The 57,671-nt window shown below is 73.2% G+C and carries 46 protein-coding genes and 1 pseudogene; 22 read left to right on the plus strand and 25 right to left on the minus strand.

Going from position 1 to position 57,671, the window contains the following annotated elements; genetic code table 11:
• Positions 1–93: 93 nt before the first annotated feature.
• The 6 genes from ACZ4VK_RS35180 to ACZ4VK_RS35205 all read right to left on the minus strand — a co-directional run bounded on the left by ACZ4VK_RS35180 (position 94) and on the right by ACZ4VK_RS35205 (position 7,177).
• Complete coding sequence (locus ACZ4VK_RS35180) at positions 94–2,193, minus strand: ATP-binding protein (RefSeq protein WP_468361557.1); 2,100 nt, start codon at positions 2,191–2,193, stop codon at positions 94–96.
• Positions 2,194–2,261: 68 nt separating this feature from the next.
• Entirely contained in the window at positions 2,262–3,851 is a 1,590-nt protein-coding gene (locus ACZ4VK_RS35185; protein ID WP_468361560.1) for a molybdopterin-dependent oxidoreductase, read from the minus strand.
• Between the two features lie 59 nt (positions 3,852–3,910).
• Positions 3,911–4,834 (minus strand): amino acid ABC transporter permease, encoded by a 924-nt coding sequence (locus ACZ4VK_RS35190; protein WP_468361562.1) that lies wholly within the window; start codon positions 4,832–4,834, stop codon positions 3,911–3,913.
• Positions 4,831–5,496, minus strand: coding sequence for an amino acid ABC transporter permease (locus ACZ4VK_RS35195; protein ID WP_468361565.1), 666 nt, complete (start codon positions 5,494–5,496; stop codon positions 4,831–4,833). The genes ACZ4VK_RS35190 and ACZ4VK_RS35195 overlap by 4 nt, the downstream gene beginning before the upstream one ends.
• Before the next feature lie 10 nt (positions 5,497–5,506).
• Entirely contained in the window at positions 5,507–6,355 is an 849-nt protein-coding gene (locus ACZ4VK_RS35200; protein WP_468361568.1) for a glutamate ABC transporter substrate-binding protein, read from the minus strand.
• A gap of 66 nt (positions 6,356–6,421) precedes the next feature.
• The gene (locus ACZ4VK_RS35205; protein WP_468361571.1) at positions 6,422–7,177 is read right to left on the minus strand and encodes an amino acid ABC transporter ATP-binding protein; all 756 of its coding nucleotides are present in this window, start codon (positions 7,175–7,177) and stop codon (positions 6,422–6,424) included.
• A gap of 231 nt (positions 7,178–7,408) precedes the next feature.
• On the opposite strand from ACZ4VK_RS35205, the gene ACZ4VK_RS35210 reads away from it, so the two are divergent.
• Positions 7,409–7,867, plus strand: a complete 459-nt coding sequence (locus tag ACZ4VK_RS35210) for a Crp/Fnr family transcriptional regulator (protein WP_468361574.1) — start codon at positions 7,409–7,411, stop codon at positions 7,865–7,867.
• Between the two features lie 69 nt (positions 7,868–7,936).
• Here the strand turns inward: ACZ4VK_RS35210 and ACZ4VK_RS35215 are convergent, their stop codons facing one another.
• Complete coding sequence (locus ACZ4VK_RS35215; protein WP_468361577.1) at positions 7,937–10,843, minus strand: helix-turn-helix transcriptional regulator; 2,907 nt, start codon at positions 10,841–10,843, stop codon at positions 7,937–7,939.
• A 173-nt stretch (positions 10,844–11,016) separates the two neighbouring features.
• On the opposite strand from ACZ4VK_RS35215, the gene ACZ4VK_RS35220 reads away from it, so the two are divergent.
• The 6 genes from ACZ4VK_RS35220 to ACZ4VK_RS35245 all read left to right on the plus strand — a co-directional run bounded on the left by ACZ4VK_RS35220 (position 11,017) and on the right by ACZ4VK_RS35245 (position 21,360).
• Positions 11,017–12,744, plus strand: coding sequence for a cytochrome P450 (locus ACZ4VK_RS35220; RefSeq protein ID WP_468361580.1), 1,728 nt, complete (start codon positions 11,017–11,019; stop codon positions 12,742–12,744).
• A 97-nt stretch (positions 12,745–12,841) separates the two neighbouring features.
• A complete protein-coding gene (gene lanKC / locus ACZ4VK_RS35225; RefSeq protein WP_468361582.1) occupies positions 12,842–15,472 on the plus strand; it encodes a class III lanthionine synthetase LanKC in 2,631 nt (876 codons plus the stop codon).
• A gap of 309 nt (positions 15,473–15,781) precedes the next feature.
• A complete protein-coding gene (locus tag ACZ4VK_RS35230; protein WP_468361683.1) occupies positions 15,782–17,494 on the plus strand; it encodes an ABC transporter ATP-binding protein in 1,713 nt (570 codons plus the stop codon).
• Between the two features lie 13 nt (positions 17,495–17,507).
• Positions 17,508–18,812: a cytochrome P450 gene (locus ACZ4VK_RS35235; protein ID WP_468361585.1), complete on the plus strand. Its 1,305-nt coding sequence runs from the start codon at positions 17,508–17,510 to the stop codon at positions 18,810–18,812.
• 9 nt (positions 18,813–18,821) lie between these two features.
• Complete coding sequence (locus ACZ4VK_RS35240; RefSeq protein WP_468361588.1) at positions 18,822–19,847, plus strand: radical SAM protein; 1,026 nt, start codon at positions 18,822–18,824, stop codon at positions 19,845–19,847.
• 148 nt (positions 19,848–19,995) lie between these two features.
• The gene (locus ACZ4VK_RS35245) at positions 19,996–21,360 is read left to right on the plus strand and encodes a carboxyl transferase domain-containing protein (protein WP_468361591.1); all 1,365 of its coding nucleotides are present in this window, start codon (positions 19,996–19,998) and stop codon (positions 21,358–21,360) included.
• Positions 21,361–21,437: 77 nt separating this feature from the next.
• On the opposite strand, the gene ACZ4VK_RS35250 is transcribed toward ACZ4VK_RS35245, so the two are convergent.
• Complete coding sequence (locus ACZ4VK_RS35250; RefSeq protein ID WP_468361594.1) at positions 21,438–21,821, minus strand: hypothetical protein; 384 nt, start codon at positions 21,819–21,821, stop codon at positions 21,438–21,440.
• Positions 21,822–22,009: 188 nt separating this feature from the next.
• Here ACZ4VK_RS35250 and ACZ4VK_RS35255 point away from each other — a divergent pair.
• Positions 22,010–23,673, plus strand: a pseudogene (locus ACZ4VK_RS35255) (FAD-dependent monooxygenase).
• A 4-nt stretch (positions 23,674–23,677) separates the two neighbouring features.
• Here the strand turns inward: ACZ4VK_RS35255 and ACZ4VK_RS35260 are convergent.
• The 5 genes from ACZ4VK_RS35260 to ACZ4VK_RS35280 all read right to left on the minus strand — a co-directional run bounded on the left by ACZ4VK_RS35260 (position 23,678) and on the right by ACZ4VK_RS35280 (position 28,655).
• Positions 23,678–25,321 carry a glycosyl hydrolase family 8 gene (locus ACZ4VK_RS35260; protein WP_468361597.1) on the minus strand — a complete coding sequence of 548 codons (1,644 nt, stop codon included), beginning with the start codon at positions 25,319–25,321 and terminating at the stop codon, positions 23,678–23,680.
• A 135-nt stretch (positions 25,322–25,456) separates the two neighbouring features.
• Complete coding sequence (locus tag ACZ4VK_RS35265; RefSeq protein WP_468361686.1) at positions 25,457–26,539, minus strand: AI-2E family transporter; 1,083 nt, start codon at positions 26,537–26,539, stop codon at positions 25,457–25,459.
• Between the two features lie 225 nt (positions 26,540–26,764).
• Entirely contained in the window at positions 26,765–27,505 is a 741-nt protein-coding gene (locus ACZ4VK_RS35270) for a 4'-phosphopantetheinyl transferase family protein (protein WP_468361600.1), read from the minus strand.
• The gene (locus ACZ4VK_RS35275; protein WP_389685184.1) at positions 27,502–27,732 is read right to left on the minus strand and encodes an acyl carrier protein; all 231 of its coding nucleotides are present in this window, start codon (positions 27,730–27,732) and stop codon (positions 27,502–27,504) included. Before ACZ4VK_RS35275 ends, ACZ4VK_RS35270 begins: the two co-directional genes overlap by 4 nt.
• Before the next feature lie 62 nt (positions 27,733–27,794).
• Positions 27,795–28,655: an aminoacyl--tRNA ligase-related protein gene (locus ACZ4VK_RS35280; protein WP_468361603.1), complete on the minus strand. Its 861-nt coding sequence runs from the start codon at positions 28,653–28,655 to the stop codon at positions 27,795–27,797.
• A gap of 378 nt (positions 28,656–29,033) precedes the next feature.
• On the opposite strand from ACZ4VK_RS35280, the gene ACZ4VK_RS35285 reads away from it, so the two are divergent.
• From ACZ4VK_RS35285 to ACZ4VK_RS35300, 4 genes are read left to right on the plus strand one after another with little or no spacing between them, the layout of a single operon-like run.
• Positions 29,034–30,107, plus strand: coding sequence for a phytanoyl-CoA dioxygenase family protein (locus tag ACZ4VK_RS35285; RefSeq protein WP_468361606.1), 1,074 nt, complete (start codon positions 29,034–29,036; stop codon positions 30,105–30,107).
• Positions 30,089–31,423, plus strand: coding sequence for a DUF6271 family protein (locus ACZ4VK_RS35290; RefSeq protein WP_468361609.1), 1,335 nt, complete (start codon positions 30,089–30,091; stop codon positions 31,421–31,423). The genes ACZ4VK_RS35285 and ACZ4VK_RS35290 overlap by 19 nt, the downstream gene beginning before the upstream one ends.
• A complete protein-coding gene (locus tag ACZ4VK_RS35295) occupies positions 31,420–33,231 on the plus strand; it encodes a condensation domain-containing protein (RefSeq protein ID WP_468361612.1) in 1,812 nt (603 codons plus the stop codon). Before ACZ4VK_RS35290 ends, ACZ4VK_RS35295 begins: the two co-directional genes overlap by 4 nt.
• A 1-nt stretch (position 33,232) precedes the next feature.
• Entirely contained in the window at positions 33,233–34,510 is a 1,278-nt protein-coding gene (locus ACZ4VK_RS35300; protein ID WP_468361615.1) for an MFS transporter, read from the plus strand.
• A 61-nt stretch (positions 34,511–34,571) separates the two neighbouring features.
• On the opposite strand, the gene ACZ4VK_RS35305 is transcribed toward ACZ4VK_RS35300, so the two are convergent.
• Complete coding sequence (locus tag ACZ4VK_RS35305; RefSeq protein ID WP_468361618.1) at positions 34,572–35,672, minus strand: carboxylate-amine ligase; 1,101 nt, start codon at positions 35,670–35,672, stop codon at positions 34,572–34,574.
• Between the two features lie 160 nt (positions 35,673–35,832).
• Between ACZ4VK_RS35305 and ACZ4VK_RS35310 the strand changes: the two genes are divergently transcribed.
• The 4 genes from ACZ4VK_RS35310 to ACZ4VK_RS35325 all read left to right on the plus strand — a co-directional run bounded on the left by ACZ4VK_RS35310 (position 35,833) and on the right by ACZ4VK_RS35325 (position 39,749).
• Positions 35,833–36,270, plus strand: coding sequence for a hypothetical protein (locus ACZ4VK_RS35310; protein ID WP_468361621.1), 438 nt, complete (start codon positions 35,833–35,835; stop codon positions 36,268–36,270).
• On the plus strand, positions 36,267–36,752 hold the full coding sequence (locus ACZ4VK_RS35315) for a hypothetical protein (protein ID WP_468361624.1): 486 nt from the start codon (positions 36,267–36,269) through the stop codon (positions 36,750–36,752). The genes ACZ4VK_RS35310 and ACZ4VK_RS35315 overlap by 4 nt, the downstream gene beginning before the upstream one ends.
• Positions 36,753–37,190: 438 nt before the next feature.
• The gene (locus ACZ4VK_RS35320) at positions 37,191–38,483 is read left to right on the plus strand and encodes a cellulase family glycosylhydrolase (protein ID WP_468361627.1); all 1,293 of its coding nucleotides are present in this window, start codon (positions 37,191–37,193) and stop codon (positions 38,481–38,483) included.
• A 237-nt stretch (positions 38,484–38,720) separates the two neighbouring features.
• Complete coding sequence (locus ACZ4VK_RS35325) at positions 38,721–39,749, plus strand: LacI family DNA-binding transcriptional regulator (protein WP_468361630.1); 1,029 nt, start codon at positions 38,721–38,723, stop codon at positions 39,747–39,749.
• Positions 39,750–39,804: 55 nt separating this feature from the next.
• Here ACZ4VK_RS35325 and ACZ4VK_RS35330 read toward each other — a convergent pair whose 3' ends face one another.
• The 3 genes from ACZ4VK_RS35330 to ACZ4VK_RS35340 all read right to left on the minus strand — a co-directional run bounded on the left by ACZ4VK_RS35330 (position 39,805) and on the right by ACZ4VK_RS35340 (position 43,379).
• The gene (locus ACZ4VK_RS35330; RefSeq protein WP_468361633.1) at positions 39,805–40,701 is read right to left on the minus strand and encodes a carbohydrate ABC transporter permease; all 897 of its coding nucleotides are present in this window, start codon (positions 40,699–40,701) and stop codon (positions 39,805–39,807) included.
• Entirely contained in the window at positions 40,698–41,699 is a 1,002-nt protein-coding gene (locus ACZ4VK_RS35335) for a carbohydrate ABC transporter permease (protein WP_468361636.1), read from the minus strand. The genes ACZ4VK_RS35330 and ACZ4VK_RS35335 overlap by 4 nt, the downstream gene beginning before the upstream one ends.
• A gap of 357 nt (positions 41,700–42,056) precedes the next feature.
• The gene (locus ACZ4VK_RS35340) at positions 42,057–43,379 is read right to left on the minus strand and encodes an ABC transporter substrate-binding protein (protein WP_468361639.1); all 1,323 of its coding nucleotides are present in this window, start codon (positions 43,377–43,379) and stop codon (positions 42,057–42,059) included.
• Positions 43,380–43,657: 278 nt separating this feature from the next.
• Between ACZ4VK_RS35340 and ACZ4VK_RS35345 the strand changes: the two genes are divergently transcribed.
• Both ACZ4VK_RS35345 and ACZ4VK_RS35350 read left to right on the plus strand, forming a co-directional pair.
• On the plus strand, positions 43,658–46,186 hold the full coding sequence (locus ACZ4VK_RS35345; protein WP_468361642.1) for a glycoside hydrolase family 2 protein: 2,529 nt from the start codon (positions 43,658–43,660) through the stop codon (positions 46,184–46,186).
• Positions 46,183–47,214 (plus strand): LacI family DNA-binding transcriptional regulator, encoded by a 1,032-nt coding sequence (locus tag ACZ4VK_RS35350; protein WP_468361645.1) that lies wholly within the window; start codon positions 46,183–46,185, stop codon positions 47,212–47,214. Before ACZ4VK_RS35345 ends, ACZ4VK_RS35350 begins: the two co-directional genes overlap by 4 nt.
• Before the next feature lie 143 nt (positions 47,215–47,357).
• Here ACZ4VK_RS35350 and manA read toward each other — a convergent pair whose 3' ends face one another.
• The 6 genes from manA to ACZ4VK_RS35380 form a co-directional block, all read right to left on the minus strand.
• Entirely contained in the window at positions 47,358–48,602 is a 1,245-nt protein-coding gene (manA, locus tag ACZ4VK_RS35355; RefSeq protein WP_468361648.1) for a mannose-6-phosphate isomerase, class I, read from the minus strand.
• Between the two features lie 118 nt (positions 48,603–48,720).
• Entirely contained in the window at positions 48,721–49,695 is a 975-nt protein-coding gene (locus ACZ4VK_RS35360; protein ID WP_468361651.1) for an ROK family protein, read from the minus strand.
• Between the two features lie 211 nt (positions 49,696–49,906).
• A complete protein-coding gene (locus tag ACZ4VK_RS35365) occupies positions 49,907–51,052 on the minus strand; it encodes an RNA polymerase sigma factor (RefSeq protein WP_468361689.1) in 1,146 nt (381 codons plus the stop codon).
• 8 nt (positions 51,053–51,060) lie between these two features.
• Positions 51,061–51,468: a YciI family protein gene (locus ACZ4VK_RS35370; RefSeq protein WP_468361654.1), complete on the minus strand. Its 408-nt coding sequence runs from the start codon at positions 51,466–51,468 to the stop codon at positions 51,061–51,063.
• A gap of 132 nt (positions 51,469–51,600) precedes the next feature.
• Positions 51,601–52,392, minus strand: a complete 792-nt coding sequence (locus tag ACZ4VK_RS35375; RefSeq protein WP_468361657.1) for a VOC family protein — start codon at positions 52,390–52,392, stop codon at positions 51,601–51,603.
• A 49-nt stretch (positions 52,393–52,441) separates the two neighbouring features.
• Positions 52,442–53,107 (minus strand): DUF5133 domain-containing protein, encoded by a 666-nt coding sequence (locus tag ACZ4VK_RS35380; protein WP_468361660.1) that lies wholly within the window; start codon positions 53,105–53,107, stop codon positions 52,442–52,444.
• 338 nt (positions 53,108–53,445) lie between these two features.
• Between ACZ4VK_RS35380 and ACZ4VK_RS35385 the strand changes: the two genes are divergently transcribed.
• The gene (locus ACZ4VK_RS35385; RefSeq protein WP_468361663.1) at positions 53,446–53,820 is read left to right on the plus strand and encodes a hypothetical protein; all 375 of its coding nucleotides are present in this window, start codon (positions 53,446–53,448) and stop codon (positions 53,818–53,820) included.
• Between the two features lie 113 nt (positions 53,821–53,933).
• On the opposite strand, the gene ACZ4VK_RS35390 is transcribed toward ACZ4VK_RS35385, so the two are convergent.
• Both ACZ4VK_RS35390 and sigJ read right to left on the minus strand, forming a co-directional pair.
• Entirely contained in the window at positions 53,934–54,086 is a 153-nt protein-coding gene (locus ACZ4VK_RS35390) for a hypothetical protein (RefSeq protein WP_468361666.1), read from the minus strand.
• 321 nt (positions 54,087–54,407) lie between these two features.
• Complete coding sequence (gene sigJ / locus ACZ4VK_RS35395) at positions 54,408–55,379, minus strand: RNA polymerase sigma factor SigJ (RefSeq protein WP_468361669.1); 972 nt, start codon at positions 55,377–55,379, stop codon at positions 54,408–54,410.
• 138 nt (positions 55,380–55,517) lie between these two features.
• On the opposite strand from sigJ, the gene ACZ4VK_RS35400 reads away from it, so the two are divergent.
• The 3 genes from ACZ4VK_RS35400 (at position 55,518) to ACZ4VK_RS35410 (ending at position 57,630) form a co-directional block, all read left to right on the plus strand.
• Positions 55,518–55,922, plus strand: a complete 405-nt coding sequence (locus ACZ4VK_RS35400) for a hypothetical protein (RefSeq protein WP_468361671.1) — start codon at positions 55,518–55,520, stop codon at positions 55,920–55,922.
• Positions 55,923–56,186: 264 nt separating this feature from the next.
• Complete coding sequence (locus tag ACZ4VK_RS35405) at positions 56,187–56,705, plus strand: hypothetical protein (RefSeq protein WP_468361674.1); 519 nt, start codon at positions 56,187–56,189, stop codon at positions 56,703–56,705.
• 82 nt (positions 56,706–56,787) lie between these two features.
• Positions 56,788–57,630 (plus strand): DUF4097 family beta strand repeat-containing protein, encoded by an 843-nt coding sequence (locus ACZ4VK_RS35410; protein WP_468361677.1) that lies wholly within the window; start codon positions 56,788–56,790, stop codon positions 57,628–57,630.
• The last annotated feature ends 41 nt before the right edge of the window (positions 57,631–57,671 follow it).

Raw genomic sequence — 57,671 nt, forward strand, 5'->3', positions numbered from 1 at the left:
GAGGGAGGCAACGCGGAGCGTTGTGGACCGACGACAACGCGGCGAGGTGCGGTGCCAGGCGTCGCGAGCCCGGCCTGATCGACAAGACACCCCCTAGGGGTGCCGGGGGCCGCGCAGCGCGCGGTCGAGGCCGTCCTGTGGGGGGCCGGTGAGGGCGCGGACGAAGATCTCCTCGTACGCCGGCTCGCCGATCGTCGCGCGGACCGTGTCCGTGTACTTCTCGCGCAGCGCCCGAAGGCCGGGCAGGCCGCGCCGGGGCTGGCCCGTCGAGCGCCAGTAGGCCTCGCCGGTGCCGGAGACGTCGGCGGCGCGCTCCCCGTCACCGGCGGCCGCGAGGGCCGTGGCGAGGACGTCCAGACCGAGAGCCACACCGAGGCTCGCGCCCAGTCCGCGGGTGCCTTCGAGCATGGCGCGCGCGTGGCCCGCGGCGGCGGCCGGGTCGCCCTCCAGGAGGCCTGTGAGGGCCAGCTGGTACTCCAGGGCCGTCCGGGTCCAGTGCTCGTCGAGTTCCTCGCAGAGGGCGCGCAGCGCGAGCGCCCGCTCGCGCGCCTCGGCGAGCCGGCCGAGGCCGGTGAGGGCGAAGACCCGTACGAGGTGGCAGCGGAGCCGGGCGGCGGAGTCGGCGGGGCCGCCCTCCGCGGCGTCGAGGACATGGCCCACGACGACGTACGCGGCCAGCGGCCGGCCGGTGGTCAGCGCGAGGAGCCCGGCGAGCGCGGCGGCGTCGAGGGTCAGGTCGCCAGGACGGCCGGTCTGCCCTCGGTGCGGCGGGCCGCCCTCGGTGTGCTCCGCGTACCGCGCCTCGCGGGCACAGCGCTCGCTGACCTCCTGCGCGGGGCCGAACTCGCCCTGGAGGACGAGGGTGACGCCGAGCGCCCACAGGGCGCGGACCCGGATGCGGCCGCGGGCCTCGCTGAGGAGCAGGGCCTGTTCGAGGCCGTCGCGGGCCTCGCGCAGGCGGCCCCGGCAGGACCAGGCGAAGGCGACGGAGCCGACGAGGTCGAGGGCGGCGTCGGGGTCGGTGCGAAGCAGCCTGTCGAGGGCGGTGCGCAGGTCGGTGTGGTGGGCATCGACCGTCCGGTACCAGCGCAGCTGGCGCGCGCCGTGCCATGCCGTCTCCGACCGGCGCGCCAGGCTCCGGAAGTGGGCGGCGTGCCGGTCGGCGACGGTGCCGGTCTCGCCGGTCCGGTCCAGCCAGGTCGCCCCGTACGCGCGGATCGTGTCGAGCATCCGGTGCCGGCCGCCGGTGTCCGCCGGACCGACCACGGAGGCGCGGACGAGCCCCGCGAGCGCTTCCGGGAGCGTCGCCCGGTTCAGCGGGCCTCCGCCGCACACGGCGGTCGCGGACGCGAGGTCGAAGGGGCCCCGGAAGACGGAGAGCCTGGCCCAGAGGAGCCGTTCGAGGGGGGCGCTCAGCTCGTGGCTCCAGCCGATGGCGGCGCGGAGGGTCCGATGGCGGCTCGGCCACACCCGCTCGGGGTGGACGAGCAGGTCGAAGCGGGCTCCCGGCGGGGCGTCGAAGCGGGTGCCGAGCTGGTCCCTGACGGCTTCGGCGCCCTGGAGGCGGATCTGCGCGGCGGCCAGTTCCAGGGCGAGCGGGATGCCTTCGAGGCGTACGCAGATCTCGCCGGCGGGACCGGCGGCGGGGAAGTCCTCCCCGGCGGCCCGCCGGAGCAGTTCCGGGGCGTCGCGTCCGGTGGGCGGCAGCGGGTCGAGGGCGACGACGTGCTCCCCTTCGACGCCGAGGGGCGACCGGCTCGTGGCGAGGACGGTGAGTCCGGGGGCCTCGGCGAGGAGTTCGGTGACGAGCCGGGCGCAGGGCAGGGTCAGGTGCTCGCAGGAGTCGAGGACGAGCAGCAGCCGGTCGTCGGCGAGCCGGCGGCGGAGGCCGGTCGTCGCCATGCCGGGGGTGTGGTCGGCGAGGTCGACGGAGTCGGCGACGAGGGCGACGAGGAGCCGGTCGCCGTCGAGCGGGGTGAGGTCGGTCCACCAGGCGCCGTCCGGGTACTTCTCGGCGGCGCGGTGCGCGGCGCGCAGCGCGAGCCGGGTCTTCCCGACTCCCCCGACGCCGGTCACGGTGACGAGGCGGTGCTCCGCCAAGGCGGCGGAGACGCGCTCCAGTTCCGTGCGGCGTCCCACGAAACCGGGGTTCTCGTCCGGCAGATGTCCACGCACGGGAGCAGTCTCCCTCATGAGGGCCGCGAACGGGCGTACGGTGCGGCTTCGTTACGCACCCCCTCGGCGGGCGTCCGAGACGGACATCACGCGCCTTCGACCGTGACGACCACCGAGTGCCACCCCTGCGCCCCGTCGGGCATCGTCCCCGTGCGCCGTTCGGGCTGGGTGGTGCCGGTGCCGTCGGTGGCGCGGACGGTGAGGGTGTGCCGGCCGGGGGTGGCCGTCCAGGCGTACGTCCACTGGCGCCAGGTGTCGCGGCTGCCCTCGGCGGCGAGCCGGGCGTCCTGCCAGGGGCCCTCGTCGATCCGTACCTCGACGCGCCGGATGCCCCGGTGCTGCGCCCAGGCGACCCCGGCGACCATGACGGTGCCGGCGGCCGGACGGCCGAAGGGGCGGGGCGTGTCGATGCGGGACTGGGTCTTCACGGGGGCCCGGGCCGCCCAGCCGCGCGGGACCCAGTAGGCGTCGTAGGCGGCGAAGGTGGTGAGCTCGATCGATTCGATCCACTTGCAGGCGGAGACGTACCCGTAGAGGCCGGGGACGATCATGCGGACGGGGAAGCCGTGGGTGAAGGGCAGGGGTTCGCCGTTCATCCCGAAGGCGAGGAGGGCGTCACGGCCGTCCATGATCTCCTCGACGGGGGTGCCGATCGTCATGCCGTCGACGGAGCGGGCGACGAGCTGGTCGGCGGGCCCGCCCTCGGACGGCGGGCGCACGCCGGCCTCGCGGAGCAGGTCCGCGAGGGAGACGCCCAGCCAGCGGGCGTTGCCGATGTAGGGGCCGCCGACCTCGTTGGAGACGCAGGCGAGGGTGATGTCACGCTCCACCGTCCTGCGGGCCATGAGGTCCTTGAGGGTGAGGGTGAGTGCCTCGCGTACGCCACTGCCGTGCAGCCGCAGCCGCCAGTGGTCGGCGTCGACCTTGGGGACGACGAGCGCGGTGTCGACGCGGTAGAAGTCGCGGTTGGGGGTGAGGAAGGGGCTGATGCCGGGGATCCCGAGCTGCGCTCCGGCGGGGACGGGCGGTGCCGGGGAGGTGGGGCGGGGCAGGCGTACGGCCGTACGGGAGGCGACGGCGTCCTCCTCGGCGGGTGAGGCGACCGTCCTGCCGAGGGCGGCGGCGCCGGTCGCGGCGAGTCCGGTGGAGGCGGCGACGATCAGGAAGCGCCGCCGGTCCGTACGGACGCCTCCGGCTCTCGGGACGCGGAGGAATCCGGTCAGGAGGTACAGCAGGGCCGCCCCGGCGGCGGCTCCGACGAGGGAGGGCACGGCGTCGAGGGCGGAGTCCGAGTCGGGGCGGGAGACGGCGCCGAGAGCGCCCAGGACGCCGAAGACGGCGACGGCGGCGGCGCCGAGCGGCCGGTGGCGGAGCGCGAGCAGCCCGATCCCGAGGGCGATGACCGCCAGGACGACCAGGATGCCAAGGAGGAGGACGGCCTTGTCCGCCTCGCCGAAGGTGCGGATCGCCCAGTCCTTGAGGGCCGCGGGGGTCCGGTCCACCACGGCGTCGCCGATGGCGAGGACGGGGCCCGCCTCGGGTCGTACGCGGGAGGCGACGAGGTCCGCGACGGCGAGCGAGACGTACGCGGCGACGAGGCCGCCGAGCGCGGCGAGGAGACGGTCGGTACGGGTGGGCTCGTGCTCCGTGTCCCGTGCGGTCCTGGTGGTTCTCATGGTGGGTACTTCGGCACGCCCCGGCGTCCGGATGGGCGCCTTCACCCGGGCGGCGCAGCTCAGCGGGTGCCGGGCGGTGTGCCGTGGCCGTCCAGGTGCTCTCCCGGGGTCGCGAGTTCCTCGACCGCCCCGGCTCCGACGACCGCGCCCGTGGACTTCTTGCCGCGCCGCAGCCGTCCTTCGAGCCAGGAGGCGAAGGTGGTGAGCGCGAAGTTGAGGAGGACGAAGATCACGGCGACGACGGTGAAGCAGGCGATCGTGTTGGCGCCGTAGTTGGCGCTGAGCGGGCGGACGGAGGCGAGGAGTTCGGAGAAGCCGAGCATCGCGCCGCCGAGCGCGGTGTCCTTGACGATGACGACGAGCTGGCTGACGAGCGCGGGCAGCATGGCGGTGACGGACTGCGGGAGGAGCACGTACGTCATGGTCTGGCCCTTGCGCATGCCGATGGCCTTCGCCGCGTCGGTCTGGCCCGAGGGAAGGGCGAGGATGCCCGCGCGGACGACCTCGGCGAGGACCGAGGCGTTGTAGAGGACGAGTCCGGTGACGACGGCGTAGAGGGGGCGGGTGTCGGGGCTGATGTCGGTGAACTCGGAGTAGGCGGCGTTGGCGAAGAGCATCAGGATCAGGACGGGGATGGCCCGGAAGAGCTCGACGACGGTGCCGGCTCCGGCGCGTACGGCGCGGTGGTCGGAGAGCCGGAGGATGCCGAGGAGGGCGCCGAGGGGGAGGGCGATCACCATGGCGAGCGCGGCGGCGATGACGGTGTTCTTCAGGGCGGGCAGGACGTAGGTCTCCCACACGCGGGCGTCGGTGAAGAAGGGCTCCCACTTGGCCCATTCGAGCTGGTTCTTGTCGGCGAGGCTGACCACGACCCACCACACCACGGCGGCGAGCGCGATCAGGAAGAGGAGGGTCCACAGGAGGTTGCGCCGGCGGGCCCGGGGTCCGGGGACGTCGTAGAGGACGGTGGGCCGCGTCTTCACCGTTTCACCGCCACCTTCTTGGCCACCCAGCCGAGGATGAGGCCGGTGGGGAGGGTGAGGCAGATGAAGCCGACGGCGAAGATCGCGGAGATGAGGATGAGCTGGGCCTCGTTCTCGATCATCTCGCGCATGAGCAGGGCGGCTTCGGCGACGCCGATGGCGGCGGCCACCGTGGTGTTCTTGGTGAGGGCGATGAGGACGTTGGCCAGCGGTCCCACGACGGAGCGGAAGGCCTGGGGGAGCACGATCAGGCGCAGGACCTGGGGGAAGCCGAGCCCGATGGCGCGGGCGGCCTCGACCTGGCCGAGGGGGACGGTGTTGATGCCGGAGCGGATCGCCTCGCAGACGAAGGCGCTGGTGTACGCGGTGAGGCCGAGGACGGCGAGCCGGAAGTTGATGGTGGTGAAGCGGTCGGCGCCCAGGCTGACGCCGAGGGTCTGGAAGAGGCCGAGCGAGGTGAAGACGATGATGACGGTGAGGGGGATGTTGCGGACGATGTTGACGTAGACGGTGCCGAAGCCCCGCATGAGGGGGACGGGGCTGACGCGCATGGCGGCCAGGAGCGTCCCCCAGACGAGGGAGCCGATCGCCGAGTAGACGGTGAGCTGCACCGTCACCCAGAAGGCTCCGAGCAGGTCGTACCCCTGCAGGAAGTCGAACACGACGACCCACTCACTCGACGACGACGCCGATCTTCGGGGCGGGTTCGTTCTGGTAGCCGGCGGGGCCGAAGTTCTTCTTCACCGCCGCCTCCCAGGAGCCGTCGTCGACCATCTTCTCCAGGGCCGTGTTGATCTTGCCCTTGAGGTCGCTGCCCTTCTGGACGCCGATGCCGTAGTTCTCGTTGCTCATCTTGAAGCCGCCGAGCTTGAACTTGTCCTTGAACTGGCTCTGCGAGGCGTAGCCCGCGAGGATCGAGTCGTCGGTGGTGACGGCGTCGATGACACCGTTCTCGAGTCCGGTCAGGCACTCGGAGTAACCGCCGTACTCCTGGAGTTGGGCCTCGGGGGCGATGTCGTCCTTGACGTTCTGCGCGGAGGTCGAGCCGGTGACCGAGCAGAGCTTCTTGTTGTTCAGGTCGGACGGCTTCTTGATGGAGTCGTCGTCGGCGCGGATCAGTACGTCCTGGTGGGCGAGGAGGTAGGGACCGGCGAAGTCGACCTTCTCGGCCCGTTCGTCGTTGATCGAGTACGAGGCCGCGATGAAGTCCACGTCACCGCGCTGGAGCATCGTCTCCCGGTCCGCGCTCTTGGCCTCCTTCCACACGATGTCGGACGGGTCGTGGCCGAGCTGCTTGGCGATGTACGTCGCGACGTCGACGTCGAAGCCGGTGTAGGTGCCGTCGGGGGTCTTCAGGCCGACGCCGGGCTGGTCGAACTTGATGCCGACGGTGATCTTGTCGCCGCCGTGGTCGCGTGGCACCCCGCCGGTCGCTCCGTTCGCGAATCCTGCGGAGGTGACGGAGAGGACGACGGCCGCGGCGACGGCCACGGCGGCCCTGCCGGTCCTGATCGGGTTCATGATCATGAGGCTCACCCCTGGGGGCTGCTGGTCGGACTGCGGCCGTGGCTCGGTGGGCGCCGCGGCTCAGTGGTGGAGGATCTTGGACAGGAAGTCCCTGGCACGGTCGCTGCGCGGGTTGTTGAAGAACTCGTCCGGGGTCGTCTCCTCGACGATCCGGCCGTCGGCCATGAAGACGACGCGGTTGGCGGCGGAACGGGCGAAGCCCATCTCATGGGTGACCACCACCATCGTCATGCCGTCCCGGGCGAGTTGCCGCATGACCTCCAGGACCTCGTTGATCATCTCGGGGTCGAGCGCGGACGTCGGCTCGTCGAAGAGCATCACCTTCGGATCCATGGCGAGGGCGCGGGCGATCGCCACGCGCTGCTGCTGGCCGCCGGAGAGCTGCGCCGGGTACTTGTCCGCCTGCTCGGCGACGCCGACCCGGTCGAGGAGCGCGCGGGCACGCTCCTCGGCCGCCTTCCGGTCCTTCTTGCGGACCTTGATCTGGCCCAGGGTGATGTTGTCGAGGACCGTCTTGTGCGCGAAGAGGTTGAAGGACTGGAAGACCATGCCGACGTCGGCCCGGAGGGCCGCGAGTTCCCGTCCCTCGGCGGGCAGGGGGCGCCCGTCGACGACGATCTCGCCGTTGTCGATGGTCTCCAGACGGTTGATCGCGCGGCAGAGCGTCGACTTCCCCGAGCCCGACGGTCCGATGACGACCACGACCTCGCCTCGGTGGATCGTCAGGTCGATGGACCGCAGGACGTGCAGGGTGCCGAAGTGCTTGTCGACGCCGCGCAGCACGACGAGTGTGTCGCCGCCTTCCGGGACGGGCATGGCACCCTCCTGGCTCGCGCCCCCGCTTGCCGCTCCCTCCTCACGTTCATGCTCCGCCCTCCCTCGCCGGGCCGCACTCCGGCGGCGGGGTGCGCGGAGGGTGAGCGTCCGTACCGGGAGGTGACCGTCCCCCGCGCCCATGGCCTGCGGGAACGTACGGCCGGGAGCGGGCGCGCGGGGGCCGCCTGTCGGACACTGGGGGTGGAGCCGAGTGCGCGAGGAGGGTCCGCCATGAGCAGTGCCGCACCCAAGGTCAGCACGTTGCCGCCGGAGCACCGGGAGCGCCTGATGGCCTTCGCCGAGGACGTGTACTTCGATGCCGGTCACCGGCTGTTCGAGGAGCAGCAGCACGCCGACCGGTTCTGGATCGTGAAGACGGGCGCGGTGACGCTCGACGCGAAGGTGCCGGGCCGCGGGGCGCCCGTGATCGAGACGCTGCGCCACGGGGAGCTGGTCGGCCTGTCGTGGCTGTTCCCTCCGTATCTGTGCCAGTCGGGGGCCGAGGCGATGACGCCGGTACGGGCGTACGAGTTCAACGCCCCGGCCGTCCGCTCGATGTGCCACTCGGACCCGGAGTTCGGGGCCTCGGTCACGTTCTGGGTGGGCGCGATCCTCGCCCACCGCCTCCATGTGACCCGGGTCCGGCTCCTCGACCTGTACGCGCCGCACGGGAGCGGGATCCTGGCGTGATCGGTCGGGGTGGGTCCGCACGGGGTGGGCTCGGTCGGGGTGAGCTCGGTCGGAGTGGGCTCGGTCGGATCAGGTGAGGAGGACGCTCGCCAGGTCCGTGCGGCCGGAGACGCCGAGCTTGCGGTAGATCCTTCCGAGGTGGTTCTCCACCGTCCGTACCGACAGCACGTACGTCTCGGCGATCTCCCGGCTCGTACGGCCGCGCGCGGCCATCAGCGCGATGTCCCGCTCCCGGACGCTGAGCGGAACCGCCGCGGCCGCGCCGGCGAGCGCCGGGGTGGCCGCGTCCTGGCACCGGCCGCGCTGAGCGAGCGCGTGGGCGGCGGCCCGTGCGGCGTTCGCGGCGCGGTCGCGGCGGCGCCACTCGGTGGCGGCCTCCCCGAACGCCTCGGCCGCGTACAGGTGCAGGCCGAGCCCGCTCATCCGCTCCGCGACCTCCTCCAGGGCCGCCGGATCCGGCCGCTCGCCCCGCGCCGCCGCCGCGTACGCGGCCCGTACGTCCGCGAGGGAGCCCTGCACGAGGGCGGCGGCGGCCGCGAGCTCCGCCGCGACGGCGGAGGCGCCCTGCCCCTCGGAGTCCGGCGCATCCGGCGCGGTCCCGGCCTGCCCTGAGCTCCGCCGGTGGTCCGGACCCCAGCGCAGGACGTCGTGGAGGAGGGCGGTCGCGACGGTCGCCTCGCCCCGGGCGAGGGCCTCGCGGGCGGCGGCCAGCATCAGGCGCCGTGCGGGACCCGTGGTACCGCGCAGGAACATCACCCACCCCCGCGCCCGGAGCGTGTCGGTCTGGAGGAGGGGTGCGTCGGGCGGGAGGAGCGGTGCCCCTCCCCCGGCGTCGGCCAGGGCCTCCGCCTCCGGTGCGACGTGCCCGGTCTGCGCGGCGGCGAGGACGAGTCCCGCGAGCGCCCGCTGCTCGGCGAAGGCCTGCCCGCAGAGCCGCGCGAGCGCGCGGGCCTCCCTGAAGTGGGCCAGCGCGTCGGTGACCAGGCCGCGTTCGAGGGCGATCCGGCCCCGGACCCAGGCGAACCACACGGTGAGCGCGGGGACCGCGTCCCGCATCGCCTCCTGCCCCTCGAGCGCCGTGCGCTCCGCCTCGTCGAGGCGCCCCGACTCCAGGAGGGCGGCCGCCACCGGATACAGACTGCGGGCCGGGTAGTAGGCCGTCCACCGGTCGGCGAGCCCGCACTGGATCGCGTACGCCTGCCGGCCTGTCCGTACGGCGTCGTCGACCCGCCCCGAGGAGAGCCGCACGCGCAGGTGGGCCTGCAGGAGCAGCACGTCCTCCTGCGTCCAGGTGCCGCCGGGGCCGGTGCCACGAACGGGGGGTATGGCGTCGCTCTCGGGGGCGGGGTCGAGGCCGAGGCCGGGGTCGAGACGCGGGTACGGGTTGGGGTCGGCGCGGGTGGCGTCGGCCCCGGGGGCGGCGCGGGTGGCGTCGGCCCCGGGCTCGGCCTCCGGGGCGGCGCGCGCGCCGTCGGCCGTACCCGCCCCGGCAGTCGGGCGCAGCACTTCCGCCGCCTCCTGGTTGCGGCCGACGGCGCTGAGCAGCGTGGCCCGGCAGGCCGTGAGCGCGGGCCGGGGGCCGATCCGGTCGACCGCCCGGGCCAGTGCCTCGTACGCGGCGTCCGCGTCGCCCCTGCCGTACAGGTGGTGCTGGGCGAGCGCCGCGGCGGCGGACTCGACCTCGCCGGGTGCCAGGGCCGCGTCGAAGGCCCGCTCCAGGACCGGAACGCTCTCGGTGAACTCGCCCCGCTGGCCCAGTCCTTCGCCGAGCAGCAGCCCCGCGACCACATGAGGTCCCTGGGCGAGTGCGGCGCGGGCCAGCCGGCACATCGTGTCGACGTCCCCCTCGTCCAGGGCGTGCCCCGCCGCGCGGACCAGTAGGTTTGGGTCGGCCGTGCCGGTGGCGTCCAGCTCCCACCGGGCGAGCGCGAGGGCGTCGCAGCGCCGCCGCGCTCCGTACGCCCGCACCCGGCCGGCCTGTTCGAGCAGCAGGGTACGGGCCAGGAAGCGGGGCGTGGCGCGGCGCAGCAGCAGGGCGTGCCAGGGGTGGGCGAGACGGACCCGCCGGCGCCGCCCGTCCTCGGTGACCGCGACGAGGTTCTCCTCCTCAAGCTCCGCGAGGGCCGTGGAGGTCACCTGGCTGAGGACGTCGGCGAGCCCGACCGGTCCGCAGAGGGCGAGCAGGCGCAGGACGGTGCGCCGGTCCTCGGGGAGCCGGCGGAAGCGTCCTTCGGCGGGCGCGTCGAGCGCGGTGTCGTCCAGCGGCCCGGTGAGACACCACACGTCGTCCACGGGCCGCAGGGTCCCTTCCCGTACGGCGGCGCGCAGGATCTCCCTGGTCCACAGGGCGTTGCCCCGTCCGGCCTCCCACAGCGCCCGGACGGCGGGCGCCGCCACGGGCGCCCCGAGCGTCTCGCTGAGCAGCCTGGCGGTGGTGGCCCGGTCGAAGGGGCCTATCCGCAGGTGTTCCAGGGCGTCCTGGTGCCAGAGGGTACGGAGGGCCTCGGGCCATTCGGCGTCCTGCGGCAGGGTCGCCGCGAGGAACAGGCCGGGTCCCGGACCGGTGGCGGCGTCGGTGGCGAGGGCGGACAGCAGGGTCAGGGAGGAACGGTCCAGGTGGTGGACGTCGTCCACCAGGAGGAGGGTGCGGGGACGGCCTTCCGGGGCGCTCAGAGCCTCCCGCAACTCCTGGAAGTGACGGCCGAGTTCGTCGGGCCGCGGAGGGCCGGTGAGGTACGGGGCGAAGGCCGCGAAGGGGACGCCGGAGGCCGCCTCGCTCACCGGGAGGCGGACGGTCCTGTGGTGCGCCGCCGCCTCGTCGGCGAACTCGGCGGCGAGTCGGCTCCTTCCGACGCCGCCGCCGCCCGTGATGACGACGCCTCGGCAGCCGGGCCTGCGCAACGCCCCGCGCAGACGCTCCAGTTCGGTGAGGCGTCCGGTGAAGGGCAGCGGGCTGCCGTCACCGGCCGCGGTCATGCGCACCCCTGTCCGCGACGCCGCTGCGGCGCGTGTCCGTTGAGTAGGTGTCTGCCGGGGATTGAGTAGGTGTCCACTCTGTCGCCGTTCCCCACGCCGACGGAGGCTATGCGGCAGGCGGGCATCACGAACGAGGCCCGCGGATCGTCGGAGTGCTTCGGGGGGAGTACGACATGGGCGCCGTGCCGGCGTTGGGGGAATCCGGGGAGCTCGTGCTCCTCGCGGGGGATCGGCCGGGGGGTTCGGCCGGGGGCTGGGAACCGGGTGCCGTTGCCGGGGCCGGGGATCCGTCGGAGACGATCCGGGCCCTGGCCGGGGCCCACGGGCTGCGGTCGCGGGTGCTCTCCGCGCCGGCCGGGTCCGGTGCGCGGGTGTGGACCTCGGTCCTCGCCGCGTACCTGGGGGCGGCGGACAGTCCGGACACCGTGGTCCTCGTGGCGGCGGGCCGGTCCTGCGGCGCGGCGTTCGAGCTGGCGGACCGGCACCCGGAACGGGTGACCGCCGTGGTGGCGCTCGCCCCGGAATCGCCGGAGGCGGATGCCGGGCGCCACGAACTGCCGTGCCCGGTCCTGGTGATACCAGGATCCGTCGAAGCGAGGACCGAGGCCGAAACCGAAGCCGAGGCCGAGTCCGAAGCCGCGGCCGTCGACCGCTTCCTCGCGGGTCTGGGCGGACCCCCGGGCCCGGCGCCCGGGGAGGACGCCTGCCCCGTGCGGAACCGGACGCTCGCACCGTCCCTCCTGCACGACCCGTCCGCCATGCGGCGGTTCGCCGAGGCCGGCCCCGTGCACCGGCTCGCCGTGCCCGGCTCCGTACCGACGTGGGTGGTGACGGGGCACGCCGCCGCGCGGGCCGTCCTGGCCGATCCCGGGCTACGGTCGCCCACCGAGTCGACGGCCGGATACCGGGCTCAGCCCACGGAGTTGGTCCACGAAGGTGAGGCCGACACCGTCACCGTCGACGCCGGGGAGCACGGCGGGCTGCGTGCGCTCGTCGAGCGGCATCTCACCGCCGCGCGGGTCGGCGCGCTCCTCCCCCGGCTCCGGCGGCTCGCCGCAGGGCTCCTTGACGCCTTGCCCCGGGACCGGGAGATCGATCTCGTGGCCTCGTTCGCGCTCCCGCTGCCCGTGGAAGCGCTCTGCGAGCTCCTCGGCGTACCGGAGCCGGACCGGCCGTATCTGCGTGACTGGCTGGTCCGGCGGGTGCCGACACCGCCGCCGGCCGCGCACGAGGACGTGGACGCGTATCTCGGCGGTCTCGTCGCGGAGCGGCGGAAGCGTCCCACCGACGACTTCCTCGGCTGGGTGTGCGGCGCGGAGGGCGACCTCGTACGGGACGAGGAGCTGATCGCCGCCGCGCGGCTGCTCCTGGTGTCGGGGGCCAGGCCGACGACGACGCTCCTCGGGAACGGTGTCGCCGCGCTCCTCGCGGACCAGGCCCGCTGGCGGCTGCTCGCCGGGGCGCCGGACGCCGTCGCCGGGCCGGCCACGGAGGAGTTGCTGCGCCATGTCACCCCGTATCCGGTGGGGTTCGCACGGCGCGCCGTCGTGCCGGTCGAGGTGGCCGGTGTACGGATTCCGGCGGGACACCGTGTCGTGGCCTCCCTGACGGCGGCCAACCACGACCCCACCGTGTTCCCGGAGGCCTGTTCCGCCGCCGGCGGCCTCGATCTCGGTCGCGCGCCGAACCCGCACGCCTCCTTCGGTCACGGTCATCACCGGTGCCTGGGTGCGGAGTTCGCCCGCGCGGTGGTCCGCACGGCACTGGAGACCCTGGCGCGCCGGTTCCCCGGGCTCGGCCTCGCGCCCGGCGTACGGGACCTGCACTACCGGCGGAACCGGGTGCGCTACCTGCTCGCGCTTCCGGTCCTCCTGGGGCCCGAACACGGCTCGTCGTACTGACCGTAGCGCCGTCCGCCGGTCACCCGCTCACAGCACCGCCCCGCGCGGTGCCGCGCCACCGCGCGCCCCACATCCTTCTCGCACGGGAGACGTACGCATGGAAGCCACCACGATTCCGGAGCTGATGGCCTACTGCCAGGCCGATCCGGACTTCTTCGAACCGCCCTGGAACATGCCGGACGAGGACAGCCGTCTCACCGCCGCCGGCCGGCCCTGCCCGCCCGGGTGGCGCCGCCGCGCCAACGGCCTCTGGGTGGTCGTCGAGCCCGAGGGCGGACGGCTGCCCGAGCAGGGGTGGAAGATCCACGTGTCCGCCACGGCCGCCGACGCGGACGCGGTGTGCGACCTCGTGTCGGAGTTCTGTCTCGGCCGGGGCGTGACGTTCAAGTTCCTCCGCAGCACGGCCGCGCTGCGCCTCCTCAACAGCAAGTACGCCGACCGGGGCGGCAGCGGCAAGCTCCTCACCCTCTACCCGGCGGACGACTCGGTCCTCGCCCGGCTCCTGCCGGAGCTCGCGGCCCTCCTGAAGGGTTTCACCGGGCCGTACGTCCTCAGCGACGTCCGGTACGAGGACTCCCCCGTGTACGTCCGGTACGGCGCCTTCGTCCCGCTCACGTACACGGCGCCCGGCGGCGAACTCGTCTACGCGGTACGGGCCCCGGACGGCACCCTGGTGCCGGACCGCCGCGACCCCGTGTTCACCGTGCCGGAGTGGGTGACGGTCCCCGAGGTGCTCCGCGCCTCGGTCGAGCGGCGCACGGCGGCCGGGGAGGAGTTCCCGTACCTGATCGAGAAGGCGCTCCACTTCTCCAACGGCGGCGGTGTGTACCTCGCCCGGTCCCGGGAGTCCGGGGGCTACGTCGTGCTCGTGGAGGCCCGGCCGCACGCGGGGCTCGACCACGACGGCTCGGACGCGGTGACCCGGCTGACGCGGGAGAGGGAGACCCTGGAACGGCTGAGCGGCCTCGACTGCGTGCCCCGGGTCCTCGGCCATCTCGTCGTCTGGGAGCACCACTTCCTCGTCGAGGAGTACATCGAGGGCGAGACGCTCCTCGAGGAGGTGTTCGCCCGGTACCCGCTGGGCAGCCCCGAGCCGTCGGACGAGTGGCTCGCCGAGTACACCCGGTGGGCGACCGACGTCCTGGCCAAGGTCGACCGTGCGCTGATGGCCGTCCACGCCCGGGGCGTCCGCTTCGCCGACCTGCACCCGGCGAACATCATCGTGCGTCCCGACGGGCGCGTCGCGCTGATCGACTTCGAGATCGCGACCGACCTCGACGACCCGAAGCCGCCGCCGCTCGGCGCGCCCGGCTTCACCGCGCCCGAGGGCATGTCGGGCCGCGAGGCCGACGAGTACGCGATGAACTGCCTGCGGCAGTGGATGTTCCTGCCGATCAGCCCGCTCCAGGAGCGCGACCCGGTCAAGTACGCCACGCTCACCGATGTCGTCACCGCGCACTTCCCCGTGCCCGAGGGCTTCGGGGCCCGACTCGTCCGCAAGCTCGGAGCGGGCCGCGAGCCCTTCGGCGAGGACACGGCGGCCCGGCTGCTCGCCGGCGCGCCCGAGGCCTGGCCCGCCGTCCGCGACGCGCTCGTCGCCGGCATCCACACGAGCGCCACGCCCGGCCGCAGCGACCGCCTCTTCCCCGGCGACCCGCAGCAGTTCGGTACGGGCGGCCTCACGGTCGCCTCCGGCGCCGCCGGGGTGCTCTGGGCGCTGCGCCAGGTCGGGGCCGCCGTACCGGAGGAGTACGTGGACTGGCTGACGGCGGCCGTGCGGCGCGCCGAGAACCCGCGCCCCGGTCTGATGGACGGCCTGCACGGCGTGGCGGCGGCCCTGGAGACGCTGGGGCGGCGCGCCGAAGCGCTTGAGGTGCTCGACCGGGCCCGGACGCTCCACGCCGGCCTGCGGGCTCCGGGCATCCACTCCGGTCTCGCGGGCGCGGGCCTGGGACTGCTCGGCTTCGCCGCGCTCACCGGGGACACGGAGCTGCGGGACGAGGCGCTGTCCCTCGGCGAGTCGCTCGCGGCGCAGCTGGGGCGCGACGATTCGCCGATGTTCCCGCAGGGGGGACGGGTGGGGCTCGAACACGGGCTCACCGGCGTGGCGTACTTCTTCCTTCGGTTGTACGAGGCGACCGGCGACCCGCGTTTCCTGGACCTGGCCGGGACGGCGCTGCGCCGCGAGACCGACCGGGGGCAGTTCCTGCCGGACGGCGGCTACCAGATGCTGTACGGCAACCGACGCCTGGTGTACCTCGGTCCTGGCAGCGGCGGCCTCGCGCTGGTTCTCGCCCGGTACCTCGCCCGGCTCCCGGAGGGCGACGGCGCCGCCCCTCGGGGCCCGCTCGACCCCGACCCCGCCGAGTTCGCGCGGGTGATCGCCGGGGTGCGGCACGCCTGCCGCGCCGTCTTCGTCCGCCATCCCGCGCTGTTCATGGGGCGCGCCGGCCTCATCACCACCCTCGGACTTCTCGACGTGCCCGAGGACCGGCCGCACGTGCGCGAGCACGTCCGCCGGCTGTCCTGGCACGCCGTCTCCCACGAAGGCCGTCCGGCCTTCCCCGGCAACCAGCTCCTGCGCCTGTCCATGGACCTGGACAGCGGTTCGGCGGGAGTGCTCGTTGCCCTCGGCGTCGCGTTCGAACGGAACGCGTCGATCGTCCCCTTCCTCGACCTGCGGGCGCCCGCGGCCGGGGAGCCCGTACCGGAACCCGGAAGGAGGTGAGAGAGATGGCATGCGTCCTTCAGCTCCAGTCGCTCGGTGAGACCCAGTCCGCGCACCCGTGCAACAGCATCGTGACCTCGTACAAGGGCACCTGCTGACGGTCCCGGTGCCGGGAGCCGCCCCTCACGGTGGCCCCGGCACCGGCCACCCGGCCACCGGCCGCACCGGGGCCACCCGGCCTCCCGATCCGCTTCGAGGAACCCCGTGGAACCGCACCCCGTACGCCCCGCTCCCCCCGAGGATTCCGCGCCTCCCGCGCACCCCCGCACCGGCCCCGCGGCCGGCGAAGCGCAGTCCGTCCGGCGCGTCCTGTTCGGGCACATCCGTCCCTGCCTGCCCGCGCTGGCCCTCGGCGGCCTCCTGACCCTGGTCACGGCCGCGGCCGGACTGACGATCCCGCTCGTGGCCGAGCGGCTCATCGACGCGCTCAGCCACGACCGGCCCCTCGACGGCGTCCTGCTCGCCATGGGGCTGCTCGTCGCCGTCACCGCCCTCGCGGGTCCGGTCGCGCAGTACGTCCTCGGCCGGGCGGCGGAGACCGTCGTCCTGACCGCGCGGCGCCGGCTCTCCTCCCATCTTCTGCGCCTGCGGATCGCGGAGTTCGACCGGACCGAGCCCGGTGACCTGATCGCGCGCGTCACCTCCGACACGGCGCTGCTGCGGCAGGCCACCACGGACGCGCTCGTCGGCACCGCCACCGGAGCCCTCACGCTCGTCGTGACGGCGACGCTCATGTGCCTGCTCGACCCGGTGCTGACCGCGGTGACCGTCGGGGTCCTGCTCCTCGCGGGCTGGGTGGTCCGCTCGGTGATGACGCGGGTCACCGAGGCCGGCACCGCCGCCCAGGAGTCGGTGGGCCAGGTCGGCGCCGCCCTCGAACGGGCCCTCGGCGCCCTGCGCACCGTCAAGGCGTCCGGCGCCGAGGACCGCGCCGAGGCCGCCGTGCACGAAGCGGCCGAAAGCTCCTGGCGGGCCGGGGTCCGCGCGGCGAAGTGGCTCGCGCTCGCGGGCAACACCGCCGAACTCGCCGTCCAGACGGCCTTCTTCACCGTCCTCGCGATCGGCGGCAGCCGGGTCGCCTCCGGAGCCCTTGACGTGGGACGGCTCATCGCCTTCCTGATGTACGTGTTCTACCTGGTCCCCGCCGTACGGCAGGTCGTCGGCGGCGTCAGCCAGTACCACCTCGGGGCGGCCGCCGTGACCCGCATCAGGGAGACCGAGGCGCTGCGCGCCGAACCGGCGGCCGGCGCGCCCGGGCCCGTAACCGCTCCAGTAACCGCCCCCGCCGCCCTTGAGTTCCGGGACGTGCACTTCCGTTACGGGCCCCAACTGCCGCCCGTACACCGCGGGGTGAGCTTCGCCGTGCCGCCCCGGGGCACGACCGCGTTCGTCGGGCCGTCCGGCGCGGGGAAGACCACGCTCTTCTCGCTCCTGGAGCGCTTCTACGAGGCGACGTCCGGCGGCATCCTGCTCGACGGCCGCCCTCTGGACACCTGGGACCTGCGCGAACTCCGTTCCGTCATCGGGTACGTGGAGCAGGACGCCCCCGTCGTCTCGGGTTCGCTCCGGGACAACCTGCTGCTCGGCCGCCCCGACGCGAGCGGCACCGAGCTGGCCGGTGTCCTGCGCACGGCCCGCCTCGACACGCTCGTGGAGCGGCTGCCGGACGGCCTCGACACGCTGGTGGGGCACCGCGGCACCCGGCTCTCGGGCGGCCAGCGCCAGCGGGTGGCGATCGCCCGCGCGCTGCTGCGCCGCCCCCGGCTGCTCCTCCTGGACGAGGCCACGTCCCAGCTGGACGCCGTGAACGAGGCCGCGCTCCGGGACACGGTGGCCGACGCCGCCCGGACGACGACGGTCCTGATCGTGGCGCACCGGCTGTCCACGGTGGCCATGGCCGACCGGATCGTCGTCCTCGACGGCGGGGTCGTACGGGCCGTGGGCACCCATACCGAGCTGCTGACCACCGATCCGCTCTACGCCGAGCTCGCCGCCACCCAGTTCCTCGAACCCACCGTCTGAAGGAGGACGCCCGATGGAATGCCCGTACGGCACATCCGGTCAACCACCCGTGATCGGCGCCGACATGCTCAGGGACCACGCGGCCCTGACCCGGTTGCGCGAGTCCGGCACGCCGGAGGTCAGCCTCGGCGGCCGCGAGACCGGCTGGATGATCACCCGGTACGAGGTCGCCGCCGCGGCGCTCGTGGCGCCGGCTCTGCGCGGCGACCATCCGCTCGCGGTGTCGATGCGGAGCGGGGCGGACGAAGAGGCCTGTGACGAGGAACAGTTGTTCTTCCTGCCGGCCGACGAACACCGGAGGCTGCGCCGTACCGTCTCCCGTCATCTGACCCACCGCCGGGTGGCGGCGCTCGTCCCACGCATCCAGCGGGAGGCCGACCGGCTGCTCGCGGCCGTGCCGGCGGGCGAGACCGTCGACCTGGTGGAGGCCTTCTCCCGCCCCTTCCCCGTCGCCGTGCTCTGCGAGCTCCTCGGCATCCCGGAAGCGGAGAGACGCCACATCCGGGACTACGTGTACGGCTGGATCGCGGAGTACGGCGAGGCGACGACCGTCACGGAGAGCGCAGGGCATGCCCTCGCCCGTTACCTCGGAGGGCTGATCGAGGAACGGGTGGACGCGCCCGGGGACGACCTGATCAGCGCGATGCTCCGGCAGGGCGGCGAGGACGCGGAACTGCTGCGCCAGGACACCCTGGCCGCCGTCAGGTTCCTGCTGGTCGCGGGCCACCGCCCGGTCACCCGGCTGCTCAACGACGGCATCGAGCTGCTGCTCGAACAGCGGGAGCACTGGGAGGCGCTCAGGTCCGACCGCGGCCGGCTGGACGCCACGATCGAGGAGCTGCTGCGGTACGTCACCCCGACGGCGCTCTCCTCCCGTTACGCCGCGGCCCCCACCGAGGTGGACGGCGCCGTGCTTGACGAGGGCAGCGGGGTGCACTGCGCGCTGGTGGCCGTCAACCGGGATCCCGCCCGCTTCGAGGAGCCGGACCGCTTCGATCCCGACCGGACGCCGTACCCGCACCTCTCGTTCGGGCTCGGGCACAAGCACTGTCTGGGCGCTGCACTCGCCCGCGCGGAGATCCGCGTCGCCTTCGACACCCTCCTCACCCGCTTCCCGCACCTGACGCTCGGCGCGGCGGGCCCCGGGGCGGAATCGGAGCGCCGCCGCCTGTGGGTGGTGCTCGCCCCGGCCGGCGCCGACGACCACCGGAGCCGGGTCCAGCGCCACAGCCGGGGTCGCGAGGACGGCAGCGCACAGGCGCCCGTACACGAGCCCGCGTCCCTGACCGATCCCGCACCCGCCCCCGTACGGGGCTGAGGAGTTGCCGTGGAGATCCCCGACCACCCGCTGGAAGTCCTCTGGGACATCACGTACGCCTGCCCGCTGCGGTGCACGCACTGTTACTCCGAGTCCGGCCGGCGCCCGGCGCGCCGCCTCTCCGCCGACGACATGCTGCGCGCCGCCGACGCGATCCTGGACCTCGGCACGCAGGCCGTGTGCCTGGCCGGGGGCGAGCCGCTGCTCGTCCCCGAACTCTTCGCGGTGGCGGAGCGGTTCACGGCGGCGGGGGTGCCGGTGTCACTCTTCACCAGCGGCTGGACCCTGGACCGGTCGTCGGCCGGGGCCGTCGTGGACGCCTTCTCCGGGGTGAACGTCAGTCTCGACGGGGCCACCGCCGAGGTCCACGACCGGATCCGTGGGCGGCGCGGCTCCTTCGACCGGGCCGTGACCGCTCTGGAGCTCCTGACCGAGGCGGGGGGCGACCGGCGCGGGGAGGCGGCGGCGATCGGTGTCGACTACGTGGTGACGCGCGGCAACGCCCATCAGGTCGAGGCGTTCGTGACCACCGTCGCCGGCCGGTTCCCCGGCCTCGCGCAGGTGTCGTTCGGTGCCGTCGTCCCGGAGGGGCTCGCGAGCCGGCAGGGGTTCGCGGAGCACGAACTGCTCTCCGAGGAGCAGGTACGGCTGCTCGGCGGCGCGGAGTACGCGCGACGGCTCCAGGAGCTCGCCCCGCCGGGGGTCCGCGTCACGACGACCGACAATCTGGCTCTGCGGATGCACCCCGACCTGATCCGCGAGGGCGTCTTCCTGCCGGTGCTCCAGATCGAGCCCGACGGCGCGGTCCGTGCGATGGCGGCGTACGAGGGGACCGTCGGCAACGTCCTGACGGACTCGCCGACGGAGCTGTGGCGGCGGGCCGTCGCCCGCTGGTCGGACCCGTTCGTGGTGGAGACGCTGGCCCCGGTACGGACGATGCGGGAGTGGGCGGCGGCCACGCGGGCGATCGATCTGCGCTTCGGGACGGAGGCCGACCGGGAGCGGATAGGCCGCCGTCCCGCGTTCACGCCCTGACCGGAGCGCTCGTCGTGGCGAGGGCCGGCGGCAGGCGGCGGGCGGCCGGTGGTGGCGTACGGCCTGGCGGTACGGTGGAAGGGCGTACGCACCGGGCGGCACGCCTGCCCCTCCCCCACGCTCCGGCGACGAGCTGCGAGGCCACCCCATGAGCGAACCGACGACGGCACGCGAGGCGATCGCCCTCGTCACCGGCGACGACTTCACCGAACTGCCCTTCGCCGAGGGGCCCCTGACGGACGACGGGCCGATCGGCTGGCCCGGCTACTCGGCGGCGCACGCGCGTGCCGCCGCCCGCACCGGGGAGACCGAGTCGGTGATCTGCGGAACGGGCGTGGTCGGCGGGGTGCCGGTGGTGCTGATCTCGTTCGAGTTCGGCTTCCTCGGCGGTTCCATCGGAGAGCGGACGGGGGCGCGTGCCACCGCGGCCCACGCACTGGCCCGCGCACGGCGGCTGCCCGTGGTCGTCCTGCCGGCCACCGGCGGCAGCCGTATGCACGAGGGCATGCGGGCCCTGCTCCAACTCCAGTTCCTCGCACGGGAGTCGGAGCTGACCCGGGCTGCCGGGCTGCCGCAGATCGCCGTCCTGCGGAATCCGACGACGGGCGGCGGCTGGGCCACGCTCGGCGCCGGGTCCGATGTGGTCCTCGCGCTGCCCGGCGCCCAGGTCGGCTTCGCCGGCTCCCGCGTCCGCCCGCCGGACGCCGACCCCCTCGCGTACACCGCCGAGGCGCAGCTCGCCCACGGTCACATCGACGCGATCGTGTCTCCCGCCGAGCTGCGCGACACCCTGGGGCGCTGGCTCTCCCTGCTCACCCGCCCGGCCGAGGGCCCGGTCCCGCCGCCGCGGGCGCTCGGCGCCCCGGACACGCCGTCCGCGGCGACCGGCCGGGAGGCCGTGGCACGCGCCCGGCACCCGGAGCGGCCCCGGGCCGCCGCGTACCTCGACGCGTATGTGCCCGTACGGGAGGAGCTGTCCGGCGACCGTTGCGGAGGGGTCGATCCGGGGATGCGGTGCGGCTTCGGCCGACTCGCCGACGGCCGTACCGTCGCCTACGCCGCGCAGTGCGGTACGGCGACCCGCCCGGCCGGCTTCCGTACGGCCGCCCGACTCGTACGGCTCGCCGAGCGGCTGGGGATTCCGGTCCTCACCCTCATCGACACGCCGGGGGCGGCCAACGACCCGGCGGCGGAACACGCGGGCGCGGGCCCCGCGATCGCCGACCTGTTCGCCGCCGTCGCCTCCGCGCGCGTCCCCGTCACGTCCCTCCTCATCGGCGAGGGCGGCTCGGGCGGCGCGCTGGCCCTCGCCGCCCCGGGCAACCTCTGGGCCACGCCGGACGGTTACTTCTCCGTCATCGCCCCGGAGGCGGCCGCGTCCATCCTCAAACGATCCCCGGAGGAAGCCGCCACGACGGCCGACGACCTGCGCCTCCGCCCCCAGGACCTCGTCGACCTCGGAATCGCCCGAGGCGTGGTGGAGAGCCGCGGGGCCGGTGGCTCGGTGGCGTGACCCGGGACGTTCATGACGCTCCGGCGGGGGCGTCGGGGCGGGCGCCGTCCGGCACCGTACCTCTGGGTGAGGCTCCGTCAGATGCCGGGCCCGTACCCCGGGTCGGGTGCCTGCCGGGGGTGCCACACGGCCGCGATGCCCCAGAGGCCGAGCCCGGCGACGGCGACGCAGACGAGCAGCGCCGCCCACGGGCGCAGCCGGTGGGACGCCGCCGCCCAGGTCAAGGGCGGGACGAGGGCGCCCGCGAGGAGGATCAGCGGTACGTCGACGAGAATGACGCTCCAGTCCCGGGCGTGCGCCTCGAATCCGCCTTCGATGCTGAACGCGGCTCGGGGCAGCGCGAACAACCCGGCGACGACGATCCCGGCGACGGCCAGCAGACAGCCGACGGCGCTCTCCGCACGGTCGTCGCCGGAGCCGTCGGCGCCGTCCTCCTCCGGGTGTGACAGGTTCTCGCTCATGCCCGGGAGGGACGCCGGGCGGTCTTCTCCGGTTCCGTACGGACGCGGGCTCCGATGCGGCCCCGGCGTCGCGACGCGCGGCCGGGCGTGAGGACGCGGCGCGGATCGCACGGCTGGCCGAACGGGCGGCCGCGGGCGACCATGGAATGCGGGACCCTGCCGGAGGCCGACGAGGACGGGAGGCGCCCGTGGCGCACACCGGCACCACCACCGATGTCCTGATCGTGGGCGCGGGTCCCGTCGGTCTGAGCGCGGCCGGAGAGCTCCGCCGCCACGGGGTGCGCTGCCGGCTCGTGGACCGGTTGCCGGCCCGGCTGCCGTACGCGAAGGCGGTCGGGATCCAGCCGCGCACCCTGGAGCTGTGGGACCGGATGGGGCTTGTCCGTGCCGTCCTGGAGGCCGCCGTCCCGATGCGCGGCCAACTGACGTACGTCAACGGCCGGGAGGTGGCGCGGCTCGACCTGGAGCTGCCTTCCGAGGTGCCGTACGGGTTCGCCGCGCTGCCGCAGTACGAGACCGAGCGTCTCCTGGAGGAGTACGCCGCAGGGCTTGGCACGGTCATCGAACGCGGCACCGAGCTGCTCGGGTTCGACCAGGACGAGGACGGCGTGACCGCTCGTCTGCGCACCGCGTCGGGGGCCGCGGAGGAGTTGCGGGTCCGCTATCTCGTCGGCTGCGACGGCGCGCACAGTGTCGTGCGCAAGGCGCTGGGTCTGTCGTTCGAGGGCGGCGCGTTCCCGGAGGCGTACATGCTGGGCGATGTCGTGGTCGAGACCGACTGGGACGTGCCTCCCGGGTACGCGCTGCGCTCGGAGCACCGGGCCGACGACGGGTCGACCGATGACGTGCTGGTCTGCATCCCGCTGCCGGGAGCGGGCCGCTACCGGATGTCGATGAGGTCCCGCCCGAGGCCGCGCCCGTCCGGGACGGGGAGGCGCCGGACGGCGTCGAGCACGGTCTCGCGGGCGGGGACGGCCCGGATCTGTCCCGGCTCCAGGCCGTCGTCGACCGGCTGGCCCCGCGCCCCGCCCGGCTCTCGGGGCTTCGCTGGTCGTCGGTCTTCCGCGTCAGCCACCGCATCGCGGGCCGGTACGGCGTGGGGCGGGCGTTCGTCGCGGGCGACGCGGCGCACATCCATCCGCCCACCGGCGCGCAGGGCATGAACACCGGTGTCCAGGACGCCGTCAACCTGGGCTGGAAGCTGGCCCTCGTGGTGCGCGGCGAGGCCGGGCCCGCTCTGCTCGGCAGCTATGACGCCGAGCGCCGTCCCGTGGGCGAGGAGGTCGTGGGCCGCACCGTCCGGCATGCGACGCGGGGCTTCGAGAGCGATCCCGACGACCGGCGGACCCTGATCCTCCGGGAGGCCCAACTCCTCGTCGGCTACCGGGAGGGGCCGCTCTCCGGTGTCCCGTACGGCCCGCTCGACGCGCCGCAGCCCGGCGACCGGGCGCCGGACTGCACCGGGCTCACGACGCCGATCGCCGCCCAGCCGCTGCGCCTCCTCGACGTCCTGCGCGGACGCCCGGGGCACGTCGTCCTGCTGTACGGGGCCGATGCCGCCGCCCTGGCCGGGGCGGCGGCGGACGCGAGGCAGGCCTGGGACGATCCGCTCCCTTCCCTGACGGTCCTCGCGGTCCTGCCCCGGGGAGCCGAAGGGCCCGTGGCTCCGCCGTCCGTCGGCGTTCCCGTGTACCGGGACGCCGACGGGGAGTTCGACCGGCTGTACGTCCCCGACGGCGCCGCCGGCTTCGTCGTACGCCCTGACGGGCAGCTCGCCGCCCGGTTCCCGCTCGGCGGCACCACGGCGGCCCTGTCCGGCTACCTCAGGGCACTGTCCGCCCGCCCGGCGTGATCCCCTACGGGACCCAGTGGTTCCCCGAGGCCGTGATCATGACCTGGAGCTGGATGCTCGCGGAGAAGTAGCTGCTGGTGTCGATCGGGGTGGCCAGCATCTTGTTCCACAGGGCGTCGAGCCACGCCTGGCTGCCGGGGTCGGTCATCGCCGCCACCGCGAACGGGGCGAAGAAGGCGGCCTCGCTGCCCGAGGAGATCGGGGTGCCGTTGAGCTGGTAACCGATGGCGATCTTGTTCGGGTCGCCGCCGGTCTTCGTCTTGATCCAGCTGTTCAGCTTCCGCGCGGCCGCGAGGGACGTGGCGTCCCCGCTGGTCACGGCGTCGTCGGCGATGCGCCACGGGGTGCGGCAGGCGTTCCACCAGTACGCGCCGTCGTTGACGTCCTCGAGGACCTTGCCCGGGGCGGGCTTGGGCGTGGTGGCGGTGTCGACGACGAAGTCCGGGAGGAGCCCGGTGCCGGAGGCGTAGGTCGACTGGAGCCGGGAGATCTGGGTCTGGTGCGCGCCGCGCACGGCGTCCCAGGTCGTGTCGCCGGAGGCCGTACGGAAGGCGCGGAAGTGGTCGGCCATCCAGTCGGAGGTGCGGGAGATGTAGTAGTACTGGTCGCCCGAGCTGCTCCAGTCGCCGAGCTTCAGGAGCTTGGTCGTCGGGTTGAGCTCGTCCTTCTTGATCGCGGCGATGTGCTTGAGCGCGAGGTCCTTGTAGTTGTAGGTGCCGGTGCTGCCCCACTGCTTGTCGGCGAGGAGCAGTCCGTACGCCACGTCCATGTCGCCGTCGGTGGCGCCGTCACCGCCGTTGACGCTTCGGCAGGAGGCGTCCTGTTCGGCGGCGAGCAGGTTCGGGTTGATCGAGGACGGGTGGTCGATCTTCCACTTGACCAGGCCGTCGAAGATCTTCTTGGCGTCGGGGTCGGCGCCCGCCATGGTCGCGGTGACGACCATGCCGTAGCCCTGGGCCTCGGCGACGTACGGGTGGTCGGCGTCGGGCGAGATGACCTGGTACCAGCCGTTGCCGCAGTTCTGCCGGACGAAGGCGGCCTTCCACCTGTTGTAGTAGTCGACGACCTTCTGGTCGTTCGTGGCCTGGGAGCCGGAGGGCTTCAGGATGCCGGCGGCGTAGGGCTTGAGGTGGCTGCCGAAGGGGACGGCCGTCCCGCCGCCTCCGCCGCCGGTGGGCGCGCCGTACACCTCGAACTCCCAGAGGGAGTAGCCGTACGGCGTGCCGCGCCCGGTGCCGTACATCCGGACGTAGCGGCCGCTGCCAGAGACCGTCAGGTCGTCGGTGGCGCCGTCGCCCGCGGTGGTGGAGTAGACGTCGGTCCAGGTGGTTCCGTCGGCCGAGGTCTGTATCCGGTACGTCTTGCCGTACGCGACCTCCCAGTCGAGCTTGACGCGGGAGATCGTGTGGGTGGCCCCGAGGTCGATGCGGATCCACTGGGGATCGACCCCTTCGAGGCTCGCCCAGCGGGTGGCCGCGTTCCCGTCCACCGCGAGTCCGGGCCCGTAGGCCGAGGTCTCGACGGACGAGGACGTCACCGCCTTCCCGGTGGACACGAGGCCATCGGCCGCCTGAGCCTGTGGCATCACCGTCAGGGGCAACGCCAGCAGACCGGCGAGCCCGAGAAGCGAGACGCTTCGTCGACGCATGACAACTCCCTTTCCCTCCATGGCCAATGGTTAGGAAATATTCCTAACCATTGGCGGGGAGAGTAGAGAGAGCCACGCCGGCGCGCAAGACCTCGCGCCAGGCCGGGCGCGGCTCTTCCCGCCACGCGCGTCCGGTCACTCCTCCACGGCCGGCTCCTCGGCGGCCGCCTCGCGGGCCTTCCGCAGCGCCGTGTGGACCGACCAGACCACGGAGACCAGCGGCACCGCCACCACGGCGCCCACGATGCCGGCGGCGATCGAGCCGGCGATGACCGAGATCGCCACCACCAGCGGGTGGAGCCGCACGGCCCAGCTCATGACGAGCGGGTGCAGAAGGTGTCCCTCGATCTGGCCGATCACGACGATGAGGGCGATCACGACCGCCGCGACCAACGGCCCCTGCGACGCCAGCGCCACGACGGCGGCGATGGCGAGGGCGACCGGCGAGCCGATCAGCGGAACGAACGCGGCCAGGAATTCGAGCAGCGCGAGCGGCACCGCGAGGGGGACGCCGAGGAGCCACAGGGCGATGCCGACGAGCACCGCGTTCACGGCCGCGACCAGCACGATCCCGTGCGTGTAGCCGGTGAAGGTACGCCAGGCCGCGCGTCCGCCGACCGCCACCCGGTCACGGACCGAGCGGGGCAGCTGTTCCTGGAACCAGGCCCACTGCCGGTCCCCCGAGTGGACGAAGAACACCGCGGAGAACAGCGCGAGGGCCAGCGTCGTCAGGACGGCCACCACATGGCCCGCGCCGCTCAGCGCCTCGCTGACCAGGGTCGCCCGGTGGCTGGAGACGAACTCGCCGACCTTGGACTGGAGGTCGGACAGCGCCCCCGGCTCCATCCGGAACGGCGGCCGCTCCAGCCAGTCCTCGATCCGGCCGACCCCCTCGCGGAACTCGCGTACGAGGGTCGTCCGCTCGCCCGCCACCGCCTCGCCGACAAGGGTGAGCGCGCCGAGGACGAAGGCGATGCTCCCGAGCAGGGTGAGGGCGACGGCGGCCGGCCGGGGCAGCCCCCGGGCGACGACGTCGGCGACGGGCCGCAGCAGCGCGGTGATCACCAGGCCGAGGAACAGCGCCACGCCGATCTCGTGGAACCGCCCGAGCACCGCGAACAGGCTGTAGACGAGCACGCCGACGATGAGCAGCCGCCAGGCGTAGGCGGCGGCCGTACGAAGGAAGGGGGTCACCGTGGGAGATGTGCCTGGCCGCATGGCGATCGACCTACCACCGAGGCGGCTCCGGGCCACGCGGGGAGCCTGACATTCGCCCGACACGCGCGGGGGATTCGGCCGACCGGGGCCTGCGGGGGACGCGGCGCGGCGGGCGGAACGGCGGGCGCGGCCCGGCGGGCCATATGCCCCGGCCTTCTGGAAGCGCCTCACGCGAGGCTTCCCGCGCGCCTGGATCGCGCGGCCGGTCGGCTCCGGGGGGAGAACTCAGCTCCAGGCGGAGATCACGGTCACGGGGGTCTCGCTCGCCACCGCCACCACGGCGGACCGGTCTTCGTCCGTCCACACGAGCAGGCCGAGGCCGCCCTGAGCGGGGAGGCCCGCGCCGCCGGTGTCCAGGCCGCGGCCGTCCCGACCGGGGAGACCGGCACCGCCGGGGAGCAGGCCGTGGCCGTCCCCGCCCGCGAGCCCCGCCCCGCCGGCCTTCAGTTCGGCCTCCCTGCGCACCCACAGCCGGAGCAGCGCCGGGCCCGGGTCCGACTGGGCGGCGGCGTCGCGGAGGTCGGCTTCGGGCAGCAGGCGACGGAGGACCCGGAGGGGGCCCGGCCTGCGTGTCGAGGGCTCCACGTCGATGCCCACCGCGCCCGGGCCGACGGCCGCCGCCACCACGCCGTCGGCGTGGCTCAGGCTGACTCCCACCCCGGCGTGACCCGGCAGGTACGGGCGCCCGTGCCCGTGGCGTCCGCACCCGGGGCACAGCTGGGCCGGGCCCGCCTCGGCCCACGGCAGTCCGGTGAAGCGGGCCACGCACAGCCGGACGAGGAGCCGGGCCGCCACCACGTCGTCGCGGCGGCTCGGGAGCCGCGTCCCCGCGAGCCTGCGTCGTTCCCAGGGCGCGAGCAGACCCTCGTGCAGTTCCGGGCGGTCGAGGACCTCCCGGGTGCTCGCCACCACGGCCAGGCCCGTGCGGCCGTCGCCGTCCCGGTACGCCGCCGGGCCGGCGGTCACCCGGCGGCGCTCAGGAAGCGCTGCCGGACGCGGCCGAGCGTACGGAAGTCGTCGATGGTGACGTCCTGGAGGTCGATGCTGGTGCCGGAGAGGTCCTCCAGGAGGTCGATGAACTCCAGGAAGTCCATCGAGTCGATGAGCCGGGCCTCGATGAGGTCCTCGTCGGCGTCGATCGGGCCGTCGAGGCCGGGGTTCTTCTCGTGAAGCCACGCGGCGATGCGTTCCATGGGAGGGGTCGCTCCTTACGTCTCGTGCGGGATGTGTGAGGCCTGGGCGGCCGCGCCTCGACTCAGGCGCGGGCGTCGCGGAGCCGGGCCAGGGCCCGTTCGGGGGTGCCGTGGGTGAGGATCATGGCGTGGACCCAGCGCTCGACGCCGAAGGCGACGCAGGCGCTGTACGCCGGGCCTGCGGAGCCGGCGCGGATGTCGAGGCGCTCGCCGAAGAAGTTGCGGTGCCGGTTCACGGAGGCGATGGCCGTCCCGTCGGGGGCGCAGAACTCGTGCTTGACCGGGTCGAGGGCCATCAGCCGGGCGCGGGAGCCGCCCTTGTCGTAGAACGGGTCGTCGGCCACGGCCCGGTTCAGTTCCAGGCCGAGGCGTGCGGCCGTCTCCTGGACGAACCCGGCGCCCTTCTCCAGGTGTTCGACCGCGCCCTGCTTCGTACCGAGGTACAGGACCTCGCGCATGTGGAAGCCCCAGAGCCGGCGCAGGCCGTCGTAGTGCGTCTCGTTGCGGAAGCAGCGGCCGGTGGCGGAGAGGCGGAGACCGCTCTCGCCGACGTCCCGGCCCTCCAGGGAGAGCAGGAGCCCGTAGCAGGTGGCGGACGGCAACAGGTGGCCGGTCGGCCGCAGCGGCAGTTCTCCCGGTGTGTCACCGGCCGCGAGTCCGTCGAGGGCGTCCGGGCCGAACCGCCCTGCGGATACGCCGAGATGGGGGAAGTTGCGGAAGAAGTCGAGTCGCGCCAGGCCCTCCACGGACAGCAGCGGCGGGCCGACGACCTCGGGCGCGGAGAGCTGTGCGGCGAGCCCGGTGAGCAGGGCGTCCAGGCCGTGCAGCAGCGCGGTGCGGACCGGATCGAGTGTGATCAGGCCCGCGCCGGGGCTTCTCAGACCGCCGTCGGGCAGGGCCGTCGTGGTGCTGGGCGTGCTCATGGAACCGCTCCCTCTGGGCATGGGCGAACAGTCGAGACGTGGGGTCCTCGTCGACCACGACACGGCGGAGAAGCCTCCTGATGCTCCATCAGGGACCGGACTGCGCAGGGGGACCCTAGGACAGCCCGGCGCTAGTTGTCTAGACCAACGCCAGCCCATGGGCACGTCTCGGCCACGCGCGGTCCGGAACCCATGGGGAACGTAACTCCGCATATCGAGATGCCACTTGACAAGGACCCTGGTCTAAACCAATTCTTCTGAGCGGCGTGGCCGTCCGACCCCCGGCCACCGCATCCGTCCATCCGTGCCGTCCGCCACCGGCCCTCCGCCGAGGGCCGCCGCGTGCTGCCCACCGGCCCCCGCCTCTGGAGGGACCACATGACGACACCCGCTCCCCGCCGCCCCCGCCCCCGTCTCCACCGGGCGGCCACGGACCGGCCGTACTTCAGCGCGGACGGCGAGTCCTACCTCGCCCAGTCCACCCTGCGGGAGCTGACGAAGACGCGGCCGCTGCGGGTGCTGTCCGACGAGGACTTCGCCCACTGGCAGACGTACGGCTACGTCATCGTCCGCGAGGCGGTCCCGGCGGAGGCCGCGAAGCGTCTGCTCGACTTCGCCTGGGAGTTCCAGGGCCTCGACCCGGACAGGCCGGACAGCTGGTACGAGGACCGTCCGTTCCGTTCCGAGCTCGACCGGCAGCTGCACGTCTACGGCTTCGTGGAGGCGTACCACCACCAGCTGCTCTGGGACAACCGGCAGGCCCAGCGGGTCTACGACGCCTTCGTCGACGTCTGGGACGCCGAGGAGCTGTGGGTCACCCAGGACCGGCTCAACCTCAACCCGCCCAACATCAGGAACCGCGACCGCGCCCTGATCGAACCGACGGACCGGGGCTTCGACATCGAGCTGCACTGGGACATCGACACCACGCTCGGCGTCCCGCCGCAGCGGGTGCAGGGGATCATCGCGCTCAACGACACCCGGCCCGAGTCCGGCGGATTCCAGTGCTGCCCCGAGCTGTTCCGCCGGTTCGAGGAGTGGAAGGTCGGCGCCCCGGCCGACCGGGACCCCCTGCGCCCGGACGTGGACCGGACCGAGTTCCCCGTCGTACGGCCCGACCTGCGCCCCGGCGACCTGCTCATCTGGAACGGCCTGCTCGCCCACGGTGTCGCGCGCAACACCTCCCGGGACCAGGTGCGGGCCGTCCAGTACCTGTCGATGATGCCCGCCCTCGAGGAGCACGAGCGGCTGAGGCGGTCACGCGTCGACTCCTGGCGGCACCTGCGGACCCCGCGCTGGAACCGGACCCTGGTGGGCGACCCCGTTCTCCACGAGTCCGAGCGGTACCCCACCGCCACCCTGAACGAACTGGGCAGCCGCCTGCTCGGACTCACCTCGTGGAGCGAGGCCCGCGCCGAGGTCGGGGAGCCGGCGTGCGCCGTGTCTGCCTGACCCTTCCCACCGACCGGGCCTGCGCCGCGACGATCAGGGCCGTGGCCGAGGAAGCCGCGTACGGCGCCCGCCGTTTCGGAGTCGAGGTGCGCCTCCTCGTCCTGGACTCCTCGGACGCACCGGTGCTCGCCGAGCACCGGAAGACGGTGGCCGCGCTGCCCCCGGCGCCCGGGGTGATCGTGCACCACCTCGACGAGGACGAGCAGCGGATCCTCCTGCGGGAGGTGATCGCCCGGTCCGGCGTCGCGGAACCGGACCGGATCCTCGGCCTGCTGCTCCCGGACCGCGTCTCCTACGGGGCCTGCACCGACCGCGCCTTCCTCGTTGCCGAGGCGCTGGGCTGTACGTCGGTGCACCGCAGGGACTCGGACAGCCGCTACCAGTACCTGGACGGCGAACCGGTCTTCCCCCTCCACCACGAACTCACGGCCCTGGGGCGGCGGGCCGCCGACGTGGCCGGTCTGGTGTCCCGGAGCAGGCTCGACCCCGCCTGCGCTGACCGGCCGGTGGCCCTGGTCGGCGGCTCCTTCGTCGGCGAGATGTCCGTGGACGTCGCGGAGATCCGCCGGCTCGACCCCGCCGTCTACGCGGACGTCGTCGGTCTGTCGATCCCGGCCGGCTATCCGGAGATCTGGCGCGGGAACCTGATCGACGAGTCCTTCCGGGGCGCCGGGACCGCCGCGTTCACGGGCGACCGCACCACGCTGACGAGTGTCAGCCCGACGCGCGTGGACATGTGCAACATCGCCCTCGACCGGGAGGTCTACGGCCGGGTGCCGCTGCCGCCCGCCACCGACACCATCGGCAGCGACTACTTCCTCATCCACCTGGTCCACGACGCGCGTCTCCCCGGCGTCCTCCACAACCGACATATCGTCAATTTCCATACGGGCGAGCGACGTTCGGACGCCGGGTTCCTCGCCTACCAGCTGCGGTTCGCGAAGTTCCTCCTCGCCGCTCCCCACTTCGAGGCCGTGTACGCCGGCATGAAGGAAGCCGGTGACGCCCTGCTCGACCCCGAGGGCCACGTCCGCGCCTCCGCCGTCGCCGGCCTCGTGAGGGCGGGCGCGCGCGCGGACCGGGCGGAGAACGCCGAACGGCTCGACGTCCTCGACCGCTCGTACCGCGCACTCGGCGGCCGCTACGCCACGGCCGCGGACCTCCTCGCCGCCCGCCGCGAGCGACTCCTCGACGAGGCCCGGCGGGACATGGAGGAGTTCGCCCTCCTGACCGACGCCTGGGAGGCCCTGACCCGCGCGAGCCGTCCGCACGACCGCACCGAACCGCTTCACGAGTCCGTGAAAGGCATCGCATGAGCCGAGTGTCCTCGCCCCCGGGGAGCACGCACATCCTCACCGTCCCGTACGAAGGCGGCGAGGCGCGCCGGGGTCCCGTCACGATGGGGCAGGCCAACATGATCCGCTGCATGCTGCGGGACGAACCGGCCCACATCAACATCCACGACGTGTGGCCGGTTCCCGAAGCGACGACGACGGAGAGCGCGGTCGACGCCCTGCGCGCGCTGGCGGTACGGCACGAGGCGCTGCGCACGACGTTCCCGCACGGGCAGCCGACGGGCAGCGCGCCGAGTGAGCAAGTGGTGGCCGGGGACGGAGAGTTCACCGTGACCGTTCTCGACCACACGGCCCTTCCCGGTGCCGCCGCCGCGTACGCCGAGTCGGTGGCCCGCAGGGCCCGCGCCGAACGGTTCCACCTCGACCGGGACTTCCCCCTCCGTATCTCCCTCGTCGCCCTCGCCGGAGCGCCCGTGTTCGTGGCCCTCGCCGCGAGCCACGCCGTGACCGACGTCAGCGCGCTCGCCGTCCTCAAGGAGGAATGGCTGGCGCTGCTCGCCGGGGACGCGCTCCCTCCCGTCGCCTCCCTCACCCCGCTCGCCCTGGCAGCCGAGGAGGCGAGCCCGGCCGGACGCCGGAAGTCGGAGGCGTCGCTGCGGTACTGGGAGCGGATCATCCGCACCGGGCCCCAGGCGATGTTCGCGGAGCCGGGCGCCGAGGGCACCGAGGTGCGCGCCACGCAGCTCGTCCTCCGGTCGCGGCGGGGCGCGCGGGCGCTCGCGCGCGCGGCGGAACGCACCGGCGGTCTGCCGTCCACCGTGCTCCTGACCGCGTGGTGCGCGCTCATCGCCCACCGCACGGAACAGCCCGCGTGCGTCGCCGCCGTCCCCACCTCCAACCGCTACCACCCCCGGCTCGCGCGCTCGGTGAACACCCTGTCCCAGGACGCGCTGCTCTCCCTCGACGTGCGGGTCCCGACCTTCGACGCACTGCTCGGCAAGGCCTGGGGAGCGGCCCTCAACGCGTACCGGCACAGTCAGTTCGACGCGGTCGGCCTCTGGGAGATGATCGGGCGGGCCACCTTCGAGCGCGGCAGCCGCTTCGCGCGCGATGTCGTGTTCAACGACGTCAGCACGCTTCCCGCCACGGTCGCCACCCTCACGCCGGGAGGGGCCGGGGACGATGCGGGGAGGGCAGGGGCGGGGGCAGGACCTGAGCTGGAGCTCGTGGAGGGCCCGGAGCAGGTGCTGCCGACCCGTGTCCTGACCTTCGTCCACGCGATCGATCCGGTGCTCCACCTCGGGACGTGGTTCGATCCCGCGCTCTTCGCACGGGAGGAGGCGGAGGGCTTCCTCGGGGGTCTCGTACGGCTCCTCGAGGCGGCCGCCACACGGGACGTACCGCTCGACTCGCTCACCGAGGTGACGGGGGTACGGCCGGTCGAGCGCGGTCCGGGGTGGTGCCGGGTGGACGGGTCGTGGACGTCGCCGGCCCTGGTGGCGAAGGCACTCGGCGAGGCCCTGGGCGGCCTTCCCGTACACGTGACCACGGACGAGCCGGGCCTTCCCGGACACGCGTCCACCGACGGGCCGCCGGAGGGGACGCCCGACGGGCCCGCCCTGACCGCGTACATCGCGGCTGGCGACGCCCCCCTCACTCCGGCGCGGGCCCACACCGCGCTGATGGACGCCCTCCCGGGCCGTCCCGGGGTCCTGGCTCCCCGCAGGTACGTGATCGTCCAGGACCCGCCGGCGGAAGCGGGGCGGACCGGCGCATGGCTCCGGCAGCAGATTCTCAGGGAAGGGACCGGTCGCGACCGGCGGGTGTGACATGACGATGGATGAGGTGACCGCGCGGCGGGAGCAGAGCTCTCCTCCCAGCCCGTGGCGGTCGAGTCGTTTCCGGCTCTTCTTCACCGCCAGGAGCACCTCGCTCCTGGCCGACGGCATGCTGATGGTGTCGCTCACCACCGCCGTCCTGGGCGCGGGCTACGGGGCCGGCGGCGTGGGGTACGCCCTGGCCGCGTGGATGGCGCCGATCGTGCTGCTCGTCCTGTTCGGCGGCGTCCTCGCCGACCGTTTCACCCCGCAGGTGATGATGGTCGGCGCCGATGTGGTGCGCATGGTGGCGATGCTCGCCCTTGCGGTGCTGCTGATCGCCGCGGACATCCGGCTGTGGCAGATCATGGCACTGCTCGCGCTCAGCGGCGCCGCGACCGCCATGTTCCAGCCCGGCCTGGCGAGCCTGGTCCCCCAGGTCGCCGAGGACGTCCAGCGGGCCAACGCCCTCCTGCGCGTCTCCGAGGCGATCTGCACCCTGCTCGGGCCCGGTCTCGCCGGGCTCCTCGTGGCGTACTGGGATGTGGCGGGGTCCTTCGTGGTCATCGCGGCGGCGTACGCGCTCAGCGCACTGGGCCTCGCGCCGCTGCGGAAGCTCGGCACCGCGCGGGACGAGAGCGACGAACCGATGTGGCACCGGCTGACCACCGGCTGGCACGAGTTCCGGTCCCGCGCCTGGCTGTGGGGGGTCATCGCCGTCTGGGCGGTGTACGGCCTGTTCGTCTTCGGACCGGCCCTCCCGCTCGGCGCGGCGCTGCTCACCGAACAGCACGGGGCCGGCGGATACGGCTGGATCGCCTCTGCCGACGGGGCCGGCACGATCATCGGCGGCCTGCTCGGCATGCGGGTCCGGCCGCGACGGCCGCTCGTGGCGGGGGCGTGCGCGATGTTCTTCTTCGCCCTGAACCCCCTGGCGCCCGCCCTGGGCTGGTCGTTCACCGTCACCGCGGTCACCGGGGTCCTGGCGGGCTGCGGGTTCGCCTTCTGGGGGGTGATGTGGGCGACGAGCGTGCAGACCCACATCCCGCTGGCCGTCCTGAGCCGCGTCTCGGCCTATGACGTCGCCGGTTCCATCATGGTCATCCCGGTGGGCCGGGCCCTGGCAGGACCGGCGGCCGACTCGTTCGGGGCCGACCGGGTGCTGCTGTTCTCCTCGGCCATGGGTGTCGTGTGCATCGGCGTCATGCTCGCCGTCCCCGCCGTCCGCGCCCTCGGACGGGCGCCGGCGAAGCCGCCGGTGACGGAGGGAAGCGGCGCTGCCGCGGGCTGAGCGGTACGAGGGGAGGGCGCCGCCGGCGACCTCCCCTCGGGGGTCTCCTCGGCGGCCGTCTTCACGCCGCTGCGGTCAGGGCCGCGAGGGCGTCCACCACCTCCGTACACCGTCCGTTACGGCGGTAGACGGCCCGCTGCCAGCTCGCTCCGGCTCCGTAGGTGCGGATGCGGTGCCACTGGCGCAGGACGCGCTCGGTGTCACCGGCGAGGTCGAGCCCGGGGCGCGCCCGCTCGACGAGCCGGTCGACGAGTTCGACGGCGGGCCGCTCCCGGGCGGTGCACGGGTCGATTCCGTATCCCGAGAGTCCGTGCCGGGCGGCGAGGTCGTGGGCGAGGAGAAGCCGCCGGGCGGGGACGTGCGGCGCGGGCCTGCCCTCGTGTTCGTCGGTCAGGAAGGTCGTGGCGAGGCCGCGGACGAGGGCCGCGAGCATGACCACCGTGTCCACGTCGGCGTTGGCGTCGGCGACCCGGATCTCCAGGGTGGGCACGTGCTCGGACGGCCGGGCGTGCCAGTACACCATCCGCCGGTCCATCAGGGTCCCGGTCCGGACCAGCTCGGCCACGTGGGCCAGATACCGGGCCTCGTCGAGGTCGGGGGCGGGCCCCACGGTGGGCCACTTCGCGTACTCGACCGAGCGCCAGCTGTCGAAGCCCGTGTCGCAGCGCCGCGCGAAGGGCGAGTTCGCCGTGACCGCCTGCAGGACGGGCAGCCAGGGCGCCATCCGGCGGGAGAGGGCGAGCGCGAGCTCGCGGTCGAGGGTCCCGACGTGGACGTGGCAGCCGCAGACGAGGCCGTCGACCGTGCTGAAGCGGGAGGCGAAGCGGTACGCCATGCGTTGGTAACGGTCGGTGTCCGTGATGGTCAGGGGCCGCTCGGGCGGCACGACGGGGGTTCCGGTGGCGACCGGCAGGCAGCCCTCGGCGTCGGCGGCCGCGCCGATCGCCGCGCGCAGCCGGACCAGTTCGTCGCGGAGGTCGGAGGAGGAGGCGGTGGGGCGGGAGATCGTTTCGATCTGGGCGTTGAAGAACTCGTGCTGCACCTGGTCGCCGAGGCCCTGGGCGGCCGAAGCGATCACCTTGGGGGCGCGGTCGACGGGGGCGCGGCTGCCGCGGTCGACGAGGACGAACTCCTCTTCGACCCCCATGGTCAGGAGCCTCATGGTCCTCTCCTCTCGTCCGGGCCCTGCGGCCCGCGACTACCCCGGTCAGCGCATTCCACCCCCTCCCGGCAGGCCGGGCATGTTTGGGAACCGCCGGGGCAGTGGCACGCCGAAGAGGTGCGGAGGGGGACAGGAGACGACGGCGTGAAGGAGCGTGGTCATGGTCATGATCCGGGCGTCCGACGCGGTCTCGTTCCTCGAAGGGCTCGCGGCGCTCCACACCCTCCGGCGTGACGGGAGGCCGTCCGATGGAGGGATCGGGGACGTCACCGGGGCACGCGTCGGCGCGAGACGGGCCATCGCCGCCGCCCGCGCGTACGGCGGCCGGGTGGCCCTGCCGCCCTCCGGGGTCGGTCCCGGCGCCGCCGGGTCGGCGTCGCGACCCGCGTACCCCCGGGTCTCCTCCGGCAGGCGGAACCTCGACGCCCGGGGGGCCTCCCGTCACGCGGCCGCCGCACCCTCCCCGTACACCGCTCCGAGCCGCCACCCGGCCGCGTCCGGAGCGGCCGCCGGTACGTCGGCACTCGTGGCGCACGCGCTTCTCAACCGGTCGGGCCCGGCACACGGCCCCGTACCGAAAGGCGGTGACCTGTCGTGACGGAACCGGACTTCGAACTTCTGGACATCTCCCTGTACACGGAGGAGCCGGATCGCCGCGTGGTGTCCCTGCGTGCCACGGACGCGCCGGAGACGCCGGAGATCCCTGAGGGGGCAGTGCTCAGCGTCGGCCTCACCTTCCGCCTCGGCCGCGAGATCGAGGGCGTGGCCTTCGAGGACAGCCGTGTCCGCGAGGGGACGGTACTCACGACCGTACGCACGGTCCTCGGCGGCTTCCGGGCCGGAGGCCCCTACGAGGTCAGGCTGCCGCAGGAACGGCTGCCGGTGGGACGGGCTCACCGCGGGGTCTACGAACTGACGGGCCGCTTCACCGACGGCGACGGACGTGAACTCGCCGTGGTGCACCGGCGGATCCGCGTGGTGTGCCAGCCGGCCGCGCACAAGCGCTGGGCCGGCACCGCGATGGCACCGGGGCCCGGGCAGCCTCTCTCCGGGACGCCCGGCGAGACCCTCACCTCATGACGGCATGTCACTTTCCTTTCCTCCAGGGCCGTTCGGCGTACTCACGGAAAGATTCGCTCATGGGCTGACCGAGAAGCGACGGTAAGGGCCGGAGGGAAAGGAGGCAACCGTCTCCGTCGAATTCGCTTGGTTCAGTTCGGGTTTACCTTTTCCGGGCCGTTCGTATCGTCTCCACGGCCGTATGCCGATGACGGGACTATTGACAGGGGCGGAACGGGAAGGGCCTCATAGTGACGTCCTCGGGTCCCTGTTCTCTCCGGCTCGCGGGATTCCCCGCCGCACCACGGCGGGGCGTTTCGGCGCCCCGACGCGCGGACCACTGGCCGGCCCTCGGCAGACGCCCCGCGCCCGAACGACCGATGACAACGTTGCCAAGAACCGCCACCTACCACCCGGCCCCCAGCCGGTTCCCCCATGAAACGTCCCTTGAGGAGACGCATGAACACACCACGAAGGACCTGGCTGACGGCCGCCGGAACGGCGATCGCCGGAGTGGCCGGCCTGCTGCTGCCCGTCTTCGGCCCCGCGGCGGAGGCCGAGGCGGCCGCCACGGGCCTCCACGTCTCCGGCGGACGCCTGCACGAGGCGAACGGCAACGAGTTCGTGATGCGCGGCGTCAACCACGCGTACACCTGGTACCCGGAGCGGACCGCGGCGATCGCCGACATCGCGGCCACGGGCGCCAACACCGTCCGCGTCGTCCTCAGCAGCGGCGACCGCTGGACGAGGACCAGCGCCTCCCAGGTGTCGGCACTGGTCTCCGAGTGCAAGGCGAACGAGGTCATCTGCGTCCTCGAAGTGCACGACACCACCGGCTACGGCGAGGACGGCGCCGCCGCCTCGCTCGACAGGGCCGCCGACTACTGGATCGACGTCCGGAGCGCGCTGGAGGGACAGGAGGACTACGTCGTCGTCAACATCGGCAACGAGCCGTTCGGCAACAACGGCTACACGGCGTGGACGGACGCCACGAAGAACGCCATCGGCAGGCTCCGGGCGGCGGGAATCGGCCACGCGCTGATGGTGGACGCCCCCAACTGGGGCCAGGACTGGTCGCACACCATGCGGAACAACGCCGCCTCCGTCTTCGCGGCCGACCCCCACCGCAACACCGTCTTCTCCATCCACATGTACGGCGTGTACGACACGGCCGCCGAGGTCCAGGGCTACCTCGCCCACTTCGTGGACAACGGCCTCCCGATCGTCGTCGGCGAGTTCGGCGACCGGCACAGCGACGGTGACCCCGACGAGAACGCGATCATGGCGACCGCCGAGGCGCTCGACGTGGGCTATCTCGGCTGGTCGTGGAGCGGCAACGGCAGCGGCGTCGAGTACCTGGACATGGTCAACGGCTTCGACGCCGGCTCCCTCACCACCTGGGGCAACCGCTTCCTCAACGGCCCGAACGGCGTCGCCGCCACATCGAGGAGGGCCACCGTCTACGGCGACGGAGGCGGCGACAACGGCGGCGGGGGCGGCACCGCTCCCAACGGATACCCGTACTGCGTCGCCGGCAGCGCCTCCGACCCCGACGGTGACGGCTGGGGCTGGGAGCACAGCCGCTCCTGCGTCGTCCGCGGCAGCGCGGCCGACACCGGCTCCGGCGGCGGCACCGCTCCCAACGGATACCCGTACTGCGTCGCCGGCAGCGCCTCCGACCCCGACGGTGACGGCTGGGGCTGGGAGCACAGCCGCTCCTGCGTCGTCCGCGGCAGCGCGGCCGATCGCTGACCCGCTGCTCCGCTCCCCCGCCTCCCCCTGAGGCGCGCACCACACGGCGTCCGACCGGCCCACGCGGCACGCCGCCGCACCCCGCCACGCGACCAGGCGCCCTTCCGTCCGCACCGGGCGGGAGGGCGCTCCCGGCGTCCCGGGCACGACGAAGCCCGCCCCCTCTGACGGGCGCTCACGGGCGGTAGGGTCGACACACCGGCATCGACTCGACCCAGCAGAAGACAGAGGTGGCGCGTGAAGCGGCCGACCATGGCGGACATCGCACGCCGCGCCGGCGTGTCCAAGGTGGCGGTCTCGTACGCGCTCAACGACCAGCCGGGTGTCTCCGAGACGACGCGCGCGTCCATCAAGAGCATCGCGGAGGAGCTGGGGTGGCGCCCCAACAGCGCGGCCCGCGCTCTCAACGGAGGCCGGGCCCAGGCGGTGGGTCTCATCGTGCGGCGCCCCGCGCGGACGCTCGGGGTGGAACCGTTCTTCATGGAGTTCATCAGCGGGGTGGAGAGCGTCCTCTCGGAACGTTCGTACGCGCTGATGCTGCAGATGGTCGCCACCCAGGACAGCGAGATCGAGGTGTGCCGGCGCTGGTGGGGCGAGCGCAGGGTGGACGGTATCTTCCTGATCGACCTCCAGGCGGACGACATCCGCCCGGCCGAGATCGAGGCGCTCGGACTCCCCGCCGTGGCCGTGGGGCCGCCCGAGGTGTCGGGTGCCCTGCCCGCGATCTGGTCCGACGACGGTGAGAGCGTCCACGAGATCGTGCGCTACCTCGCCGCGCTCGGCCACCGGCACATCGCGCGCGTGGCCGGTCCCCCCGAGCTGGCGCACACCCGGGTCCGCGACGCCGCACTGCGCGAGGCCTGCCGGGAGGCCGGCATCCCCGAGGCCGCGGTGGTGCACACCGACTACACGGGGGACGAGGGCGCCCGGGCGACCCGCGCGCTGCTGATCGCACCGAACCGGCCGACTGCCATCGTCTTCGACAACGACATCATGGCCGTGGCCGCGCTGTCCGTGGCACAGGAACTGAACGTGCCCATCCCCGCCGACCTGTCGATCGTGGCGTGGGACGAGTCCCCGCTGACACAGGTGGTCCGCCCCATGCTGTCGGCCGTCACCCGGGACATCGCCGCCTACGGCGCGCGGTCGGCGGGCGCGCTCCTCGCCCTCATCGAGGGCGAGGAGGTCGCCGACATCCGCGAGGGGTACGCCCGCTTCGTGCCCCGGGGCAGCACCTGTCCGCCCCCGGGCGGACGACCCGCCTGAGTCCGGGGCGGCTGTCCCGGGCGGCGGCGGGACGGCGGGGGTGGCCGCCCGCCCGCTACTTGGTGGCTCCCTGGGCGAAGCCGTTGTAGATCCACCGCTGGAGCAGCAGGAAGACGATCAGCGTCGGCAGGATGACGAGGATCGCGCCGGCCGAGATGGCTTCCCAGTGCGCGCCGAAGGGCCCCTTGAAGCGGAACAGGGCGGTGGAGATCGTGCCGAGGTCCTCGGAGTGCATGTAGAGGAAGGGGATGTAGAAGTCGTTGTACGTGGTGATCCCCTTGATGATGACGACGGTGGCGACGGCGGGCTTGAGCAGCGGGAAGATGATCTTCCGGTAGATCGCGAAGGCGTTGGCGCCGTCGAGCCGGGCCGCTTCGTCCAGGGAGACGGGGATGCCCCGGATGAACTGCAGGAAGATGTAGACGGACACGATGTCCGTGCCCATGTAGAGCAGGATCGGCGCCCACCGGGTGTCCACCAGGCCGAAACCGCTGATGACCTGGAAGGTCGCGACCTGTGTGGTGACGCCCGGGACGAGGGTGGCGACGAGGAAGAGCGCCATGACGAGTTTCTTCGCCCGGAACTCGAAGCGGTCGACCGCGTAGGCCGTCATCGAACCGATGAGCACGGTCCCGCCGATGGAGAAGAACAGGATGAAGGCCGTGTTGCCGAAGGCCGCCGCCATGTCGCCGTCGGTGAACGCCGTGACGTAGTTGTCGAAGTTCAGCCAGTTCCCCGGCAGGGACAGCGCTCCCCCGTCGCCGACCTCCTGGGAGGTCTTGAGGGAGGTCAGGAAGACGACGGCGAGCGGGAGCAGGACCACCGCGGTGGCGAGGAGCAGCGACAGATACGTCAGCGCGGTCGCGACGGGGAGGCGCCGGCGGGCGGTCGGGGGCGAGACCGGGGCCGTTCGCGTCGCCGGGGCGGGGGCCGCGGTCAGGTCGGGGGTCATACGAGGTCCACCTTGTCGTCGGGCACGAGCCGGCGCTGGATCCAGGTGACCAGCAGGATGATCGCGAGCAGCACCACGGCGGCGGCCGAGGCCAGGCCGGTCTTGTTGAACTGGAAGGCGAGCTTGACCGTCTGGATGACGAAGGTCTGGGTGCCGGTCGCGCCGCCGGTCATGATGTAGGGGATCTCGAACACGGAGAGCGAGCCGGAGATCGCCAGGATGACGCTGAGGCTGATGACGGGCTTGATGCTGGGCGCGATGATGTGGCGGAACTGCTTCCACCTGCCCGCGCCGTCCAGTTCGGCGGCCTCGTACAGCTCGCCGGGGATGGACTGGATGGCGCCGAGGAAGAGGACGAAGTTCAGTCCGGTGAAGCGCCAGACGGACACGCCCGCAAGAGAGGCGTTGGCGGACGTCGGGTCGCCGAGCCAGGGATGGTCGTTGGTCACGCCGAGCCAGGACAGGACCGAGTCGAGAGTCCCGCCGTCCTGGAAGAAGTAGAGGAAGACGAATCCGATGGCGACGCCGTTGATGAGATAGGGAAAGAAGAGGATTCCCTTGAAGAAGTTGCGGAATCTGAGGTCGAAGCTGAGAACCGCGGCGAAATAGAGCGCGACGGCGATCTGTACGGCGGACGCGGCGAGGTAGTAGCCGCTGACGAAGAACACCCGGAAGAGTTCGGGGCGGGTGAAGATCTGCACGTAGTTGTCGAGCCCGACGATTTCCCGGTCCGGGCTGACCCCGTCCCAGTCGGTGAAGCTGTACGAGATCATGCTCGCCACGGGGACGTAGGTGAACGTGATCAACAGCGCCAGGGGCGCGGCCAGGAAGAGCCAGGGCGTGATCCGGCGGAGTGGTGCGTGTCGCCAGGACCGGGGCGGTCCGCCTCCTGGGGCGTGGCGCCGGCCCTTCGGCCGGAGTCCCCTGCGTGGCGGGTCCGATGAGGGCCGCGGCGTCGTGGCGGCGCCCCGGGGAGCGGTGTCGGTTGTCTCGGTCATGTCGGCCTTTCGTATCCACGACTGCGGGAGTCCGGGGGCGCGGCTCGTATCGACGGTCACGGGCTCCCGGCGCCCGGGCCCGGCTGGTATTCGACGGTCATGGGGCTCAAGGACCCGGACCCGGCTCGTATCCGCACGGAGCCCTGGGGCCCGGACCCGGCTCGTATCCACGGGCACGGAGCCGTGGGACCCGGCCGGTATGGACGGTCACGGAGCCCCGGAGCCGGAGCCGGAGCCGGACCCGGCTCGTCCGCCTCTACAGGCAGCCGGTGGCGGGCGCGGCTCGCGTCCGCTCCTGTGGGGGTCCGGGGGCCCCGGCCGGTGGCGTCCGGCCGGAGCCCGTTCCGCCGGGGCGGGTCAGGAGCCCGCGGTCTTCGCCGCCTCGTCCCACCTCTTGTTCAGGCCGTCGAAGAAGTCTTCAAGGCTGCCCTTCTCGGCGCCCCGTGCCGTGTCGATCAGCTTCTGGCGGTAGTCGGGCTTGTTCAGACCGATCTCGGCCGCGTCGTCGATGTCGTTGACCGCCGCCGTCTTCGTCTCAGAACGGTCGAAGAATATGACATCGTTGTCAACGAAGTCGCCGAGGGTCTCGGGCATGGGAGCGGACTTGACCGCGGACACGACGCCCTCCTTCGCGGAGAAGCCGGACTTCTCCGTGAACCAGTCGATCCAGGCCCGCGCCGCGGGCTTGTTCTCCGAGTAGGCGCTGACCGCCTGCTGGTAGTCGGAGACCAGGGCCGAACAGAACTTCCCGTCCTTCTGGACGGGGAACGGCATGAAGCCGATGTCGCCAGGAGAGACACCCGCCTCCTGCGCCGCGCCGCGCATCTGCGTGATCGACCAGGAGCCGAGCATCATCGTGGCGATCTTGCCCTCGGCGAGCAGGCCCTTGGAAGCCTCCCAGTTGGTGGTGGTGGGGTCCTTCTCCGCGAGGCCCTGCTTCACGATGTCGTGGAGCAGGGAGTCGATGACATGGAGCTCACCCCCGGCCTTCCAGGGGGAGACAGGACCGGCGAGCGCGTTGCCCGCCTGCGCGTCGCATCCCACGGAGCCATTGTTGGCGGTCCACTGGACCAGCGGCCAGCCGTCCTTGAAGTTGGTGTAGTAGGGGGTCGCCCCCGTCTTCTCCTTGACGTCCCTGAGGCCGGCGAGGAACTCCTGCGGGGACTTCGGCCACGCGGTGATCCCGGCCTTCCGCCACAGCGCCTTGTTGTAGACGAAGCCGTTCGCCGTACCGAACTGGGCGATGCCGTAGACCTTGCCGCCGACCTCGGTCTTGTCGCTGAAGCGGTACTTCGACGACAGTTCGGCGGTCGTCCCCAGAGGGGCGAAGAACTTCGGGTAGTCGTTCTTGGCCACCGCTCCCGGGATGAGGAGGACGTCGCCGTACGACTTGGCGTTCATCCGGATCTTCACCTCGCCCTCGTAGTCGGTGATCCCGTCGAAGGACACCTTGACCTTGGGGTAGACCTTGTTGAACTCGGCGGCGTAGGCCTTCATGACCCCCTTCTGCACGAGGTCGGTGCGCTGCGTCAGCACCTTGATCTCACCCGACACCTCGTTCGGGTCGGAGGGCGCCGCGGCCGTCTCACCGTCGGCGCCGCCTCCCCCGCCACATCCGGCCACGGTCAGCATCGCGGCGGTCAGAAGCGCGCCCATGAGCGCCCTCGACTTCTTCCCCATTGCCCAACTCCTTCAGGGTTACGGCTCAGGTCTTTCGGTGGGATGTCGGCACTATGACAGTCCGACGTGAACCGGTAAAGTGCTGATTTCCCGCGCGATACCCAATCGTTACCGAGAACCCCCGAAAGTCACGGATGGATGGCTCAACACCTCCAGTCCACCACCGTGAGTGAGGTAAACCTTTACTTCACCGGTTCATGGACAGCGCGTGACGGTGCGGCTAGTTTGTCGCCTCGTACACGTACCCGCCCCCTGCCAGGCGAATGGAGCCGCACACCATGAAGGACGTCACCCAGCTCACCGAGGGCTGGAACCTGCGTCACGAGGACGCACTGCTTCCGGCCACCGTCCCCGGCTGCGTCCACACCGATCTGCTGGCCGCCGGGGTCATATCCGATCCGTTCATCGGCCGGAACGAGACCGAGAGCGCGTGGGTGGGCCGGCGGGCGTGGTCCTACGTCACGGAGCTCGCCCACGACAGCGCGCACGAACGCACCGATCTGGTCTTCGACGGCTTGGACACCGCGGCGGAGATCAACCTCGCCGGTGCGGCCCTCGGCTCCACACGCAACATGCACCGCGGGTACCGCTTCGACGTCACGGGGCGCACCGGCGCCCTTGAGGTGCGCTTCACCTCGGCGTACGAGGAGGCGGACCGGGTCCGCGCCCTGACAGGGGAACGGCCGAACGTCTATCCCGAACCCTTCCAGTACATCCGCAAGATGGCCTGCTCGTTCGGCTGGGACTGGGGCCCCACCGTCGTGACGGCGGGCATGTGGCGCCCGGTCCGCCTCGAGCACTGGTCCACCGCCCGTCTCGCCGAGGTCCGCCCGCTGGTCACGGTCGACGGCGCCACCGGCCGGGTCGAGCTCCACATCCGGGTCGAGCGGACCGGCAGCGGCGCCGGCCGCCCCCTCACCCTCCGCGCGACGGTGGAGCACGCCACGACCGGGGCCACGACGGGGGCCGTGACGGGAGGCGAGGTCTCCTTCGAGGACGACGAGGCCGTGCTCCGCCTCGACGTGCCCGAGCCGGAGCTGTGGTGGCCGCGCGGCCACGGCGAACAGCCGCTGTACGCCCTGGAGGTGACCCTTCTCGACGGGGACGGGAGTCCGCTCGACCTCTGGCAGCGTCGCATCGGCTTCCGCACCGTCGAACTCGACCGCTCCACGGACGAGTACGGCACCGGTTTCACCTTCGTCGTGAACGGCGTGCGGACCTTCGCTCGGGGTGTCAACTGGATCCCGGACGACGTCCTGCCCTCCCGCGTCACGCCCGAGCGGTACCGCACCCGCCTGACCCAGGCGGCCGGAGCCAACATCGACCTGGTCCGCGTCTGGGGCGGCGGCATCTACGAGGACGACGCCTTCTACGACGTCTGCGACGAGCTGGGCCTCATGGTCTGGCAGGACTTCCTCTTCGCCTGCGCCGCCTACCCCGAGGAACAGCCGCTGCGCGGCGAGGTCGAGGCGGAGGCTCGTGACAACGTTGTCCGCCTGATGCCGCATGCCGCCCTCGTCCTCTGGAACGGCAACAACGAGAACCTCTGGGGGTTCCGCGACTGGGAATGGGAGGAGCCGCTCGCCGGCGACTCCTGGGGCGAGGGCTATTACCTCGGCGTACTGCCCCGGATCGTCGCGGAACTGGACCCGACCCGCCCGTACACCGCGGGCAGCCCATGGTCGGGCTCCTGGGACCACCACCCCAACGACCCCCGCCACGGCACCCACCACTCGTGGGAGGTGTGGAACCGGCAGGACTACGCCGAGTACCGCGCGGACGTGCCCCGGTTCTGCGCGGAGTTCGGCTGGCAGGCTCCCCCGGCCCTCGCGACGCTGCGCCGCGCGCTGCCCGGCGAGGAACTGGCCGCCGACTCCCCCGGCATGTTGCACCACCAGAAGGCCGAGGACGGCAACGGCAAGCTGAACCGGGGCATCGAGCGCCACTTCACCCTGCCGTCGAAGGACTTCGACCGCTGGCACTATCTGGCCCAGGTCGTCCAGGCGCGTGCCGTCGCCGCCGGCATCGAACACTGGCGGGCGAACTGGCCGGTGTGCGCGGGCACGGTCGTCTGGCAGCTCAACGACTGCTGGCCGGTCAGCTCCTGGGCCGCCGTCGACGGCGACGGGCGCCTCAAGCCGCTCTACCACGAGCTGCGCCGGGTGTACGCGGACCGGCTGCTCAGCCTCGTGCCCGGCGACGAAGGGCCCGTCCTCGCCCTCGACAACCAGTCGGGCTCCTCCTGGCGTACTACGGTCACGCTCCGCCGGTTCCGCGCGGACGGCACCGTGCTGCGGGAGGACGCGTTCGCGCTGGAGGCCGACGCGCGGAGCGTCGTACGGCTGGTGCTCCCGGCCGCGCTGCTGCCCGCGCCGGGCTCCCCGGACGAGTTCCTCGTCGCCGACGCCGGCCGGCTGCGCGCGGTGCACTTCCCGGTCGTGGACAAGGAGTTCGCGTATCCGGCCGCACGGTACGACGTACGGGTCGAGCCCGGGGAAGGTGACGGCGCCGTGGACGTGGTCGTCACCGCGCGGACCCTGGTGCGGGACCTCCTCCTCCAGCCGGACCGGCTCGGCCCGGCGGCGAGCGCGGACCAGGGCCTGCTGACCCTGCTCCCCGGTGAGGAGGCGCGCATCGCCGTCACGGGCTGGACGGCCGCCGACGTGGCCGGGGACGCGGACGGGCGCGAGGACGACGCACGGGTGGACGACGCGGGCGCGGACACCGCACGCGTGGACGCCGCACGCATGGACGCCGCACTTGTGGACGCCGTACGCGAGGCCCTGTTCAGCGTGGGACCGGCGTGAACGTCCCCGGCCCCCGCGTCACCATCAACGACGTCGCCGCGCGGGCGGGCGTGTCGAAGGGCGCCGTCTCCATGGCGTTCAACAACCGTCCGGGAGTGTCCACCGCGACCCGGGAACGGATCTTCGAGGCGGCCCGGCAGCTGGGCTGGACCCCGCACCAGACCGCCCGCAGCCTCTCCAACCGGCGTGTCGGCATCGTGGGCCTGGCGATCTGCCGGCCCGCACGCCTCCTCGGCCTCGAACCCTTCTACATGGAGTTCATCTCGGGCATAGAGGACGTCCTGGCCGGCCGCTCCTGCTCCCTGCTGCTCCGACTTGTGCGGGACCTCGACGAGGAGATCAGCCTGTACGGGGAGTGGTGGCGGAGCCGGACGATCGGCGGGGCGATCCTGGTGGACTTCCACCGCGAGGACCCTCGGATCGGGCCCCTGCGGGCGCTCGGACTGCCCGCGGTCGCCGTGGGACACCCGTCGCTGACGGGCGGGTTCCCCTCGGTCTGGACGGACGACGCCACGGCGGCCTCGGACGCGGTGCGGTACCTGGCCGCGCTCGGTCATCGGCGCATCGCCCGTGTGGGCGGCCCCGCCGGTCTCGGCCACAGCGGGATCCGCGCGGCGGCGTTCGAGGCCACCATGGGCGAACTCGGCCTTGACGGCCGTCGTCAGGTGTCGACGGGCTTCGTCGGGGAGGAGGGCGCCCGCGCGACCCGGAGCCTTCTCCTCGGCCCGGACCGTCCGACGGCGATCGTGTACGACAACGACATCATGGCCGTGGCTGGGGCGGCCGTGGCGGCCGAGATGGGCCTCACGGTGCCGGACGACGTGTCGTTGCTGGCCTGGGACGACTCGCAGCTGTGCCGGCTCACCCATCCTCCGCTGTCGGCGATGAGCCACGATGTGCACCACTTCGGCGAGGAGGTCGCGCGGGCGCTGTTCGGGGTGATCGAAGGCACCCACAAGGGAGCGCTCCAGGTTCCGACGCCCTCCCTGACACCACGGGGCTCCACGGGTCCGCCACGAACGGCGTGACAGAGCCTGGAGCGGCGTGACCGAGCCGGGAGCGGACGCGAGGCCGTACCTCCACGAGGTGCGGCCTCGCGCCCGGCCGGCCGGAGTCAGGGCCGGGTGCCTTCCCCGTTCCTTCGGGTGAAGTCGGCCCGCCTCCCTCGTGGTTACGTGGCTCCCCGTCCGTCGTCCGAGGGAGCGGCGGCACCCACGCCGACGGTGGCGCGGAAGACCGTGCCCGCCCCCGCGACGGACACCTCGGCGGAGGCGGGGACGTACACCGACTGTCCGGGTCGGATACGGAGGGTGGTCCCGGCGGACCGCAGGAGGACCTCGCCCTCCGTGCACAGGAGGATCTGCGGGGCGCCGGGGGCGAGCCGCCGCGACGGCCCGTCCTCCGTACGCGGACCTTCCGTACCCGGCCGGATCCGCGAGAGGCGGAAGTCGTCGACGGGCGCCGGGTAGAGGTCCTCGCCGTTCTTCGACCGGGGGTGCAGGACGCGGGTGGGGATCGCCGCGAAGCGGACGACCTTCACCAGCTCGGCCGCGTCGACGTGCTTGGACGTGAGACCGCACCGCAGGACGTTGTCGGAGCTCGCCATGATCTCCACCCCGAGTCCGGAGAGGTACGCGTGCGGGATCCCGGCCCCCAGGAACAGCGCCTCGCCCGGCTCCAGCACGATGTGGCGCAACATCAGGGCGGGCAGCAGACCCGGGTCGCCGGGATGGGCCCGGGCGACCTCCGTATAGGCGGCGAAGTCCCGTTCGTACGGCCCCGTCCGGCCGGCGGCCGCCGCGACGGCACCGGTGACGTCGGCGACGAGACCGGCGGGAGGGCTGAGGAAGGCGGTGAAGACCTCCGCGAGGGCCGCGGCGTCCGGGAGGACGCGCAGGGTGTCGGCGTACGGCCGCAGGGCGGGGACGCCGAGCCGGTCGAGCAGTTCGGCGCAGCTCCGTGGTTCCCGGAAGCCGCACAGCCCCTGGAACGCGGTGAGGGCGACGATCATCTCGGGCTTGTGGTGCGCGTCCCGGTAGGTGCGGTGCGGGGCGTCGAGGGGAACGCCGAGGGCGTTCTCGCGCGCGAAGCCGTCCCGGGCCTGGGCGGGATCGGGGTGGACCTGGACGGAGAGGGGCGCGTCGGCGGCGAGGAGCTTGAGCAGGAACGGCAGCCGGGGCCCGAACCTGCTCAGGGTCGCAGCCCCGAGCTCCGTCGCCGGGTCCTGGGCGATGACCCGGTCCAGCTTCACCGGACCGCGACCGTCCGGACGGTCGATCAGGGAGGGGGCGGAGGGGTGAGCGCCCATCCACAGCTCGGCCTGGGGCCCACCGGTGGGCACGGTGCCCATGAGGCGCGGCAGCGCGGTGGTGGAGCCCCAGTCGTAGGGCTGGACGGTGTTGAGAAGAAGTTCCACGAGCACTTCCTGAGGAGGGACCGGCGCAGGGGGTCGCGAGGGCGGGGTACGCGGGCGTGGGGCACGCGGGCGTGGTCCACGGCGTCCGTACGGTCGGCGGACCAGTGGACCGGGGCGCTCAGTTCATGCCGTGGCCCGGAACACCCGCGCCCGCGCTCGACAGCCCTGCCGCGGCGGCGCCCGCCGCGGCCGCGCCGATCAGCCCCGCGTCGAGCGCGAGGGCCGCCGGCACCACCGGCACGTCACGGGTGAAGTCCATGACGGCGTACGAGGCCAGGTGGCGCCGCAGAGGGCCGAAGAGCATGTCTCCGGCCTGTGCGACGCCTCCACCGACGACCACCAGGTCGAGTTCGACGAGCGCGGCGGCTGACGCCACGGCCGCCGCGAGGGCCCGCCCCGCCCGGTCGAAGGCGGCGAGGGCGCGGGGGTCGCCCGCGCGGGCCGAGGCCTCGACCTCCCTGGCCGTCGCCGCGCCGGCGGCGGGCGGTGTCCAGCCGGACTCGAGGGCGTGAGCGGCGATCGCGGTGCCGCTGGCGTAGCGCTCCACGCAGCCGCGCCCGCCGCAGGGGCAGAGGGGGCCGTTCTGGTCGACGGTGATGTGACCGATGTGCCCCGCGTTGCCCGAGGGCCCCGGATGCAGGGTGCCGCCCAGGACGAGGCCGCCGCCGACGCCCGTGGAGACCACCATGCACAGCGCGTTGGCCACGCCACGCGCGGCGCCCTTCCAGTGCTCGGCCGCGGTCATCGCGACCGCGTCGCCGACGAGGACGGGCCGCATGCCGCGCGGCACCGCCGGATGGGCGCCGACCCGGTCGGCCAGCGGGAAGGCGCGCCAGGCCGGGATGTTCACCGGGCTGACCGTCCCCGCGACGGTGTCGACCGGGCCGGCGCTGCCCATGCCGAGGCAGGACAGGGAAGCCCACTCCGGGCGGCGGGCCAGGTCGTCGAGGACCGCGTCGACGGCTCCCATGAGTTCCTCGGCGGAGCCCTGTGCCGGGGTGGCGCGCTGGGACCTGGTCAGCAGTCGCCCCTCGGCGTCGACGAGGGCGCCGGCGATCTTCGTACCCCCGATGTCGAGTGCTCCGTACACCATCACGTTCAGCCTTCCTTCGCCTCTGTCGGAACCGCCGGTCAGCGCCCGTGCGGGACTCCGGCTGCGGTCACTCTGCTACGGCTCTGACAACGTTGTCCAGTAAACTGGTTCAGTAAAGCCGTCGTTCGGTGAAGGGGCTCTCGCGGGTGGGACGCGGCCGGGCCCGCCGACAGCCGCCGACGGGCCGGGCCGATCGCGTCCGTCAGCTCCGTCAGCGGCTCCGGCGGGTGTTGAGCCGGGCCGCCTGGCGCGTCAGGTGGTCCCGCTCGGCCAGGTTGGACGCCTTGGCCGCCGCCTCGGCGTAGAGCCGGGCCGCCGTCGCCAGGTCGCCGTCACGCTCGTGGAGGTGCGCCGCCACGGCGGTGTGGCGGGGCAGGGTGTCGTCGAGCGCGGCGAGCGCCGCCAGACCGGCGCGCGGTCCGTCGGCCTCGCCGACGGCCACCGCGCGGTTCAGCCGGACGACCGGGCTGTCGGTCAGGCGCACGAGTTCGTCGTACCACTCGACGATCTGCACCCAGTCCGTCTCCTCGGCGGTGGGCGCGTCGGCGTGGAGCGCCGCGACGGCGGCCTGCGCCTGGAACTCGCCGAGCCGGTCGCGGGCGAGGGCACCCTGCAGGATGCCGACCCCCTCGGTGATCAGCGCGGTGTCCCACCGGCCGCGGTCCTGCTCGGCGAGCGGCACGAGACTGCCGTCGGGCGCGGTGCGGGCGGCGCGCCGGGCGTGGTGGAGCAGCATGAGGGCCAGCAGCCCCGCGACCTCGGGGTGGTCGATCGCGGCCGCGAGCTGCCGCGTGAGCCGGATGGCCTCGGCGGCGAGGTCGACGTCGCCCGAGTAGCCCTCGTTGAAGACCAGGTACAGGACGCGCAGCACGGTGGCGACGTCCCCGGTCCTGTCGAACCGTACGCCGGACACGGTGCGCTTGGCCCGGCTGATCCGTTGCGCCATGGTCGCCTCGGGCACGAGGTATGCCTGGGCGATCTGGCGGGTGGTCAGGCCGCCGACGGCGCGCAGCGTGAGGGCGACCGCGGACGACGGCGTCAGCGACGGATGGGCGCACAGGAAGTAGAGCCGGAGGGTGTCGTCCGCCGCGGCGCCCGGCCCGGGCGCCGGCTCCGCGTCGACGACCTCCTCGCGCCGGCGGCGGGCGGTGTCCGCCCGGGTCGCGTCGAGGAACTTCCGCCAGGCCACGGTGACCAGCCAGCCCTTCGGGTCCCGCGGCCGGTCCTCCGGCCAGACGCGGACCGCCTCGATCAGGGCGTCCTGTACGGCGTCCTCGGCCGCCGCGAAGTCGGCTCCGCGGCGGACGAGGATCCCGAGGACGCTCGGCGTGAGGCTCCGGAGCAGGTCCTCGTTCATCACCGTGGTCACTCCGTGACGGTGGGCGGCTCGGTCAGGAAGGGGCGGAGCTCGAGCCACTCGTGGATCGGCTTCCCGCCGGCTCCGGGGGCGGCGGACAGTTCTCCGGCGAGTTCGACGGCGCGCTCGTAGGTGTCGACGTCGATCACCATCCAGCCGGCGATGAGGTCCTTCGTCTCGGCGAACGGGCCGTCGGTGACCGGCGGGCGCCCCTCTCCGTCGTACCGGACGAAGGTGCCCTCGGGGGCGAGCGCCTGGGCGTCGACGAACTCGCCGGTTCCCTCCAGGCGGGCGGCGAAGTCGCGCATGTACGCGATGTGGGCCGAGATCTCCTCGGGGGTCCACTCGGCCATGGGCACGTCGTTCACCGCGGCCGGGGCACCGCGGTAGTGCTTGAGCAGCAGGTACTTGGCCATCGTGCTTCTCCTCATTCTGGTGCGACCCATTCTGGTCACGTCCATCGCGGGGACGAAGCCGGGCACGCGTTCTCGACATCGCGGCGCAGATTTTATTCTTCATCGGTCGGACACATCGGTCGGACACGTCCTTCAGGCCGCGTCCGGCGCGTGGTCCAGGGTGAACAGCCCTCCGTCCGGGTCGCGGAGCGTCACCTGCCGGCCGGCGCCCCAGTCCTGGCCGGTGACCGTGCCCCCGCCGTTCTCCAGGGCCAGCGCGACCGCCGCGTCCAGGTCCGGCACCCGGAAGTGGACGAGCCAGCGCGGCCGGAGCTGCGGCTTGGGCGCGGCCTGTTCGATCGGACCGCTGTTCAGCCGGGCGACGGGGCGTCCGCGCCGCCGGAGGACGACCTGGTCCTCCTCGTACGAGGTGTCACAGCAGCCGTCGCTACCGCCCTGGCCCCAGCCCAGTACCTCGCCGTAGAAGAGGGCGGCGTCGAACGCGTTGGCCGTATGGAGCTCGAGCCAGGCGGGCGACCGCTCCGCACCGACGCTCCAGTCGGCCAGGACTTCCCCGTCCCAGATGCCGAAGACGGCGCCCTCCCGGTCGGCCACGAGCGCGGCCCGGCCGCCCGCCGGGAAGGAGACGGGTCCGACGCCGACCGTGCCTCCCCGTTCGCGCACCCGCCCGACGGCCCCGTCGGCCTCGTCGACGGCGAAGTAGGGCGTCCATGCCACCGGGACGGCGAACTCCCCGGCCACCGCCCCGATCCCCGCCACCGGCACGCCGTCGATCTCCGCGACCGAGTAGGCCCTGCCGAACCGGCCCTGCCGGAACGACCAGCCCAGAACCCTCCCGTAGAAGCGCTCCGCCGCCCCCCGGTCGCGTGCCGCGAGACTCAGCCAGCAGGGAGCGCCGATCACATCCGCTGCCACCAGAACCACCGGACTCCTCCGATCCTCGGCGTCGGCCCACGACAGCACGGCCGAACCTCTACGCGCGAATGCCCTCGTCCCCCGCCGCCATGCCCTCCGGGTCCACGGTCGCCGCGGCTCCGGCGGCCGTGCCCTCGTCGCCTCCCGGACCGTCCGATGTCTTCGGGCGCCGGCGGGCCGGGGCCGCGAGGTGGCGCTCCGCCGCGAGGACGGCGGAGTGGGTGGTCGGCCGGCCCATCAGGACGCAGATCGTGTAGGCGACGTCGTCCATGGCCCGTACCGCAGCCGGGTCGTCCGGCGCGGCCGCCAGGCGGGCCTGGCAGCCGCGCAGTCGCGTCAGGACCTCCTCGGTCCGCTCCCGCGACGGCGCGAGTCCGACCGACAGGGCGGTGGGAGCGGCGGAGGTACGGGCCGCCGCGACCGCGCGGCGCAGGGCACGCGCGACGCGGACGGGCGAGGGCGCGCCGCCGGGTCCCACGGCCACGGCGGCGGCCAGGTCGTGGACGGTGACGCCGACGAGGTCCGCCGCGGTCGCCAGGATCCGCCTCGCTTCCCCGGCCGAGCACGGGCCGGCCGCCATCAGCATCCCCACCGCGCGTGCGGACGTGGCCGGCGGCAGAAGCGGCCTGCCCGCGGGCTCGACGGCCGTGGCGGCTTCCTGGGGCAGGTGTACGGGCTCGACGGCCGTGGCGGGTTCCTGGGGCAGGTGTGCGGGCAACGGCATGCGAAGTCCCTTCCTTCCAAAGCCGCGGGGGCGGCGATGGTCGTGTACGGGAGGTGTTCCCGACCTCCTGGTGCCGGTGCGCGACGCGAGGGCCGCTGTCACGGGAACCCCCTGCCGGTCACCGGCAGGGGAAGACCGCCCTGCCACTGCCCCGCTCCGGCCACCCACACACCCTCGCGCGGTTCCGACCGGCCCGCCACGCGGTGGAACACGGCGACGTACGGCAGTAGCGTGATGATCGGGAGAACGACTACGCGCCGGCCGTCGTGCCGCGGTCCGGACCCTGGTCCCACCGTCCGGAGCGGCAGCGGTACGCCGTGTGAGGAGGTGCATCGACCATGGCGCGTCTGACGGTCAGGGCGGAGGAGCTGGTCGTCCGGCTGTCCTGGTGGGAGAAGCTCCTCGCGCGCCGGGGCAACATCCACCTGCCGCTCCGGGCGGTGGAGACCGTGGACGCCGACCCTTCCTGGTGGCGTCCGCTGCGCGGGACGCAGGGCCGGGGCCTCTGGATCCCGGATGTGCTCTGCCTCGGCGTACGGGAGGTGGACGGGACGAAGGACTTCGTCGCGCTCCGCCCGCGGCAGGGAGGAGTGGTCAGCGTCGACCTCCGGCCGGCGTCCGCGCCGTTCGCCCGGGTCGTCGTCTCCGACCCCGTTCCCGACGGGACGGCGGCCACCGTGCGGACGGCTCTGCACCTCTTGCGGGACGGCTGAGCGCCGTCGGGGCCCGGGGGCTGCGGCAGAACGGAGCGGACAGGGCGGGACACCAGGAGGCGCACCCGGCGGCAGTCGTCGGGTGCGCCTCCAGAGGTGAGCTGTGGACGTGATCAGCCTTCGCTGTAGGTCGTCCTGGTCTCGCGCTCTGCCGCCTGGTGCTCGGGCGCGCGGGCCGCTTCCTCGGCGCCCGGGCGCTTCTTGCCCTTCGGTGCCGCCTTGGCCTGTCGGCCGGCCCGGTCCTTCGGCGAAGTCTTCTTGGCCACAGCTGCTCACTCCTTGTGAGTAAGGGGGGTTGGACACACCAACCGTGGCACCTGTGCGCACGATGCGCACATCGATCAGTCACGCTGGGTGACGCCCCGCCCGGAGCCTCCACTGCCCAGGGACGGGCGAAAGCGCCGAGGAGGTCCGCCGGACGGCCCCGGGACATGTGAGAACTTCCCTCCTTCCCGAGCGAGTTGAGAGGACGGGCCGGCCGCCGGAACCGACCGGGCAGGCCTCGTCCCGGCGTCACAGGGGCGGCTCCGCCCGGGTGACACCCGCCGGGACGGGACGCACCCCGGCCCCTCCGCGCCGCCTTCACGTCAGTCCCGTCGGTCCGCCGTCCACTGCCGAAGCTTCTCGGGGTTGCGGATCGCCCAGATACGCGTGACGCGGTCGCCGCTGAGGCCGAACGCCGCCACGGTGGCCGTGACGCCGCGGTGCTGGGCGACGAGGCCGGGGCGGCCGTTGACCGTCCGCTCCAGGAGCGTCAGGCCGGGGGCCTTGGCGGCGATGTGGATCAGGTACGCGGCGATGCGCTCGCCGCCCTCGACCGGGTGGAGGACGGTGCCCACCTGTCCGCCGCCGTCGGCGACCATCGTGGCGCCCGGGTCGAGGAGGCCGACGAGGGCCTCGATGTCCCTGGCCTCCCACGCCTCCTTGAAGCGGCGCACGAGACCGGCCTGCCCGGCCGTGGGATCCACCGGTTCCTGTGCGGCGCGAACACGCCGACGGGCCGACGACGCCAGCTGCCGGCAGGCCGCGGGCGTACGGCCGACGATCTCGGCGACCTCGGCGAACGGGTACCGGAAGACGTCGTGCAGGATGAACACCACGCGTTCGGCCGGCGTCATCGACTCCAGTACGACGAGGAAGGCCATGTTCACCGACTCGTCGAGGGTGACGCGGTCGGCGGGGTCCGCCTGCTCCGCCCCGCCGCCCGACGGCCCGCCGACCCACTCCGTACGGTCCGGCAGCGGTTCGGGTATCCATTCGCCGACGTAACGCTCGCGCCGGGCCCGCGCCGAACCGAGCAGGTCCAGGCAGACGCGGGTGGCCACCGTCGTCAGCCAGGCGCCGGGCGACTCGATCGCCTCCTGCCGCTGCCGCGACATCGCGTACCAGCGGGCGTACGCCTCCTGCACGGCGTCCTCGGCCTCGGCCAGCGAACCGAGCAGCCGATAGGAGAGATTGATCAGATGCCGCCGCTCGCCGACGACTTCACGAAGGCCCGGCTCGTCCCGGTCGCCCCCGGTCCTGAGCCCCTCGTGGCTCGTCTCGGATGGACTGCTCATGTCGCTTCCGCCCCCTCGTAGATGTTGCCGCGTCGCCTCACATTTCACAGGCCCACGTCGTCGAACGACCGAGACAGTACTCACCCCTTGACGATCACCACCGATCCACCGCCGCGAGGCAGAAGAGAGGACCGCGCCATGGCCACACGGACGACGGCAGTGCAGGGCAGACTCACGTTCCTGAGGGTCGCCATCGGGCTGCAGACCCTGGCCCTCGCCTTCCAGGCGGTCACCGCCGGAATGCTGCTGTCCTCGTCCCTCGGTGCGGTGCTGCACGACGTCGGATCGCGCGTGATGTACGGCGCGTCGATGCTGTACGTGCTCGCCGCGATCCTGGCGTGGCGGCCGGGCGGCGGATCACCCCGCCCCCTCCTGTACGCGTCGGGCTTCCTCGTACTCGCCTCGGTGCAGGTCGCGCTGGGCATCGCGCACATGCCGTCGCTCCATGTGCCGCTGGGGGTCCTCATGTTCGGCCTGAGCCTGCTCGCGCTGGCCGGGTCGATGGCCCCGCGCCTGCGGAGGAGCTCCGGCATACGGCCGTGACCGTCGTCGCCCGCCCGACGACGGCGCGGCACGGCACGTGGCACCGCAGAACGCCATCTGGCATCGAGCGGCACCACGTGGCGCCATCTGGCGCCAGATGGCGCCAACCGGTGCCACTACGTACCCACAAACAAGGGCGATCCCGCCACACCCGGGGTCGCCCCACTCACATTTCCGCAGGTCAGACCTATGCCACCACCCCGAGAGCCAGCGACGACACCATCAGGCTTGCGAGAGGCGCCACATTGGTGCCATGATGGCGCTATGGACCTCACCCCGTATGTCGACACCCTCCGCCGCGAACTCGCGGTGGCCGCCGAAGCCGGCGGCGACGAAGCGCGCGAGCTCGCCGAGAGGCTCACCGCTCCTCTGGAGTCGGCGGCGCGGCTGACCATGCTCCACGTGCTTTCCGCCGCGACGGACGAGATCACCCGCGAACTCGCCCCCGGCTCGGTCGACGTACGGCTGCGCGGGCTCGACCCCGACTTCGTGGTGACGCCGCCGCCCCACGGCAGCGGCACCCCCGCGGAACCGGCCGCGGCCGCCGAACCCCTTCCCGCCCCGGCTCCCGCCGACGGCGACGAGGGCGGCACCGCCCGGGTCAACCTGCGTCTGCCGGCCCACCTCAAGGCGCGCGCCGAGGAGGCCGCGAGCCGCGAGGGCCTGTCGGTCAACGCGTGGCTGGTGCGGGCCGTATCCGCCGCAGTCGACGGCGGCACCCGGCCGCGTACGACCGAGAAGACCCAGACCGTCGGACAGAGCATCACGGGCTGGGTGCGCTAGCCGCGCTCCCGCCCGCAGCACCTCACTCCCCTCACGTCCCACCAGCGGGGACGACCCGAAGACCCAAGAGGACGGGACAGCCATGCCTTCTTTCGACACTCCCGCACCGATCTCCGTCACGGCGTACGTGTACGCCGGTTCCGTCCAGTTCACCGCGGGCGACCGCCTCGACACGGTCGTCGAGGTGCGACCCCGCGGCCCGAAGAAGGACCTGGACGTGCGGGCGGCCGAGCAGACCGAAGTCACGTACGCCAGCGGTGTGCTGAGCATCAGGACGCCCAAGGCCAATCTGCTCGGCCGCGGCGGCATCGTCGACGTGACGGTGGAGCTGCCCACGGGTTCGCAGATCGACGTGACCGGCACCGCGGCCCATGTCCTCGGCGAGGGCCGTCTCGGCGAGGTCCGCGTGAAGACCTCGGCCGGCGATGTCCGCCTCGACACCACCGGCCCGCTGAACCTGAACGCGTCGCACGGCTCCACCGTCGTCGACCGGGTCGAGGGCATGGCCGAGATCACCAGCAGCAGCGGCAACGTGCGGGTCGGCACCGTCGACGGCCCCGCCGTCCTGAAGAACTCCCACGGCACCACGACCGTCGGCACCGTGACCGGTGAGCTGCGGGTGAGCGGCGCGAACGGCGGTGTCGACATCGCGCGCGCCGAGGCGTCGGTCACCGGCACCACGACCAACGGCACCCTGCGCGTCGCCGAGGTCGCACGCGGAAGCATCCAGCTGGAGGCCTCCAACGGCTCCATCGAGATCGGCATCCGCGAGGGCACCGCCGCCTGGCTCGACGTCAACTCCGACCGCGGGCAGGTGCGCAACACGCTCACCGCGTCCGAGGCCCCGGAGGAGACCGAGGAGACCGTCAAGATCCGCGCCCGTACCCGCTGGGGCAACATCGACATCCGCCGCGCCAAGGCCTGAGCGTCCCCGACACGCCCCCTCCCCTCTCCTCCCCTCCCCCT

Source organism: Streptomyces sp. NPDC028711, assembly GCF_055565415.1.

Coding starts and splice junctions, on each gene's coding strand:
- ACZ4VK_RS35205 (WP_468361571.1), bottom strand. CDS start 7,177: ATGCCCGTCCCGGAAGGCGGCGACACACTCGTCGTGCTGCGCGGCGTC.
- ACZ4VK_RS35215 (WP_468361577.1), bottom strand. CDS start 10,843: ATGACCGCGGCCGGTGACGGCAGCCCGCTGCCCTTCACCGGACGCCTC.
- ACZ4VK_RS35295 (WP_468361612.1), top strand. CDS start 31,420: ATGAGCCGAGTGTCCTCGCCCCCGGGGAGCACGCACATCCTCACCGTC.
- ACZ4VK_RS35185 (WP_468361560.1), bottom strand. CDS start 3,851: ATGAGAACCACCAGGACCGCACGGGACACGGAGCACGAGCCCACCCGT.
- ACZ4VK_RS35335 (WP_468361636.1), bottom strand. CDS start 41,699: ATGACCGAGACAACCGACACCGCTCCCCGGGGCGCCGCCACGACGCCG.
- ACZ4VK_RS35210 (WP_468361574.1), top strand. CDS start 7,409: ATGAGCAGTGCCGCACCCAAGGTCAGCACGTTGCCGCCGGAGCACCGG.
- ACZ4VK_RS35260 (WP_468361597.1), bottom strand. CDS start 25,321: ATGCGTCGACGAAGCGTCTCGCTTCTCGGGCTCGCCGGTCTGCTGGCG.
- ACZ4VK_RS35180 (WP_468361557.1), bottom strand. CDS start 2,193: ATGAGGGAGACTGCTCCCGTGCGTGGACATCTGCCGGACGAGAACCCC.
- ACZ4VK_RS35330 (WP_468361633.1), bottom strand. CDS start 40,701: ATGACCCCCGACCTGACCGCGGCCCCCGCCCCGGCGACGCGAACGGCC.
- sigJ (WP_468361669.1), bottom strand. CDS start 55,379: ATGAGCAGTCCATCCGAGACGAGCCACGAGGGGCTCAGGACCGGGGGC.
- ACZ4VK_RS35400 (WP_468361671.1), top strand. CDS start 55,518: ATGGCCACACGGACGACGGCAGTGCAGGGCAGACTCACGTTCCTGAGG.
- ACZ4VK_RS35370 (WP_468361654.1), bottom strand. CDS start 51,468: ATGGCCAAGTACCTGCTGCTCAAGCACTACCGCGGTGCCCCGGCCGCG.
- ACZ4VK_RS35345 (WP_468361642.1), top strand. CDS start 43,658: ATGAAGGACGTCACCCAGCTCACCGAGGGCTGGAACCTGCGTCACGAG.
- ACZ4VK_RS35265 (WP_468361686.1), bottom strand. CDS start 26,539: ATGCGGCCAGGCACATCTCCCACGGTGACCCCCTTCCTTCGTACGGCC.
- ACZ4VK_RS35300 (WP_468361615.1), top strand. CDS start 33,233: ATGACGATGGATGAGGTGACCGCGCGGCGGGAGCAGAGCTCTCCTCCC.
- ACZ4VK_RS35310 (WP_468361621.1), top strand. CDS start 35,833: ATGGTCATGATCCGGGCGTCCGACGCGGTCTCGTTCCTCGAAGGGCTC.
- ACZ4VK_RS35285 (WP_468361606.1), top strand. CDS start 29,034: ATGACGACACCCGCTCCCCGCCGCCCCCGCCCCCGTCTCCACCGGGCG.
- ACZ4VK_RS35380 (WP_468361660.1), bottom strand. CDS start 53,107: ATGCCGTTGCCCGCACACCTGCCCCAGGAACCCGCCACGGCCGTCGAG.
- ACZ4VK_RS35385 (WP_468361663.1), top strand. CDS start 53,446: ATGGCGCGTCTGACGGTCAGGGCGGAGGAGCTGGTCGTCCGGCTGTCC.
- lanKC (WP_468361582.1), top strand. CDS start 12,842: ATGGAAGCCACCACGATTCCGGAGCTGATGGCCTACTGCCAGGCCGAT.
- ACZ4VK_RS35235 (WP_468361585.1), top strand. CDS start 17,508: ATGGAATGCCCGTACGGCACATCCGGTCAACCACCCGTGATCGGCGCC.
- ACZ4VK_RS35340 (WP_468361639.1), bottom strand. CDS start 43,379: ATGGGGAAGAAGTCGAGGGCGCTCATGGGCGCGCTTCTGACCGCCGCG.
- ACZ4VK_RS35360 (WP_468361651.1), bottom strand. CDS start 49,695: ATGGTGTACGGAGCACTCGACATCGGGGGTACGAAGATCGCCGGCGCC.
- ACZ4VK_RS35280 (WP_468361603.1), bottom strand. CDS start 28,655: ATGAGCACGCCCAGCACCACGACGGCCCTGCCCGACGGCGGTCTGAGA.
- ACZ4VK_RS35200 (WP_468361568.1), bottom strand. CDS start 6,355: ATGAACCCGATCAGGACCGGCAGGGCCGCCGTGGCCGTCGCCGCGGCC.
- ACZ4VK_RS35245 (WP_468361591.1), top strand. CDS start 19,996: ATGAGCGAACCGACGACGGCACGCGAGGCGATCGCCCTCGTCACCGGC.
- ACZ4VK_RS35305 (WP_468361618.1), bottom strand. CDS start 35,672: ATGAGGCTCCTGACCATGGGGGTCGAAGAGGAGTTCGTCCTCGTCGAC.
- ACZ4VK_RS35275 (WP_389685184.1), bottom strand. CDS start 27,732: ATGGAACGCATCGCCGCGTGGCTTCACGAGAAGAACCCCGGCCTCGAC.
- ACZ4VK_RS35365 (WP_468361689.1), bottom strand. CDS start 51,052: ATGAACGAGGACCTGCTCCGGAGCCTCACGCCGAGCGTCCTCGGGATC.
- ACZ4VK_RS35410 (WP_468361677.1), top strand. CDS start 56,788: ATGCCTTCTTTCGACACTCCCGCACCGATCTCCGTCACGGCGTACGTG.
- ACZ4VK_RS35320 (WP_468361627.1), top strand. CDS start 37,191: ATGAACACACCACGAAGGACCTGGCTGACGGCCGCCGGAACGGCGATC.
- ACZ4VK_RS35405 (WP_468361674.1), top strand. CDS start 56,187: ATGGACCTCACCCCGTATGTCGACACCCTCCGCCGCGAACTCGCGGTG.
- ACZ4VK_RS35220 (WP_468361580.1), top strand. CDS start 11,017: ATGGGCGCCGTGCCGGCGTTGGGGGAATCCGGGGAGCTCGTGCTCCTC.
- ACZ4VK_RS35250 (WP_468361594.1), bottom strand. CDS start 21,821: ATGAGCGAGAACCTGTCACACCCGGAGGAGGACGGCGCCGACGGCTCC.